49 protein-coding genes and 4 pseudogenes are annotated in these 54,852 nt (G+C 71.1%); 30 read left to right on the top strand and 23 right to left on the bottom strand.

Translation table 11 applies throughout. From position 1 onward, the window contains the following. The 3 genes from Aut01nite_RS17270 to Aut01nite_RS17260 all read left to right on the top strand — a co-directional run. Window positions 1-694: glycosyltransferase family 4 protein (locus tag Aut01nite_RS17270; protein WP_204037566.1), on the top strand; the 694-nt coding region annotated here is incomplete at its 5' end. A 171-nt stretch (window positions 695-865) separates the two neighbouring features. After that, window positions 866-1,588 carry a class I SAM-dependent methyltransferase gene (locus Aut01nite_RS17265; RefSeq protein WP_043527777.1) on the top strand — a complete coding sequence of 241 codons (723 nt, stop codon included), beginning with the start codon at window positions 866-868 and terminating at the stop codon, window positions 1,586-1,588. Next, window positions 1,575-2,621: a prenyltransferase/squalene oxidase repeat-containing protein gene (locus tag Aut01nite_RS17260; protein WP_043527779.1), complete on the top strand. Its 1,047-nt coding sequence runs from the start codon at window positions 1,575-1,577 to the stop codon at window positions 2,619-2,621. The genes Aut01nite_RS17265 and Aut01nite_RS17260 overlap by 14 nt, the downstream gene beginning before the upstream one ends. Here Aut01nite_RS17260 and Aut01nite_RS17255 read toward each other — a convergent pair. Beyond that, window positions 2,578-3,219: a class I SAM-dependent methyltransferase gene (locus tag Aut01nite_RS17255; RefSeq protein ID WP_043527780.1), complete on the bottom strand. Its 642-nt coding sequence runs from the start codon at window positions 3,217-3,219 to the stop codon at window positions 2,578-2,580. The two genes, Aut01nite_RS17260 and Aut01nite_RS17255, sit on opposite strands and share 44 nt — an antisense overlap. 186 nt (window positions 3,220-3,405) lie before the next feature. Further along, a complete protein-coding gene (locus Aut01nite_RS17250) occupies window positions 3,406-3,972 on the bottom strand; it encodes a hypothetical protein (protein WP_152628860.1) in 567 nt (188 codons plus the stop codon). 224 nt (window positions 3,973-4,196) lie between these two features. Between Aut01nite_RS17250 and Aut01nite_RS17245 the strand changes: the two genes are divergently transcribed. Genes Aut01nite_RS17245 through Aut01nite_RS17220 form a run of 6 tightly spaced genes read left to right on the top strand, consistent with a single transcriptional unit; the run spans window position 4,197 to window position 10,177 of the window. Then, complete coding sequence (locus tag Aut01nite_RS17245; protein WP_043527783.1) at window positions 4,197-6,203, top strand: NADPH-dependent 2,4-dienoyl-CoA reductase; 2,007 nt, start codon at window positions 4,197-4,199, stop codon at window positions 6,201-6,203. A 14-nt stretch (window positions 6,204-6,217) separates the two neighbouring features. Further along, a complete protein-coding gene (locus Aut01nite_RS17240) occupies window positions 6,218-7,015 on the top strand; it encodes a crotonase/enoyl-CoA hydratase family protein (protein WP_043527785.1) in 798 nt (265 codons plus the stop codon). A 9-nt stretch (window positions 7,016-7,024) separates the two neighbouring features. Then, window positions 7,025-7,600, top strand: a complete 576-nt coding sequence (locus tag Aut01nite_RS17235) for a PadR family transcriptional regulator (protein WP_043527787.1) — start codon at window positions 7,025-7,027, stop codon at window positions 7,598-7,600. Beyond that, a complete protein-coding gene (locus Aut01nite_RS17230) occupies window positions 7,597-8,106 on the top strand; it encodes a YrhB domain-containing protein (RefSeq protein ID WP_052164038.1) in 510 nt (169 codons plus the stop codon). The genes Aut01nite_RS17235 and Aut01nite_RS17230 overlap by 4 nt, the downstream gene beginning before the upstream one ends. 29 nt (window positions 8,107-8,135) lie before the next feature. Continuing rightward, the gene (locus Aut01nite_RS17225; protein ID WP_043527789.1) at window positions 8,136-8,651 is read left to right on the top strand and encodes a PH domain-containing protein; all 516 of its coding nucleotides are present in this window, start codon (window positions 8,136-8,138) and stop codon (window positions 8,649-8,651) included. Continuing rightward, entirely contained in the window at window positions 8,648-10,177 is a 1,530-nt protein-coding gene (locus tag Aut01nite_RS17220; RefSeq protein WP_043527790.1) for a PH domain-containing protein, read from the top strand. Before Aut01nite_RS17225 ends, Aut01nite_RS17220 begins: the two co-directional genes overlap by 4 nt. Here Aut01nite_RS17220 and Aut01nite_RS17215 read toward each other — a convergent pair. Continuing rightward, on the bottom strand, window positions 10,167-11,339 hold the full coding sequence (locus Aut01nite_RS17215) for a restriction endonuclease subunit S domain-containing protein (protein ID WP_052164039.1): 1,173 nt from the start codon (window positions 11,337-11,339) through the stop codon (window positions 10,167-10,169). The two genes, Aut01nite_RS17220 and Aut01nite_RS17215, sit on opposite strands and share 11 nt — an antisense overlap. Further along, window positions 11,336-12,703, bottom strand: a complete 1,368-nt coding sequence (locus Aut01nite_RS17210) for a type I restriction-modification system subunit M (protein WP_043527792.1) — start codon at window positions 12,701-12,703, stop codon at window positions 11,336-11,338. The genes Aut01nite_RS17215 and Aut01nite_RS17210 overlap by 4 nt, the downstream gene beginning before the upstream one ends. A 151-nt stretch (window positions 12,704-12,854) precedes the next feature. Here Aut01nite_RS17210 and Aut01nite_RS17205 point away from each other — a divergent pair, with 151 nt between their 5' ends. From Aut01nite_RS17205 to Aut01nite_RS17195, 3 genes are all read left to right on the top strand, one after another. Beyond that, window positions 12,855-13,412 carry a hypothetical protein gene (locus tag Aut01nite_RS17205; RefSeq protein ID WP_043527793.1) on the top strand — a complete coding sequence of 186 codons (558 nt, stop codon included), beginning with the start codon at window positions 12,855-12,857 and terminating at the stop codon, window positions 13,410-13,412. A gap of 47 nt (window positions 13,413-13,459) precedes the next feature. Next, entirely contained in the window at window positions 13,460-16,678 is a 3,219-nt protein-coding gene (locus Aut01nite_RS17200; RefSeq protein WP_043527795.1) for a DEAD/DEAH box helicase, read from the top strand. A gap of 76 nt (window positions 16,679-16,754) precedes the next feature. After that, complete coding sequence (locus Aut01nite_RS17195; RefSeq protein WP_043527797.1) at window positions 16,755-17,333, top strand: hypothetical protein; 579 nt, start codon at window positions 16,755-16,757, stop codon at window positions 17,331-17,333. Window positions 17,334-17,512: 179 nt separating this feature from the next. Here Aut01nite_RS17195 and mmsB read toward each other — a convergent pair whose 3' ends face one another. From mmsB to chvE, 3 genes are all read right to left on the bottom strand, one after another. Beyond that, entirely contained in the window at window positions 17,513-18,742 is a 1,230-nt protein-coding gene (mmsB, locus tag Aut01nite_RS17190) for a multiple monosaccharide ABC transporter permease (RefSeq protein ID WP_043527798.1), read from the bottom strand. Continuing rightward, window positions 18,739-20,292 (bottom strand): multiple monosaccharide ABC transporter ATP-binding protein, encoded by a 1,554-nt coding sequence (gene mmsA / locus Aut01nite_RS17185; RefSeq protein WP_043527800.1) that lies wholly within the window; start codon window positions 20,290-20,292, stop codon window positions 18,739-18,741. Before mmsA ends, mmsB begins: the two co-directional genes overlap by 4 nt. A gap of 78 nt (window positions 20,293-20,370) precedes the next feature. After that, window positions 20,371-21,486, bottom strand: a complete 1,116-nt coding sequence (chvE, locus tag Aut01nite_RS17180; RefSeq protein ID WP_043527802.1) for a multiple monosaccharide ABC transporter substrate-binding protein — start codon at window positions 21,484-21,486, stop codon at window positions 20,371-20,373. A 363-nt stretch (window positions 21,487-21,849) separates the two neighbouring features. Between chvE and Aut01nite_RS17175 the strand changes: the two genes are divergently transcribed. The 3 genes from Aut01nite_RS17175 to Aut01nite_RS17165 all read left to right on the top strand — a co-directional run bounded on the left by Aut01nite_RS17175 (window position 21,850) and on the right by Aut01nite_RS17165 (window position 23,395). Continuing rightward, window positions 21,850-22,401, top strand: a complete 552-nt coding sequence (locus tag Aut01nite_RS17175; protein ID WP_043527803.1) for a GNAT family N-acetyltransferase — start codon at window positions 21,850-21,852, stop codon at window positions 22,399-22,401. A gap of 192 nt (window positions 22,402-22,593) precedes the next feature. After that, window positions 22,594-22,758 (top strand): hypothetical protein, encoded by a 165-nt coding sequence (locus tag Aut01nite_RS17170; protein ID WP_161790681.1) that lies wholly within the window; start codon window positions 22,594-22,596, stop codon window positions 22,756-22,758. A 139-nt stretch (window positions 22,759-22,897) separates the two neighbouring features. Next, window positions 22,898-23,395, top strand: coding sequence for an HIT family protein (locus Aut01nite_RS17165; protein WP_043527805.1), 498 nt, complete (start codon window positions 22,898-22,900; stop codon window positions 23,393-23,395). 179 nt (window positions 23,396-23,574) lie between these two features. On the opposite strand, the gene Aut01nite_RS17160 is transcribed toward Aut01nite_RS17165, so the two are convergent. The 3 genes and pseudogenes from Aut01nite_RS17160 to Aut01nite_RS17150 form a co-directional block, all read right to left on the bottom strand. Beyond that, the gene (locus Aut01nite_RS17160) at window positions 23,575-24,339 is read right to left on the bottom strand and encodes an ABC transporter permease (protein ID WP_043527807.1); all 765 of its coding nucleotides are present in this window, start codon (window positions 24,337-24,339) and stop codon (window positions 23,575-23,577) included. Window positions 24,340-24,401: 62 nt separating this feature from the next. Next, window positions 24,402-25,055, bottom strand: a pseudogene (locus tag Aut01nite_RS17155) (ABC transporter ATP-binding protein); the annotation flags it as partial. A gap of 20 nt (window positions 25,056-25,075) precedes the next feature. Continuing rightward, window positions 25,076-25,603, bottom strand: a complete 528-nt coding sequence (locus Aut01nite_RS17150; protein WP_043527808.1) for an EXLDI protein — start codon at window positions 25,601-25,603, stop codon at window positions 25,076-25,078. A gap of 122 nt (window positions 25,604-25,725) precedes the next feature. Between Aut01nite_RS17150 and Aut01nite_RS17145 the strand changes: the two genes are divergently transcribed. After that, on the top strand, window positions 25,726-26,640 hold the full coding sequence (locus Aut01nite_RS17145) for an Acg family FMN-binding oxidoreductase (RefSeq protein ID WP_052164042.1): 915 nt from the start codon (window positions 25,726-25,728) through the stop codon (window positions 26,638-26,640). On the opposite strand, the gene Aut01nite_RS17140 is transcribed toward Aut01nite_RS17145, so the two are convergent. Continuing rightward, on the bottom strand, window positions 26,615-27,025 hold the full coding sequence (locus tag Aut01nite_RS17140) for a DUF2000 domain-containing protein (RefSeq protein WP_201775563.1): 411 nt from the start codon (window positions 27,023-27,025) through the stop codon (window positions 26,615-26,617). The genes Aut01nite_RS17145 and Aut01nite_RS17140 overlap by 26 nt on opposite strands. A 50-nt stretch (window positions 27,026-27,075) precedes the next feature. On the opposite strand from Aut01nite_RS17140, the gene Aut01nite_RS17135 reads away from it, so the two are divergent. Next, window positions 27,076-27,861 carry an AraC family transcriptional regulator gene (locus Aut01nite_RS17135; RefSeq protein ID WP_043527812.1) on the top strand — a complete coding sequence of 262 codons (786 nt, stop codon included), beginning with the start codon at window positions 27,076-27,078 and terminating at the stop codon, window positions 27,859-27,861. Between the two features lies 1 nt (window position 27,862). Here the strand turns inward: Aut01nite_RS17135 and Aut01nite_RS17130 are convergent, their stop codons facing one another. Next, entirely contained in the window at window positions 27,863-29,551 is a 1,689-nt protein-coding gene (locus Aut01nite_RS17130; protein WP_043527814.1) for an L-lactate permease, read from the bottom strand. A 601-nt stretch (window positions 29,552-30,152) separates the two neighbouring features. On the opposite strand from Aut01nite_RS17130, the gene Aut01nite_RS17125 reads away from it, so the two are divergent. Beyond that, window positions 30,153-30,626, top strand: a complete 474-nt coding sequence (locus tag Aut01nite_RS17125; protein WP_043527816.1) for an HIT family protein — start codon at window positions 30,153-30,155, stop codon at window positions 30,624-30,626. A 147-nt stretch (window positions 30,627-30,773) separates the two neighbouring features. Continuing rightward, window positions 30,774-30,902: a VOC family protein gene (locus Aut01nite_RS44825; protein WP_373871503.1), complete on the top strand. Its 129-nt coding sequence runs from the start codon at window positions 30,774-30,776 to the stop codon at window positions 30,900-30,902. 91 nt (window positions 30,903-30,993) lie between these two features. On the opposite strand, the gene Aut01nite_RS17115 is transcribed toward Aut01nite_RS44825, so the two are convergent. The 6 genes from Aut01nite_RS17115 to Aut01nite_RS17090 form a co-directional block, all read right to left on the bottom strand. Beyond that, window positions 30,994-31,533, bottom strand: coding sequence for a flavoprotein (locus Aut01nite_RS17115; protein ID WP_236642869.1), 540 nt, complete (start codon window positions 31,531-31,533; stop codon window positions 30,994-30,996). Between the two features lie 33 nt (window positions 31,534-31,566). Then, complete coding sequence (secA2, locus tag Aut01nite_RS17110) at window positions 31,567-33,804, bottom strand: accessory Sec system translocase SecA2 (RefSeq protein ID WP_052164047.1); 2,238 nt, start codon at window positions 33,802-33,804, stop codon at window positions 31,567-31,569. Window positions 33,805-33,870: 66 nt separating this feature from the next. After that, on the bottom strand, window positions 33,871-34,359 hold the full coding sequence (locus Aut01nite_RS17105; RefSeq protein WP_052164043.1) for a hypothetical protein: 489 nt from the start codon (window positions 34,357-34,359) through the stop codon (window positions 33,871-33,873). A 142-nt stretch (window positions 34,360-34,501) separates the two neighbouring features. Then, window positions 34,502-37,156 (bottom strand): molybdopterin-dependent oxidoreductase, encoded by a 2,655-nt coding sequence (locus Aut01nite_RS17100; RefSeq protein ID WP_043527878.1) that lies wholly within the window; start codon window positions 37,154-37,156, stop codon window positions 34,502-34,504. A 31-nt stretch (window positions 37,157-37,187) separates the two neighbouring features. Next, on the bottom strand, window positions 37,188-37,976 hold the full coding sequence (locus Aut01nite_RS17095) for an FAD binding domain-containing protein (protein ID WP_043527820.1): 789 nt from the start codon (window positions 37,974-37,976) through the stop codon (window positions 37,188-37,190). 226 nt (window positions 37,977-38,202) lie between these two features. Then, window positions 38,203-40,134, bottom strand: a complete 1,932-nt coding sequence (locus Aut01nite_RS17090; RefSeq protein WP_043527822.1) for an ATP-binding protein — start codon at window positions 40,132-40,134, stop codon at window positions 38,203-38,205. 339 nt (window positions 40,135-40,473) lie between these two features. On the opposite strand from Aut01nite_RS17090, the gene Aut01nite_RS17085 reads away from it, so the two are divergent. The 5 genes from Aut01nite_RS17085 to Aut01nite_RS17065 all read left to right on the top strand — a co-directional run bounded on the left by Aut01nite_RS17085 (window position 40,474) and on the right by Aut01nite_RS17065 (window position 46,403). Then, a complete protein-coding gene (locus Aut01nite_RS17085; RefSeq protein WP_043527824.1) occupies window positions 40,474-41,100 on the top strand; it encodes a DUF6230 family protein in 627 nt (208 codons plus the stop codon). Between the two features lie 70 nt (window positions 41,101-41,170). Then, entirely contained in the window at window positions 41,171-42,616 is a 1,446-nt protein-coding gene (locus Aut01nite_RS17080; protein WP_043527826.1) for a DUF6114 domain-containing protein, read from the top strand. A gap of 45 nt (window positions 42,617-42,661) precedes the next feature. After that, the gene (locus tag Aut01nite_RS17075; RefSeq protein ID WP_043527828.1) at window positions 42,662-42,931 is read left to right on the top strand and encodes a DUF2277 domain-containing protein; all 270 of its coding nucleotides are present in this window, start codon (window positions 42,662-42,664) and stop codon (window positions 42,929-42,931) included. Window positions 42,932-42,957: 26 nt separating this feature from the next. After that, complete coding sequence (locus Aut01nite_RS17070; protein ID WP_152628861.1) at window positions 42,958-45,741, top strand: FtsX-like permease family protein; 2,784 nt, start codon at window positions 42,958-42,960, stop codon at window positions 45,739-45,741. Window positions 45,742-45,743: 2 nt separating this feature from the next. Further along, window positions 45,744-46,403: an ABC transporter ATP-binding protein gene (locus tag Aut01nite_RS17065; protein ID WP_083999371.1), complete on the top strand. Its 660-nt coding sequence runs from the start codon at window positions 45,744-45,746 to the stop codon at window positions 46,401-46,403. An 85-nt stretch (window positions 46,404-46,488) separates the two neighbouring features. Here the strand turns inward: Aut01nite_RS17065 and Aut01nite_RS17060 are convergent. Continuing rightward, window positions 46,489-46,815, bottom strand: a pseudogene (locus Aut01nite_RS17060) (GTP-binding protein); the annotation flags it as partial. Window positions 46,816-46,962: 147 nt separating this feature from the next. Between Aut01nite_RS17060 and Aut01nite_RS17055 the strand changes: the two are divergent. The 6 genes from Aut01nite_RS17055 to Aut01nite_RS17030 all read left to right on the top strand — a co-directional run bounded on the left by Aut01nite_RS17055 (window position 46,963) and on the right by Aut01nite_RS17030 (window position 52,246). Continuing rightward, window positions 46,963-47,439 carry a hypothetical protein gene (locus Aut01nite_RS17055; protein ID WP_052164045.1) on the top strand — a complete coding sequence of 159 codons (477 nt, stop codon included), beginning with the start codon at window positions 46,963-46,965 and terminating at the stop codon, window positions 47,437-47,439. Between the two features lie 401 nt (window positions 47,440-47,840). Then, complete coding sequence (locus Aut01nite_RS17050) at window positions 47,841-48,875, top strand: iron-siderophore ABC transporter substrate-binding protein (RefSeq protein WP_043527833.1); 1,035 nt, start codon at window positions 47,841-47,843, stop codon at window positions 48,873-48,875. Then, window positions 48,875-49,918 (top strand): FecCD family ABC transporter permease, encoded by a 1,044-nt coding sequence (locus Aut01nite_RS17045; RefSeq protein WP_043527835.1) that lies wholly within the window; start codon window positions 48,875-48,877, stop codon window positions 49,916-49,918. The genes Aut01nite_RS17050 and Aut01nite_RS17045 overlap by 1 nt, the downstream gene beginning before the upstream one ends. After that, the gene (locus Aut01nite_RS17040; protein ID WP_043527837.1) at window positions 49,915-50,952 is read left to right on the top strand and encodes a FecCD family ABC transporter permease; all 1,038 of its coding nucleotides are present in this window, start codon (window positions 49,915-49,917) and stop codon (window positions 50,950-50,952) included. Before Aut01nite_RS17045 ends, Aut01nite_RS17040 begins: the two co-directional genes overlap by 4 nt. Further along, window positions 50,949-51,770, top strand: a complete 822-nt coding sequence (locus tag Aut01nite_RS17035) for an ABC transporter ATP-binding protein (RefSeq protein WP_043527839.1) — start codon at window positions 50,949-50,951, stop codon at window positions 51,768-51,770. Before Aut01nite_RS17040 ends, Aut01nite_RS17035 begins: the two co-directional genes overlap by 4 nt. Before the next feature lie 59 nt (window positions 51,771-51,829). Then, the gene (locus Aut01nite_RS17030) at window positions 51,830-52,246 is read left to right on the top strand and encodes a cupin domain-containing protein (RefSeq protein WP_043527891.1); all 417 of its coding nucleotides are present in this window, start codon (window positions 51,830-51,832) and stop codon (window positions 52,244-52,246) included. Window positions 52,247-52,284: 38 nt separating this feature from the next. Here the strand turns inward: Aut01nite_RS17030 and Aut01nite_RS17025 are convergent, their stop codons facing one another. From Aut01nite_RS17025 to Aut01nite_RS44610, 4 genes and pseudogenes are all read right to left on the bottom strand, one after another. Further along, entirely contained in the window at window positions 52,285-52,683 is a 399-nt protein-coding gene (locus Aut01nite_RS17025; RefSeq protein WP_236642872.1) for a PRC-barrel domain-containing protein, read from the bottom strand. A gap of 37 nt (window positions 52,684-52,720) precedes the next feature. Next, window positions 52,721-53,656, bottom strand: coding sequence for an SDR family NAD(P)-dependent oxidoreductase (locus Aut01nite_RS17020; protein WP_043527840.1), 936 nt, complete (start codon window positions 53,654-53,656; stop codon window positions 52,721-52,723). Between the two features lie 632 nt (window positions 53,657-54,288). Beyond that, a pseudogene (locus tag Aut01nite_RS45070) lies at window positions 54,289-54,420 on the bottom strand (IS701 family transposase); the annotation flags it as partial. Between the two features lie 118 nt (window positions 54,421-54,538). Further along, window positions 54,539-54,792, bottom strand: a pseudogene (locus tag Aut01nite_RS44610) (transposase); the annotation flags it as partial. Window positions 54,793-54,852: the final 60 nt, after the last annotated feature.

Here is a 54,852-nt window from a genome sequence, read left to right as displayed (position 1 = left end):
GGACCCGGACGGCACGGACCCGGACGGCACGGACCCGGACGGCACGGACCCGGACGGCACGGACCCGGACGGCACGGACCCGGACGGCACGGAGAGCTCTGGACAGAATGCCGGGGCGCCAGGACCCGCGCGGATCGTGGCAGTGGCCAGTGCGGATGTGCCGCTCAAGGGGCTGCCGGAACTGATCGAGGCGGTCGCCAAGCTGCGGGCGGAACGGGATGTCGAGCTGGTCGTCGTCGGCACGGCACGGCCGAAAGGCCCAGCCGCCCAGTCGATCACCAGGCTGGGGCTCGGTGACGTGGTCAGGTTCGTCTCCGGGCTGACGGATGCGGAACTGGCGGAACTGTTCCGGTCGGCGACCGTGGCGGCGGTTCCGTCCCGGTACGAGGGATTCTCCCTGCCCGCGGTCGAGGCGATGGCCTGCGGTGTGCCGCTGGTGGTGACCACGGCCGGCGCCCTTCCGGAAGTGGCCGGGCCGGACGGGCTCGCCTCCCTCCACGTTCCACCGGGTGACTCCGAGGCGTTGTCGGCCGCCATCGGCCGGCTGCTCGACGACACGGAGCTCCGGAGACGGCTCGGTGCCGAGGGACGCCGCCGCGCGGTCGAGCAGTTCACCTGGCGGCGGACCGCGATGCGGACCGCGGAGTGGTACGCCGCAGCGATCGACGCCGCACGCAGCGGGAAGACCCGGTGATCACACCGCCCGGCGGTCACGAGCGCGCTGCGTGAACGGCCGCCGGCGTCACGTGCGGCGACCGCCGATGTGGCACGTGCGGGAGCACTTCACCGGCCCGCACCGTGCGGGCCGGACCACGGAAGACAACGAGAGGCGCGCGCCGGAACGCGCAGGAAAGGTAGATACAACTTGTTGACCGTCGACTACGACCGGCTGGATGTGCGGCCGGGGATGCGGGTTCTCGACCTCGGTTGCGGCGAGGGCCGGCACACCTTCGAGGCGTACCGGCGTGGGGCGGATGTCGTCGCCCTGGACCTGAACGCCAAGGACCTGGCCACCACCCGGCAGTGGTGTGCGGCGATGGAGCTGGCCGGGGAGGTTCCGGCGACGGCGAGCGCCACCACCGTACAGGGGAACCTGCTGTCCCTGCCGTTTCCGGACGCGAGTTTCGACCGGATCATCGCCTCCGAGGTTCTCGAGCACATCCCGGACGACGTGACGGCGATCGCCGAATTGACCCGGGTACTCAAGCCGGGCGGGCTGGCGGCGGTGACGGTGCCGCGCTGGCTGCCGGAGCGGGTGTGCTGGGCACTGTCCGACGAGTACCACGCCAACGAGGGCGGGCACGTCCGCATCTACAAGGAGGACGAGCTGGCCGGCCGGCTGCGGGCGGCGGGTCTGAAGGTGACCGGCAACGGGTTCGCACACGCGCTGCACAGCCCGTACTGGTGGTTGAAGTGCGCGATCGGCGACGCCGCTCCGACCCGGGCGTACCACAAGCTGCTGGTCTGGGACATCGTCGACAAGCCGGTGTTCACCCGGGTGCTGGAGCAGGCGCTCAACCCACTGATCGGCAAGAGCGTGGTGATCTACCTGGCGAAGGAGGAGGTGGCCGTCGGTGTCGGTGCCTGAGCTGCCGGGCGTGCTGAGCTCCGACGCGGTCCGGGCCACCGTCGCCAGCATCGCCGGGGAGCAGGAGGCCGACGGGTTGATCCCGTGGTATTCCGGTGGGCAGGCCGACCCGTGGGATCACGTCGAGGCGGCCATGGCGCTGGACGTGGGCGGGGAGACGGAGCGGGCCGCGGCCGCCTACGACTGGTTGCGCCGGTCGCAGCGGGCGGACGGGTCGTGGGCGTCCCGGTACGAGTCGCATGGAGTGGTCGTCGACCCGACGGCGGAGACGAACCACGCCGCCTATCTCGCGGTCGGCTGCTGGCATCACTGGCTGTGCACCGGCGACGACGAGTTCCTGACCCGGATGTGGCCGACGGTCCAGCGGGCGCTCGACTTCGTGACCGGTCTGCAGGGTCCCGGTGGGCAGATCTGGTGGGCGGCCGGTGACGAGGTGGCGCTACTGACCGGGTGCGCCAGCATCCACCAGGCGCTGCGCTGCGGCACCGCGATCGCCGACCGGATCGGGGAGCCGCAGCCGGACTGGGAGCTCGCCGCCGACCTGCTGTCCGCCGCGCTCAACCGGCGTCCGGAGCTGTTCGCGGACAAGTCCCGGTACTCGATGGACTGGTACTACCCGATTCTCGGCGGCGCGGTCCGCGGGACGGTGGCCCGGCAACGGATCGACGAGCGGTGGGACGAGTTCGTGGTGCCGGGCAAGGGCGCACGCTGCGTCTCCGATCAGCCGTGGGTGACCGGGGCCGAGACCTGCGAGCTCGCCCTCTCCCTCGACACGATGGGTGATCGGGCGGCCGCCACCGAGATGGTCGCGGCGATGCAGCACCTTCGGGAGGCCGACGGCTCCTACTGGACCGGCCTGGTGCTGACCGACGGTGTCCGCTGGCCGGTGGAACGCACGACCTGGACGGCCGCGGCGGTGGTGCTGGCCGTCGATGCGCTGGACGGCCGGCACCCACGGTCGGCGATCTTCCGGGAGAAGGCGGACCTGATCAGCGCTCCCGGCGCAGCAGCCGTAGCGAACCCTGCCCCGTGAGCTCGAGGTAATCGCCCGAGTCGAGGGCTTTGCGATAGATGCGGTAGGGCGCCTGCCCGCCGTCGGCCGGATCCGGGAAGACGTCATGGATGGCGAGGGTCCCGCCGACGGCCAGGTGCGGCGCCCACGACGCGAGATCCCGCTGCGCGGACTCGTCGGTGTGGCTGCCGTCGAGGAACAGGAACGCCAGCGGGCTGGCCCACAGCCCGGCGAAGTCCTCGGCCCGCGCCACCACGGCAACCACGACATCCTCGGCGCCGGCGGTCGCGATGGTCTGCCGGAACCCGGGCAGTGTGTCGATCTTCCCGACGGCCGGGTCGACGAGCGTCGCGTCGTGATATTCCCACCCGGCCTGATGCTCCTCGGACCCCCGGTGATGATCGACGGTCACCACCCTGCCACCTCTGGCCCGCGCCGCCGCCGCCAGATAGAGCGTCGACTTGCCGAGGTAGCTGCCGACCTCCAGCAGCGGCCCGTCCGGCGCCGCGAGCGCGGCCTCGGCCAGCGCCAGCCCTTCGTCCTCCGGCATGAAGCCGGTCGCCGCTTTCGCGGCGTTCAGCAGGTCAGGGTCCAGGGCGGCGCGATTCTCCGAGGTCACCGATGGATCATATTCAAGATCTTTCGTTGGTACGCCGTGGGCCGCCCTTCGCCGGACCACACCCGACCGTGTCCACCGCGCGAGGCGAGCGGGACGCACGGGCGCCGGGGGGCACGGCCCCGCAGTGTCGAGTGGGTGCGGCAGACGCGGCGGGGCGGGCCGCACGGGGCAGAGTGGGCGCGGTGGTCACCAGAGGGAGATGGCCTGGGTGGCGGCGGTGCGGATCAGGGTGCCGTCGAGGGTGGCCCGGGTTTCGGTGATGCCGTAGGCGGGCCACTCGATCACGAAGGTGACCGGGCCGGGTGGTGGTAGTGGGTGGACCCAGTGCTGCATGTCGTAACGGCGGCCGCCTCCCCCGCCGCTCTGGCCGATCAGCATCGGAGCGTCGGCTCCGCGATCCCACGGTGGGGTTCCGCTCAGGTTGGTGACCACGCCGCCGTCCGCGAACCGGATGCCGAGCCGCAGGAACTGTGGGGTCAACGGCTCGTCGCCGCGGAATCGGTTGAACACGTGGTCGAAGACCCGGCCGGCCCGGTCCTCGTCACGGAGGACGGCGACGACGGTGAACTCGAAACCGTTCGGGTAGGCGACGAGACCGGACAGGCCCACGGCGGCGGTCTCGCTGCGGGCCAGCAGGAAACTGCCGGCGACCGCGCCGCCGATCGTCGTCTCGGAACGCATCCAAGACGGCCGGGGTGGCTCCACGAACGGCTCGGGCGGCGGGGGCGGTGGCACGTCGTCGAAGAATCCCACGTACGCAGACTGCCACCGCCGCGCCAGAGCAGAGAAGTCCCCTCGCCACCGGGCGGGTTGTGCAACGCAGGCCGGTGAGAGGCCGCAAACGGCCGGACACGGGGAAGTCGCCTGCTGCGGTGACCGCGGCAGGCAGGCGAGCAGCAGGCGGCGGGCAGCGGGCAGCGGGCAGCGGGCATAGTCAACTTCTTTACTATGCGATTTTTTGTATATACGCTCCGGGCGTGACCGCATACCCGCATCTGCTGAGCCCGCTCGCTCTCGGGCACACCACGCTGCGCAATCGGGTCGTCATGGGCTCGATGCACACCAAACTGGAAGACCGCGCGGCTGACCTGCCGAAACTGGCGGCGTTCTTCGCCGAGCGGGCCCGCGGCGGGGTCGGCCTGATGGTGACCGGCGGGTTCGCGCCGACCTGGCGGGGGTGGCTCAGCCCGTTCGGCAGCCGGATGACGCGGGAGAAACACGCGCTGCGGCATCGGGTCGTCACGGACGCCGTTCACGAGCACGGCGGGAAGATCCTGCTGCAGGTGCTGCATGCGGGGCGGTACTCGTACCACCCCTTCAGCCTGGGCGCGTCGGCGCGGAAGTCGCCGATCACCCCGTTCGCGCCGCGGGCGATGAGCACCCGGCAGGTGGACCGGACGGCGACGGCGTTCGCCCGGGCGTCGTTGCTGGCCCGCCGGGCGGGGTACGACGGCGTCGAGATCATGGGCTCGGAGGGGTACCTGATCAATCAGTTCCTCGCCGCCCGTACCAATGATCGCCACGACATGTGGGGTGGCTCGGCCGTCAAGCGGATGCGCTTCCCGCTCGAGGTCGTGCGGCGTACCCGGGAACTGGCCGGTGACGACTTCATCGTGCAGTACCGGATCAGCCTGCTGGACCTGGTCGACGACGCCCAGTCCTGGGAGGAGACCGTCGACCTGGCGAAACGGCTCGAGGAAGCCGGGGTGTCGATCTTCAATACCGGGATCGGCTGGCACGAGGCGCGGGTGCCGACGATCGTCACGTCGGTGCCGCCGGGCGCGTTCGCCTGGGTCACCGGCAAGCTGCGGGCCGAGGTCGGCACCCCGGTGATCGCCTCGAACCGGATCAACCGGCCGGAGGCGGCCGAGCAGATCCTGGCAGCCGGCGAGGCGGATCTCGTGTCGATGGCGCGGCCGCTGCTGGCCGACGCCGACTGGGTGGCGAAGACCGAGCAGGGCCGGGAACGGGAGATCATCACCTGTATCGCCTGCAATCAGGCGTGCCTCGACCACACGTTCAAGAATCAGCGGGCCACCTGCATGCTCAATCCGCGGGCGGCGTACGAGACCGAACTGGTGCTTCTGCCCACCCGTACCAGAAAGAGAATCGCCGTAGCCGGAGCCGGACCGGCCGGCCTGGCCACCGCCATCGAATCGGCGGGCCGCGGGCATGCCGTGGACCTGTTCGAGGCGTCCGACGACATCGGCGGGCAGTTCCGGCTCGCCGCGCGGATCCCGGGCAAGGAGGAGTTCGCGCGGACGCTCGACTACTACCGGCACATGATCGAGGTTCGCGGGGTCACCCTGCACCTGGGCAGGCGGGTGACCGCCGAGGATCTGACCGGATTCGACGAGGTGATCATCGCGACCGGGGTGGAGCCGCGGATCCCGGCGATCCCGGGGATCGAGCATCCGAAGGTGCTGACCTACCAGCAGGTGATCAGCGGCGCGGCGGAGGCCGGCGAGCGGGTGGCGATCATCGGGGCGGGTGGGATCGGGTTCGACGCCGGCGAGTACCTGCTGCACGACGCGAACGAGCCTCTCGAGGACTGGATGCGGCGCTGGGGCGTCACCGATCCGGCGCTCGAACGCGGCGGTCTGACCACGAAGGTGAAGGCGCCGCCGCGCCGCGAGGTGTACCTGCTGCAGCGCAAGGAGACGGCGCTCGGCAAGGGCCTGGGCAAGACGACCGGCTGGGTGCACCGGGCGACGCTGCAGGATTCCGGAGTGACGATGCTGAAGGGCGTCGAGTACGTGCGCATCGACGACGAGGGCCTGCACATCACCGTCGCCGGTGCTCCCCGCGTGCTGAACGTCGACACCGTGCTGCTGTGCGCCGGACAGAACCCGGTCCGGGACCTGGTCGCGCCGTTGCGGGAGCGCGGCGTGCCGGTGCACGTCATCGGGGGCGCCGACGTCGCCGCGGAACTCGACGCCAAGCGGGCGATCAAGCAGGCCACCGAACTCGCCGCCCGGCTCTGAGAAACGGACATGTCATGAGATATCTTTCCCTGACGACGGCCAACGGCATCGCGGACGTCCGGCTGAACCGTCCCGACAAGCTCAACGCGCTGGCCCTCGACACCTTCGCCGAGCTGGTGACGACCGCACGCGCGCTGAAGAAGGACCGCACCCTCCGGGCCGTGGTCATCAGCGGCGAGGGCGACTCGTTCTGCTCCGGCCTGGACATCGCCGCCGCCATGCGCACCCCCGGCCGGGCCGCCCGGGCGTTCGTCCCGCTCCCCTGGCGTGGCACCAACCGCTTCCAGGAGGCCTGCTGGGCCTGGCGCCGCCTCCCGGTCCCGGTGATCGCCGCCGTGCACGGCCACTGCTACGGCGGCGGTCTGCAGATCGCCCTGGCCGCCGACTTCCGCTTCGCCACCCCGGATTCCCGCTGGTCGGTGCTGGAGGGCAAGTGGGGCATCATCCCCGACATGTCCGGCATCCGGAGCCTGACCGAGCTGCTCGGCGCCGATGTGGCCAAGAAGCTCACCATGACCGCCGAGCAGTTCGACGGCGCCGAGGCCCAGCGGCTGGGCCTGGTCACCGAACTCCACGAGGACCCGCGGAAGGCGGCGACCGCTTTCGCGGAGAGCCTGCTGACCAAGTCCCCGGACGCCCTCGCCGCCGCGAAACGGCTGATCGACGGGGCGCTGACGAGCAGTGCGCGGCGTACGTTCGCCCGCGAGCGGCGGGAACAACTGCGGCTGCTCGCCCTGCCGAACACCAGGATCCTGCGCAAGGCCGTGATGGCCCGGGCCACACCCGCGTTCGGCAAGCGCAGCCGTCCGTAGGATGCCAGCGTGGCATTGAGGAACGCGTTGCTGGCGGCTCTGATCGATCGCGAGTCGTCCGGGTACGACCTCGCGAAGAAGTTCAACAGCTCGGTCGCCAACTTCTGGACCGCCACTCCGCAGCAGCTGTACCGCGAGCTGGAGAAGATGGAGACCGAGGGCCTGCTCTCGGCCCGCCTCGTCAAGCAGGACAAACGTCCCGACAAGCGGATCTTCTCGGTCACCGCGGCGGGCCGGGCGGCGCTGCTCGGCTTCTCCCGCCGCACGCCGAAACCGACGACGGTCCGCGACGAGCTGCTGGTCCAGGTGGAGGCCCTGGCGCACGGTGACGTGGCGAGCATCCGCGCCTCGATCGAGGCGCATCAGAAGGCCAGTCGCACCCGTCTGGAAGGGTACGAGCAGCGGCTCGCCGACATCCTCGGATCCCGCACGGAAAAGGAGTTCCTGGCCACCGGCAGCCGCCTCGGCCCCTACCTCACCCTGAACCGGGGCATCACCTTCGAGCGCGAGAACATCGCCTGGGCCGACCTCGCGCTGACCGTCCTGTCGCACCGCTACCCCGGCCCGGAGAGCGGCACATCATGATCAGCAGAGAGCGGGCGGTGACGCTGATGGAGGCGTTGCTGGCCGGGGATCCGCACGGGCTCGTCGTCACGGATCTCGAGGAGCACGACCTCGGATGGCTGGTGTACACGAATTCCGCCGCGTACGCCCGGACCGGTGCGATCGAGGACGCGCTGGTGGGGCAGGGTGTGTACATCGTGGACAAGGTGGACGGCCGGATTCACCACATCCACGTGCTGGCCGTGCACGAGGACCGGTGGGTGGAGACCTATCGGGAGCAGGTCCGGGGTGTCCGGCCGCCCGATCCACTGCCCGGCCAGGTCCGTGACCTGCTGGAAGTCCAGGGCCCGGTGGCGGCGATGCGGCACGTGCGGACGGTCGCGCCGGATTTCACGCTCGCGGAGGCGAAGGCGTACGTCGACGGTGTCCGCACCCGCGGTGAGCCGCCGGACGACCTGATGGAACGCACCCGTCCGCGCCCGTCGCCGATGCCGTTCGGGATCACGACGGTCACCATCCAGTCATAAGGCTTGGCACGGCCGGTCACCATGGGGTCATGGCCTCACGTTCCGCGCCGGCCGACATCCGGCTTCGCCTCCGTCCGCCGCGCCGGCGGCTCGACCGCCGTTTCATTCTGTGGCAGACGTTGCAGGCCGTCTTCTGGGGTGCGGGGGTGCTGGGGGTGCTGGGCGGGCTCTTCTGGTACGCGGAGAGCTGGCGCCCGTGGCTCCTCCCGATCATCGGGGTCGCCGCCGTGACCTTCGCGGTCGAAATCACGATCATGCCGACCTGGCACTTCCGGGTGCACCGCTGGGAGGCCACCGACGACGCCGTCTACGCCCTCACCGGCTCGTTCACCCGCAAATGGCAGATCGTGCCCATCTCTCGCATCCAGAGCATCGACACCGAGATCGGCCCGTTGCAGCGGCGTCTCGGTCTCGCCACCATCACCGTCACCACCGCCTCCTCGGAAGGCAAGATCTCCATCGAGGGCGTGAACGCGGCGGAGGCCGAGGTGACCGTCGACCGGCTGCGCGAGATCACCGGCGCCAGCGAAGGCGACGCGACATGACCGTCTCCCCCGAACTGGACAGCGGCCCGGACGAGACGGTGACCGGAGCGGAGCAGCCGTGGCGGCAGCTGAGCATCCGCGTCGTCCACCTCGGGCTGATCCGCCTGGTGCTGTCGTCAGTCACCGGTTTCGCCGGGATCGCGCTCCGCGACGATCCGGTGTGGCCGCTGGTGATCGGCGCCGTCATCGGCCTGCTCCGGGCCCTGTCGGATCTGAAACGCTGGCAGTCGACCCGGTACCGGATCACCGCACAGCGGGTGGAGATGCGTACCGGGTGGATCGCCCGCAAGCACCGGATCGTGGCCCGGGACCGGATCCGCAGCGTGGACAGTGCGGCCCAGCTGCTGCCTCGGCTGCTGGGGTTGCGCACGGTGCGCATCGGCTCCGGCGAGTCGGCCAGTTCGTTCCGCCTCGACGCCCTGGACCGCCGGCACGCCGCCCTCGTGCAGAGGGAACTGATGCCCGGCCACGCGAGCGAGCCCGTCGCCACGGCGGCCGACGGCAGCGAAGCCGACGTCCCGGACACCGATGTCCCGGACACCGTCATCGCCGGGATGCGGCGCGGCTGGGTGCTGCTGAACGCGGTGTCGGTGTGGGCGGTCCTCGCGGTCGCCGGCCCGCTGTTGGCGCTGTACTGGCCGCTGAAAGCGCTCGGCTTCGACCTGCTCGGACTGGGCCGTGACCTGTTCGGCTGGGACACTCGCAGTCTCGCCGCCAACCTCGGACTGCTGCTGCTGATCGGCTATCCGCTCGGCATCGCCGCGTCGGCCGTCGCGTTCGCCGTCGAGAACTGGAACTTCCGGCTGGTCCGGACCGGCACCGCCCCGGACACCGCCCTGGTGACCAGCAAAGGTCTGCTCAGCACCCAGACCGTGCAGCGTTCCGACGCACGGATCCGCGGGATCGCGTTCGCGGAGCCGCTGCTGCTGCGCTGGCTGCGGCTCGTCCGGACCGACCTGCTGCTCACCGGGCAGGGCGGAACGGGCGAGGCATCCGGCGGCGGCATCCTGCCGCGGATCCGCCGCGACGAGGCCCGGGAGATCGCGGCCCGGATCCTGCCCGACGGCGCCCGGCCCCTCGAAGCCCGACTGCGGCGGCATCCCCACGGCGCGCTGATCCGGCGGCTCGGCTGGGCGGTCCACTACCCGGCGCTGATGTCCGGCACGCTGACGCTGTTCACCGTGAGCGGGGCGCTGCCCGGATGGGTGTGGCCGCTGCCGCTGCTGCTGACGCCGGTCACGGTGCCGCTAGCCCTGGTCGCGTACCGGGCCCTCGGCCACACCGTGCTCCGGGACTATGTGGTGGTGCGCGGCGGGCCGCTGACCCGCCGCACGGTCGCGCTGCAACGACGGGCGGTGATCGGCTGGACCGTCCGGCAGTCGATCTTCCAGCGCCGGGGTGGCCGGGCGACCGTCGTGGTGGCGACATCGGCCGGGGAACGGCACTACACGGCGTCGGACGTGACCGTCGACCAGGCTCTCGCACTGATCACCGAGACCACCCCGCAGCTGCGGGTCAGCCGCTGAACGCCTGGTCGCGCAGGGCCGCGTACAGATCGTCGGTCTCCGCCACCGCCGCCCGGTGCCGGGCGAGCAGCGCGCCGACGACGGCGGCCCGGCGGCTGAACTCGGCCTGGGCGGGCAGCGGCGGCACCGGGATCTCCAGGGTCCTCAGGCGGCCCATGCTGATCCGGGCCCGGGTCTGCCCGAACCGGAGCCGGCGGGCCCCGGCCACGGTGCCGGGCATGTTGAGGGCCGCGCACACGTACTCCGGGGTGGCGACGGCAGGGTCCACCCGCACCTGGACACAGTCGGCCTTGTTCAGGGCCCGGTCCAGCCAGGACGGCTGGACGCAGGCGCGCGGGGCCGGGTCGCCGAGCGTCGCGACGAGGACGTCGCCGGGCAGGCACGGGTGGCGGCGCAGCGTGGCGAAATGCTCCTCGGAGACGTACGCCCGGTCATGATCGGCGAACTCCCCCGCGCCGATGTTCTGCAGCCGGACCACCCGCACCCCCGAGCCGGCGTAGTGGGCGGTCTTCAGATCCGAGCCGAACGGGCCGTCCGACATCATCGACACCAGCGCGCCGAGCGGCTTGCGCGCCCACCGCCCGGGAACGGCCTCCGGAGCGCCGAACATCTCCGTGAAGATCGCCGGAACCAGCGTGTCCAGCAGCTCACCGGCCCGGCCGCGCCGGTCGCGCAAGCCGTCCGCGCGGCTCAGCCGGGCGGCGATCCGTTCCTGCTCGGAACGGCCGGGCAGCGGGATCTCCAGCTCCCGGACGGCACGGTCGGAGACGGCGGGATAGCTCTGGCCGGTGGCCCGGCCGGTCAGGGCGGCCACGAAACGCGGGGTGCGTACCCAGTGGAACAGGTACCGGCTGTCCAGCCGCCCACCCGGGCGGAGCACACAGAACCCGGTCGACGCGGTCGCCCCGTCCAGGTCGTCGCCGACCAGGGCGACCCCGTTCAGGTTCGGCCGGACCAGCGGGACCAGCACGTCACCGGCGCGCACCAGCTGGCGGGCCCGGCTCGGTGCCGCCGCCGACGGCACCGTCCGGTCGCCGGTGATCCGTTTCGTCCGCTGGTCGATCGCGCCGAGGTCGATGTAGCGGAAACAGCCGTCCGGCGCGGTCCGCGGATCCCAGGTCCGCACCTGCCGGACCACCTCGCCGATCCGGGCCGTCCTCACCGCAGCATCGCCTTCAGCTCCGCCAGATCCTGCCGGATCTCTCCGTCGAGGACTTCCAGCTCGCCGAGGATCTCCAGGGGCGGCCGGTGCTCCGGGACGGTGTGGACGACGCTGCGGTAGCGGTTCAGCGTCAGGTCGTACCCCTGCTCGGCGATCTCCTCCCGGGGGACGCAGAAACTCTGGCCGGTACGCGGCCGGTCCCGCTCGGTGCTGTCCCGGCGCGGCCAGCGCGCCAGCAGATCCGGCAGGTCGTCGTGGTCGTGCGGGACACGTTTGTCGTCCAGGCTGAAACCGTCCGCGGCCACCTCGTAGAACCACACCCGATCGGTGCCGCCGTCATCGGTGCGGGTGAAGAACAGAACAGCCGTGGAGACACCGGCGTACGGCTTGAAGACACCGCCCGGCAACCGCACCACCGCGTCCAGCCGGTGATCCTCGACCAGCATGCGGCGCAGATCCCGGTGCGCCCGCGTCGACCCGAACAGCACCCCCTCCGGCACGATCACCGCGGCCCGCCCACCGGGCGCCAGCAGGCGCAGAACGAGCGCCAGGAACAGCAGCTCGGTCTTCCTCGTCGGGGCGATCGCCCGCAGGTCCGGCGCGGTCGCCGCCACGTCGAGGCTGCCGGCGAACGGCGGGTTCGCCAGGATCAGCGTGTACCGGCCGGCGTCACCGTCCGCGTCCTCCCCCAGCGAGTCGCGGTAGCGGATGTCCGGCCGCTCCACCCCGTGCAGCAGCATGTTCATGCTGGCGATCCGCAGCATGGTCCGGTCGAAGTCGAAACCGTGCAGCCGCCCCGCCGCCCCGCCGACGTGCTCCGCCGCCGCCACCAGGAAACCGGCGGTACCGCACGCCGGATCGCAGATCTCGTCCTCCGGGCCGGGCGCCGTCATCGCCACGATCGCCCGGATGATGTGCCGGGGCGTACGGAACTGGCCGTTCTGTCCCGCCGTGGCGAGCCGGCCCAGCATGTACTCGTACAGGTCGCCCTTGGTGTCCCGGTCCGCCAGCGGCAGCTCCCCGATCATCGCGACCGCCTTGACCAGCAGGTGCGCCGTCGGAATCGTGAACCGGGCGTCCCGCATGTGGTGCGCGTAGGTCGAGTCGCCGCCGGCCAGCCCGCGCAGCCACGGGAACACCTCGTCCCGGACCACCGCGAACATCCGCTCCGGCTCGTCCATCGCGGTGAACGCGCTCCACCGCAGATGCCGGGTCCGATCGGTGTAGACGTCCAGGTCGTCGAGCCGCCGGATGAACATCAGGTAGGTGATCTGCTCGAGCACCTCGAGCGGATTCGAGATCCCGCCCGACCAGAAGGCATCCCACACCCGGTCGATCCTGCGTTTGAGCTGCCCGGTAATCACCGGCGCAGACTAGCCGAACAGCCACCTCGCGGAGCCGAACCGCGCCGCCGCACCAGCGCGTAGCGTGCACGGTCCAAGCTGACTCCTGACCACTAGGCTCGGAGCGAGAAGACTCTGGCACGTGCCCACAGCGGGCACGGAAGGAGGGATCGTGTCCGACGGCGCACGCGACTTCGACGGCCTCTACAAAGCGTTGCTGGAGGCTCATCCGCACGATGCGTTACGGGTCCCGTGCGGTGCCCGGCTGCCGCTGGCCCTGTGGTCGCGCAAACCACCGCCCGACCTCGTCGACCGGGTCGCCGACCAGGTCGACGCCACCACCCACATCGAGGACAAGATCGTCCAGGCCGAACTCAGGATGCTCGTGGGAGGCCCGCTGGCGAACCAGTTCCTCGACGCACGTCGGAGGAGAGGCATGCACAGCCTCCTCGAACAGTCAGAGTCCGGCCGCGAGATGGCCCGTGTCAACCGCGAAAAAGGCATCGCGGAGAACCGCTTCGCCTCGATGCGAACGCTCTGCGGGCGAAATTCGGCGACATCCCCGATCTGGACGACCTGGCCCGGAGACTGGCCGATGACGACTACGACGGGAACCTCGTCCGCGTCGGTGACGCAACCCTGGAGGATCTGCGGTCCTGACCGTCCGTGGCAGGGCGGGCCGCCAGCCGGGAGCCGGCGCGGACACGAATGGATGATGCCGGAACGGTAGGGAAAAGGCGGCGCAGTAGCCTTCGCGGGACGGGCGAGGGGGCTGGTTTGGCGCGGTTGGAGTTGTCGGAGGAGGAGGCCGCGGTCTTCCAGGCCGTGGGCGCGCGGGCGTTCCTCCGGGCGCGGGCACTGGTGCAGGCCGGCGAGATCGTCGAGGCGTCCTGGGATCGGCTGACCGGCAAGGTCTCCGGGTTGCTGCAGGACGAGGCCGGCCGGGTGCGGGCCACCGTGCTTCTCGCGCCGGACGGTTCGGTGAAGAGCGTCGACGGCAGGTGCACCTGCGACTGGGCGCCGGACTGCGGTCATATCGTCGCGACGGTGCTGGCTTCGGGCACGGCGGCGATCCCCCGGCAGGCCGTCTCGTCGTGGGAGGCGGCGCTGGCCTCGCTCACCGGGACCGCTGCGGCCCGCGGTGACACGCGACCCGCAGCGGCCCGCGGTACCACACGGCCGGAGTTGGGCCTGCAGTTCGAGTTGGACGCCGCGGAGTGGCGGATCGGGCTGCGGCCGGTGGTGCCGGGCCGGACCGGCTGGGTCCGGAGCGGGATCTCGTGGCGTTCACTGGACGATTCCTACTACACCCGGGCTCCGGGAACGGACCGTCATCTGGCGCTGCTGCGGGAGTTGCGGTCACAGACCCAGACCGCAGGTGACTACTACCGGTACTACTTCGACGAGCGGGTTCTCTACCTCGACGACTTTCCGACGCGGCGGGTGTGGGATGTGCTGCTGGAGCTGCAGGAGACCGGGCTGCCGCTGGTCGCGGCGGGGCGTGGCGACGCGGATCCGGTGACGGTGCGGGCCGAGCCGGTGGATTTCTCGGTGCGGGCCGACCGTGACGGCGGGGATCTGCGACTGCGTCCGGTCCTCACCGACGGTGACACGGTGCTGGAACAGTTCGCCCTGGTCGGCGAGCCAGCGCACGGGGTCGCCTGGTGGGATGTGGTCAAAGGCAGACCGCGGGCGCTGCGCCTGGCGCCACTGGCCCGGCCGGTGGGTCCGGAATCGGCGCTGGCCCTGTCCGCGCCGCCGATCGTGGTTCCGGCGCGGGAGGAGCCGCGGTTCCTGCGGCAGTACTATCCGGGCCTGGCCCGGCAGGCCATGGTGGTCGCGGTCGACGACTCGGTGACGCTGCCGGATCTCGCCCGGGCGACGCTGACGATGACCCTCCGGCGGCTTCCCGGGCACCGCCTGTCGGTGACGTGGGAGTGGGTGTCGGCGTTCGATCTCCGGGAGCCTCTGGACCACGGGCCCGCGGCGGTCGAGCCGAAGGCGCGGACGTTACGGCTGGTCACGGACCAGGTCAAGGGCGAGGGGTACGGGCTGACCGAGGTGGCGCCGGGTGGCGTACGGCTGCTGCCGGAGACCGTGGTCGGCGGCGACGTCATGCTGCGGGTGCTCCGGGACGTGGTTCCGCTGCTGCAGGACACATCCGGGGCGGCGGTGGAGCTGCGGCTGGACGAGGCCGGGCCGGAGTACCTCGAGTCGACGGAGCCGCCGGTCGTCACGTTCGCCGATGTCGGCGCCGGTGACCGGGACTGGTTCGATCTCACGGTGCGGGTGACGGTCGGTGGCGAGGCCGTCGAGTTCCAGAGCCTGTTCGTGGCGCTCGCCGCCGAGCAGGAGTTCCTGATTCTGCCGAGCGGCCGGTACTTCACTCTGGACCGTCCCGAGTTCCGGCAGTTGCGGGAGCTGATCGCCGAGTCGCGGGCGTTGCAGGACGCGCCGGCCGGTGTGCTGCGGGTCGGCCGCTTGCAGCCGGGTGTGTGGGACGAGTTGGACGGGTTGGGTGAGGTGACCGGGCCGGCCGTGGCCTGGCAGGACGCGGTGCGGGAGTTGTGCGAGAGCGGGCCGGGTTCGGTTCCGGAGGTGCCGGACGGTCTGCGGGTCACGCTGCGCGGTTATCAGCGGGAGGGTTTCGGCTGGCTGGCGACCCTTTACCGGCACGGCATCGGCGGGGTGCTCGCCGACGACATGGGCCTGGGTAAGACCGTGCAGACACTGGCGTTGATCGCGCACGCCAAGGCGGAGATTCCGTTCCTGGTGGTGGCTCCGGCGAGTGTGGTGAGCAACTGGGCGTTCGAGAGTCGCCGCTTCGCCCCGGATCTGACGGTGCGGATGGTGCAGGAGACGCAGGCGCGCCGGTCGGCGACGCTGGCCGAGTTCGCGGCGGGCGCGGATGTCGTGGTCACCTCGTACACGCTGTTCCGGCTCGAATTCGACGGCTATGCCGCGCTGCCGTGGGCGGGCCTGATCCTGGACGAGGCGCAGTTCGTGAAGAACGCGGCGTCGCAGGGCTACCGCTGTGCCCGCGAGCTGCCGGCCGATTTCAAGCTGGCGATCACCGGCACGCCGATGGAGAACAATCTGGCGGAGCTGTGGGCGCTGCTGTCGATCACCTCGCCGGGGCTGCTGGCCCGCCTCGACCGGTTCACCGAGTTCTACCGCCGCCCGATCGAGCGGGAGCAGGATCAGGAGCGGCTGGCGCTGCTGCGGCGCCGGATCCGGCCGTTGATGCTGCGCCGCCGCAAGACCGAGGTGGTCGAGGAGCTGCCGGCCAAGCAGGAGCAGATCGTGGAGCTGGAGCTGAACGCGAAGCAGCGCCGGATCTACCAGACCTATCTGCAGCGGGAGCGGCAGAAGGTGCTGGGTCTGCTCGGGGATCTGCGGAAGAACCGGTTCGAGATCTTCCGGTCGCTGACGCTGCTGCGCCAGGCCGCCCTGGATGTGGGCCTGGTCGACGCCGATCATGCCGGGGTGGCGTCGACGAAACTCGACGCGCTGGCCGAGCGGGTCGCCGAGATCGTGGCGGAGGGGCACCGGATTCTGGTGTTCAGCCAGTTCACCCGGTTCCTGGGCGCGGCCCGGGACCGCCTCGAAAGCGCCGGGATCGGGTGCGCCTATCTGGACGGGCGAACCACCCGCCGCGCCGAGGTGATCGACGGCTTCAAGAGCGGGGACGCGCCGGTGTTCCTGATCAGTCTCAAGTCGGGTGGGTTCGGGTTGAACCTGACCGAGGCCGACTACTGCATCATGCTGGATCCGTGGTGGAACCCGGCGACGGAGGCGCAGGCGGTCGACCGGATCCACCGGATCGGGCAGACCCGCAAGGTGATGGTCTACCGGCTGGTCGCGAGGGACACCATCGAGGAGAAGGTGATGGCCCTGCAGGCGCGTAAGGCCGAACTGTTCGGCAGTGTCCTGGACGGTGGCGAGTTCGCGTCGGCGGAGCTCACCGCGGTGGACATCCGGGGTCTGCTGGAGTGACACCGCGGTACCGCCCCGCCGCCGAGCGGCGGGACGCGGGACTGACAACCGTGCCGCGGGCGGTGCAGAATCGGGCATGACCTCGCAGATGCCGGATCTGGTCCGGTTCCGCGGCACGGAGTTCATCGTGACGGCCGTCGACGGCACGGTCCTGTTCGATCCGCAGGCGTACGGTCACCGGCCGGTGCCGCTGGGTTCGGCCTGCTGGCGGGGCTTCTTCTGCGAGTACACGGTGAACGGTGACCGTCTCGAACTGACGACGGTGTGTCTCGGCCCGTCCGACGGCGGCGGCCGGCCACCGGTCCTGTTCGGCACGAAGCCGGGCCGGGCGTCGCGGATCTTCCGGTCCGGCCACGGCTACACCGGCCTGGCGGCGCCGGTCGCGTTCACCGGACGGCTGCTGCTCGGCGACGGCCACGTCGCCGTCGGCTACCTGAACATGGGTTTCCGTCCCGCCTGGCTGTGCGCGGAGGTCGTCGAGGCCCACTTCACCGACGGCGTGCTCACCGCCGAGCATGACCGGTCCGCCGCGGCGGCCGAGGTCCGCGACCGGCTGGGCGAGGCGGGCCTGCGCCCCCGCGACGACGGCGACCGCGGCGCCTGGATCGACCGGACGTTCTCGCTCTCCTTCGACTACAGCCTGCCCACCCCATGACAACCTTTTCGCGGTACGGGCCACGCATCGTCCCCGGACCATCCGGCGGCTACGGCAGGCGGTCCGTGCGGACCGTCCCCCGCCGCTTGAGACAGCCGTGAGAACCAGCCCGGGGGGTGAACCGGAACAGCGCCGTCCGGAGACCCGGACGGCGCTGTTTTCCTTCCCCCCGGAAGGTCCTACTTACCGCGACGCTTGTTCAGGATGTCCAGGGCGACCGCGGCGATCAGCACCAGACCCTTGATGACCTGCTGGTACGCCGGGTCGGTACCCATGATGGAGAGGCCCATGTTGAGCACACCCATGATCAGGGCGCCGATGATCGCACCGGTGATCTTGCCGATACCGCCGTTGACCGAGGTACCGCCGATGAAGGCCGCGGCGATCGCGTCCAGCTCGTAGTTGGTGCCGGCCGCGGCGATGCCGGCGCCGGCCCGCGAGGTGGTGACGACCGCGGCGACACCGGCGAGCAGACCCATGTTCACGAAGATCAGGAAGTTGACCCGCTTGGTCTTCACACCGCTGAGCATCGCGGCGGGCAGGTTGCCGCCCATCGCGTAGATGTGCCGGCCGAAGATCGTGTTGTTCATCAGGAACGTGTAGATCAGCACCAGCACGCCGACGATGATCAGCACGATCGGGGTGCCGGCGGCGCTGGACGCCAGCAGGTAGGTGATCGCGCCGATGGCCAGGGCCGACAGGACCAGCTTGCCGATGAACGCGGCGAACGGCTCGGTGTGCAGGTCCAGCTTCTTCAGCTCGCCCCGGGCCCGGATCTGGGCGAGCGCGAGACCGACGAAGGCGAAGACGCCGATGAACACGGTGATGCCGTCGAGGTTGCCGATGTAGCCCAGCGCGGCCGGCAGCGAGCCGTTGCTGATGTCGTTGAAGCCGCCCGGCAGGCCGGCGATGGTCTGGTCGAGGATGACGATGGCCAGACCGCGGAACAGCAGCATGCCACCGAGGGTGACGATGAAGGCGGGGATGCCGGCGTACGCCACCCAGAAGCCCTGCCAGCAGCCGACCAGGCCGCCGACCAGCACGGAGAGGGCGACCGCGAGGGGCCACGACAGCTCGAAGTCGGTGATCAGGACGGCGCAGATGCCACCGACGAACGCGACGACGGAACCCACCGACAGGTCGATGTGCCCGGCCACGATCACCATGACCATGCCGATGGTCAGGATGAACACGTACGCGTTCTGCTGGATCAGCGCGGCGATGTTGTCCGGGTTGAGCATCAGGCCGTCGGTCGTGACCTGGAAGATCGCGACGATCACCAGCAGCGCGGCGATCATGCCGTACTGCTGGATGTTCTGACCGAGGTAGGCCTTGAGCGACCCGCCGTTGTTCTTCTTGCTGGGCTCGGGCTGTGCCGTCGGCTGCTCGAGCGTGGTGGGGGCGCTCACCGCGTTGCTCCGCTCTTCTCCATGGTCATGTAGCGCATGAGGCTCTCCTGGCTGGCCTCGGCGCGGGGAAGTTGCCCGGTGATCCGGCCCTGGCTCATCGCGTAGATCCGGTCGCAGATGCCGAGCAGCTCGGGCAGCTCCGAGGAGATCACGATGACGGCCTTGCCGGAGTCCGCGAGCTTGTTGATGATCTCGTAGATCTCGTACTTGGCGCCGACGTCGATGCCGCGGGTGGGCTCGTCGAGGATCAGCACCTCGGGCTCGGTGAAGAGCCACTTGGCGAGCACGACCTTCTGCTGGTTGCCACCGGACAGCTTGCCGACGACCACGTCCACGCTGTTGGCGCGGGTCTTCATGTCCTTGCGGAACTGCTCGGACATGACGACCTCGCGGCCGGCGTCGACCACACCACCCTTGGTGATGCGCTTGAGCTTCGCCGAGGTGGTGTTGCGCTTGATGTCCTCGATCAGGTTGAGGCCGTAGTGCTTGCGGTCCTCGGTCGCGTACGCGATGCCGTGCTCGATCGCCGCGTCCACCGACTTGATCGACACCTGCTTGCCGTGCAGGAACAGCTTGCCGGAGATGTTCGCGCCCCAGCTGCGGCCGAAGACGCTCATGGCCAGCTCGGTGCGGCCGGCGCCCATCAGCCCGGCGATGCCGACGATCTCGCCGGCGCGCACGTTCAGGCTGGCGTTGTCGACGACGACCCGGCTGTGGTCGACGGGGTGGTGCACGGTCCAGTCCTCGATCCGCAGCACCTCCTCGCCGATGGTCGGGGTGTGCTCCGGGTAGCGGTGCTCCAGGTCGCGGCCGACCATGCCGCGGATGATGCGCTCCTCGGTGACCGGCTCGGCGCCGTGCATGTCGAGGGTCTCGATGCTCTTGCCGTCGCGGATGATCGTCGTGCTGTCGGCGATCGCGGCGATCTCGTTGAGCTTGTGCGAGATGATGATCGACGTGATCCCCTGCCCCTGGAGGTGGCGGATCAGGTCGAGCAGGTGCGCGGAGTCCTCGTCGTTGAGCGCCGCAGTGGGCTCGTCGAGGATGAGCAGCTTGACCTTCTTGGAGAGCGCCTTGGCGATCTCCACGAGCTGCTGCTTGCCGACCCCGATGTCCTGGATCCTGGTGTCCGGGGATTCGTCCAGCCCGACCCGGGCAAGCAGGTCGGCAGCCTGCTTGTTGGTCTGGGCCCAGTTGATGACGCCACCCTTGGCCCGCTCGTTGCCGAGGAAGATGTTCTCGGCGATGGAGAGGAAGGGGCTGAGCGCCAGCTCCTGGTGGATGATGACGATGCCGCGCTCCTCGGAGTCACGGGTCGTCTTGAACCTGCAGGTCTCGCCTTCGAAGACGATGTCACCCTCGTACGTGCCGTGCGGGTACACGCCCGACAGCACCTTCATCAGGGTCGACTTGCCCGCGCCGTTCTCACCACAAATGGCGTGAACCTCCCCGCGGGCCACGCTCAGCGTGACGTCCGAGAGCGCCTTGACGCCCGGGAAGGTCTTGGTGATCCCCCGCATCTCGAGGATCGGGGTCGTGTCGTTGGCCATCGCACACAACTCGCTTGCTCTAGGTCGGACCGGAACCGGCCAGGCCCACCGGGAAGGGGCCTGGCCGGGTACGACTACTTACAGGCCGAGCTTGTCGGCGGTGTAGAAGCCGGAGTCGACGAGCTTGGTCTTGACGTCGGCCTTGGTGACGACGACCGGCGGGAGCAGGTACGACGGGACGACCTTGTTGCCGTTGTTGTAGGTCTTCTCGTCGTTGACCTCGACGGTGCCGCCCTTGACGATCGAGTCGACCATCTTCAGAACCTGGTCACCCAGGGTACGGGTGTCCTTCCAGACCGTCATCGACTGCTTGTCGGCGAGGATGTTCTTGGTGTTCGCCAGGTCGGCGTCCTGACCGGTGATGATCGGGTAGTCGGCGCCCGGCTTGTAGCCCTTGGACTCCAGCGACTGGGCGATGCCCAGGGCCAGGGAGTCGTTCGGGGACAGGACGACGTTGACCTTCTTGCCGCCGGTGTAGAACGAGTTCAGGCGGTTGTCCATCTCGGACTGCGCGGTCTCGGTCTTCCAGCCCTTGACGGAGACCTTGGTCCACTCGTCGTTGCTGGCCGGCTTCTTGCCGGACGGGACGACGAGCTTGCCGCTGTCCAGGTACGGCTTGAGGACGTCCCACGCGCCGGAGAAGAAGAACTTGGCGTTGTTGTCGTCGTCCGAGCCGGCGAAGGGCTCCAGGTTGAACGGGCCCTTGCCGTCCTTGAGGCCCAGCTTCTCGACGATGAACTCGCCCTGGAGCTTGCCGACCTGGTAGTTGTCGAAGGTCGCGTAGTAGTCGACGTTCGGCGTCGAGTTGATCAGACGGTCGTAGGCGATGACCTTGACCTTCTTCTCAGCGGCCTTCTCCAGCGCCGGCGCGAGCGCGGTGCCGTCGATCGAGGCCACGACCAGAACCTTCGGGTTCTGGTTGATCATGTTCTGGATCTGGGTGATCTGCTGCTCGACGCTGTCGGCGTGCTGCAGAGAAGTCTGGTAGCCCGCCTTCTTGAGGATCTCGTCGAGGTGCGAGCCGTCCTTGTTCCAGCGCTCGAGGCTCTTCTGCGGCATCGCGATGCCGATCAGGTTCGAGGCGGACGCGCCGGAGTCGGTGGAACCCTCGTCGCGGGTGCTGCTGCAGGCGGAGGTCGCGGCCAGCGAGGCCGCCAGCGCGACGGACGCGAGGACCCGGAAGTTCTTGGACACCTCGTCGTCTCCTTTCTATGGGGCCCGCGCTCGGCGGGCCTGCGAACCTTCGATTTGTTGCTGCGCACAACATACGGCTATGACGCGGGAGTTTCACGAGGGGGTTCGTAACGGCTGCGTAACACTGCCTGTGACCGCCGGAGCGAAGAGTAACGGCGCAAGCCCGAGGGCGGCGACGGGCTGTAATCACAACGCCATCATCGTATTTGTTGGCCACGGCGACTAATGCTGGGCACTAATTGATTACTGGGCGCAGTCCCCCCGTCACCGGCACGGCCGGCATGCCACCTGCCCGTTCCACGGTCCCGTCCCGCTGCGGCCGATCCCCGCGCGACGTCACGTCGCGTGCTTGAATGACCGGTCGTGACCAGCCTGACCCTCCCTCCCCCGCTCCACGACGGAACCGTCCGCGTACGGCCGTGGCGCGACACGGACCTGGCCTGCGTCGAACAGGCCGCCCAGGACCACCGGATCCCGCAGGGCACCACCGTTCCCGCGCGCTACACCACCGAGGCGGGCCTGGCCTACATCGCCCGCCAGCACGCCCGGTTCACCTCCGGGGAAGGCATCGCGCTCGCGATCGCCGACCAGCGCACCGACCAGGCCGTCGGTCACATCAATCTGATGCTGCGCCCGCAGCCGGGGGTCGCCGGCATCGGCTACTGGATCGTCCCCGCCGCCCGGCGCCAGGGCATCGCCGCCCGAGCCGTCTCGCTCGCAACCACCTGGGGCCTCGGAGCCGGCGGCTTCGCCCGCATCGAAGCCTGGGTCGAACCGGACAACCACGCGTCCCGACGAGTGCTGGAGACCAACGGCTACCTGCGGGAAGGACTACTCCGCAGCTTCTTCACCATCGGCACCCGCCGCGCCGACATGCTCGTCTACTCCCGCATCGCCGCCGAGACCGCGAGCTGACCCCCATCGGCCCCTGGCTCCCCGGGCCTCACCCAGACCGGCCCGCCTCGGCACCGTGAGCCGGCCGAGGTTCTCCGGCTGGTCGTCACGGCGGCCTCGTCGGCCCAAGACAGCCCGGCCAGGTGAGCTCCCGCCGGCGGTGATCGCCGTGATCGGGGCGGCAGAAGCAGCGCGCGGCCGTAGGGTCGGGGCATGGACGTGCGAGGCGCGCGGGCGAACGTCGCGCGGATGGTGGGCAACACCGCCCTGGTGACGGGCCTGTTGGCTGCCGGGTTCGGGCCGGCGTTGCTCGGCGGGCTCCTGGTCGTCATCGGTGTCGGGCTACGGCTCGAGGCGGCGATCCACGAGACCCGCTGACACGGCGAACCGGATCGTGGCCGGGCATGCGTAGCCCGGCACGGCGCCGGACCGGATCGAGACCGGGCATGCGCAGCCCGGCACTGGCCGGCAGAAAGAGGGCCGCTGGGGGCGGAGATCGACGCCTACGATTCCGCGCATGAATCATGATCAGTCCGAGCGGACCGCTTTCGATTTCGAGCAGTACGGCCGCCGCGTACGGGAAGGACCCTGCTTCGTCTGCGCCTTTCTCGACGGGCACGAGGACTACCGGCACCACACGCTGTACGAGGACGACGACACCGTCGCGTTTCTCACCCGCCACCCGGTCCAACTCGGGTACTGCCTGGTGGCGCCGAAACGACATGTCGAAAGTTGGATCCACGACATGGAGGAGCCCGAGTTCCTTCGTCTCCAGGCGGTGGTCCGCAGGGTCGCGCTCGCCGTGGCGGCCACCGTACCGACGGAGCGGATGTACGCGCTGAGCCTCGGCAGCCGGCAGGGCAACGCACACCTGCACTGGCACCTCGCCGCTCTACCGCCCGGCGTGCCGTACGACCGGCAGCAGTTCCATGCCGTCATGGCCGAGAACGGGGTCCTGCCGGTGGACGACGCGACCCAGGAGGCCCTCGCCCGGCGCATCCGGCAACATCTCTGAACCTTGACCCCCACCGGCGGCAGGCCGGGCACGGCAGCGGGCCGGGGACCGGAAGGTACGGGACCGGAGGGTGCGGGACCGGAAGGTGCGGGACCGGAAGGTGCGGGACCGGAAGGTGCGGGACACGCCGGAGACGGCAGCCCGTCGTGGTGTGCGGGCTGCCGTCGAGCCGGCCAGGGTCAGCGGGCGGGAAGCCGGTTGAAGACGGCGCGGGACCAGAGGATCCCGGCGATCGACAGCAGCGTCCACCACAGGACGGCGGGAAGCCAGCCGTCGCCGGCGGGAAGGCCGGCGAGCAGGTTGCGGACCGTGTCCATCAGGGGAGTCAGGGGCTGGTGTTCGGCGATCCAGCGGGCGCCGGGGCTCATCGCCTCGGTGGGCACGAAGGCGCTGCTCACGAAGGTGCCGAAGGTGAACAGCAGGGACAGCGAGTTGGCGCCGGCCTCGGTCTTGGCGACGATGCCGAAAGCGCAGGTGATCCAGCTGACGGCGAACGTGGCCAAAGCCAGCAGACCGGCGATGGCGAGCCACCCGGCGGCGGTCGCCTGAGGGCGGAAACCGCAGGCGAAAGCGATCCCGACGACCAGCAGCAGGCTCAGCAGGGTCCGGATCATGCTGCCGCCGACCTGGCCGGACAGCACCGCGATCCGGGGGACGGCCATCGTGCGCAGGCGGGTGATCAGGCCCTCGCGCATGTCGGCGTTGACGTTGAGCGCGGTCGCGGAACCGCCGCCACCGATCGCCATCAGCAGGATGCCGGGCACCAGATAGTCGATGTAGGCGCCGTCGGCGGCGGCCCCCACGGCTCCGCCGAAGACGTAGTGGAACAGCAGCAGCATCAGCGTCGCCGTACCGATGCCGGAGATCGTCATCAGCGGGAACCGCAGCATGTGCTTGAGGTCGCGGCGCAGCATGACGGCCGAGTCGGCGATCACGTGACTCATCGGAGGCCTCCGGTCAGGGCGAAGAACACGTCGTCGAGGGTGGAGTCGGCGCCGACGGAGTCCTTCAGCTCGGCGGCGGTGCCGGAGGCGACGATCACGCCGTGGTCGAGCAGGCTGATCCGGTCGGCGAGCTGGTCGGCCTCGTCCAGGTACTGCGTGGTGAGGAAGATGGTGACGCCGTCGGCGACCAGGCCGCGGACGATCTCCCACATGGTGCGGCGGCTGCGTGGGTCCAGGCCGGTGGTCGGCTCGTCCAGGAAGATCAGCTTCGGGTCGCCGACCAGGGTCATCGCCAGGTCGAGGCGACGGCGCATACCACCGGAGTAGGTGTGCACCGGCCGGTCGGCGGCGCCGGTGAGGTCGAAGCGGGTCAGCAGGTCACCGACGATCGCGGACCTCTGCGCGAGGTGGCGCAGGTCGGCGACCAGACGCAGATTCTCCCGGCCGGTGAGCCACACGTCGACGGCGGAGAACTGTCCGGTCACCCCGATCAGCGCACGGATGGCGCCCGGGTCGCGGCGCAGGTCGTGGCCACCGATCTCCACCCGGCCGGCGTCGGGGGCGAGCAGGGTGGTGAGGATGTGCACCATCGTGGTCTTGCCGGCCCCGTTGGGGCCGAGCAGGGCGTGGACGGTGCCGCGCGGCACGGTCAGGTCGACGCCGTCGAGGACGGCGTGGCCGCCGAACGACTTGCGCAGCCCGGAAACAGTGATCATGGGACTCCCATGCTCGGATGTCAGATGTCGAGGTCCTCCACCGCCGGCTGGTCCAGGATGGAGGCGATCGCGTCGTAGAAGTCGGACGGGATGAGCTCACGGAACTCCTCGACGGTGTCGACCACGTCGAGGGTGGCCTCGCCTGGCAGCACTCCCCAGGTCTGGGCCGAGCCGAGATAGGCCTGCAGCATCGCGCGGATGCCCGGCTCGCGCTGGTCACCGGACCAGAAGTGTTCCTCGGACCGTTGCGTGTGCACCACGAAACGGCCTTTCTGGCTGCGGTAGACCCGGAACCGCTCGTCGGAGCCTTTCGGTGTGGTGCGGTTCCAATCGCCGAGCAGAACCCCGGTGAAGCGGACCTTGCGACCCGGTTTGGGGCCGACCTTCACCGTGATCTCCTCGAAGCCCTCCCGGCGGCCCTCCATCGCCTCGACGTAACGCCGCAGCGCAGTGGAGATGGTCGCCGACAGGTTGCCCCCGGACAGCTCCTGAGCTCTCGCGAAAAGCTGCAGGTCGTCATCCGAGACATAGATCGTCTTGTTGGGCATCGGGCACCTCGCCCTCTCTACGTTGAGTATACATATACATGGGCTATGCGTATAGACCATGGAACTCGCGGACAGGACCTCCGACCCTGCCAGGCCCGCACTGACCGGACCACGCTGGGATCATGACCACCCGGACGGCAGTTCTCGCCCACGCGGCGCGCCTGGCCCGGCACGCCCCCTCGATCCTCAACACCCAGCCCTGGCAGTGGCGGATCGGCCGGCACACCGCCGAACTCCGCCCGGACCCCGCCCGCCACCTCCCCCACCTCGACCCCGACGACCACCTCCTCCGGCTCAGCTGCGGCGCCGCCCTGCACCACGCCGTCACCACCCTGCACGCCCTCGGCTGGGACGTCACCGTCGACCGCGGCACCGACCCGCTCGCCACGCTCACCCTCGGCGACCCCGCACCCCAGCGCGACACCGACCTCGCCGCCGCCATCACCCGGCGACACACCGACCGGCGCGCCTTCCGCGCCCAACCCCCCAGCGACGAGATCATCGCCGATCTGCGGCGGGCCGTGCGCGTCCACGGCCTCGACACCCATCCGGTACGCCGCGACGAAGTCCCCCTCCTCGCCGCCGCCACCGCCCGCGCCGCCCGCGACGCCGCCCACCGCCCCGGCCACCTCACCGAGATCACCCACTGGGCTCCCGGCGGCCCCTCCGCCGGCGGCCGGCGTCCCGTACCCCTCCGCGCCCTGCACGGACCCGCCACCGGCGACGGCGACATCGGCGCCCGCTACCTCGTCCTGCACGGCACCGGCGCCCCCGACTGGCTCCGCGCCGGCGAGGCCCTGTCCGCCCTGCTGCTCACCGCCACCGTCCACGGCGTCGCCTGCTCCCCGATGAGCGAACTCGTCGAAGCCCCCTGGCCCCGCGGCATGCTCGCCACCCTCATCGGCGGACCCGCCCAGCCCTACCTGGTCATCCGCACCGGCTACCCGACCGACGACGAACCGCCCCCGGCCACACCACGGCGACCGGAGGCGGAAACCACGTCCTACCTGTTCACGGGTGCATCCGCGCACCCTTGACGATCTTGTCGACACCCGAGCGCGGCCCGTGCACGGCCAACCCCACCAGATCCAGATCAGCCGTACGGACCGCGCGCACCGCCTCCCGATTGGCGCCGTCGTGCCCGGTCGCGAACAGATCCGACGTGAACACCGACATCGGCACCGCACTCCGCAACGCCCGCCCATGCGCCGCCGCCAGCACCTCACCACCACCCTCGAACACCATCACCGGCTGCCGGAACATCGGCAGATACGCCACCTCATCGGCGTCGAGGTACGGCTGCCCCACCACCTCCGGAACAGCCGTACCGAGACCCGAGACGAGAAAAGCGGTGACATTCAACCGCTGCCAGGTGAGCAGGTCGTCGCGCAACACAACCGCGATCTTGGTGGAGAACCTCATGCGCCCCATCGTCGGCCGAACCCCACCACCAGGTCTTGTACGCTTTTGACGTGCCTCTGCTCCGCTCCTGGCGCCCGCCACTGCCCGGGATCGCCGAGGTGCTGCACGCCCGGTTCGAGCAACACGCCTACCCCATGCACGCCCACGACACCTGGACCGTGCTGCTCGTCGACGACGGCGCCGTCCGCTACGACCTCGACCGGCACGAACGCGGCGCCTTCGGCGACCTCGTCACCGTGCTGCCACCCCGCATCCCGCACAACGGCACCTCGGCCCGGCCCGGCGGCTTCCGCAAACGCGTCCTCTACCTCGAGGAGAACCAGCTCCCGGTACGCCTCACCGGCGCCACCATCGACACCCCCGCCATCACCGACCAGCCCCTGCACGACACGATCTCAAGGGTGCACCGCCTCCTGCGTACCCCCGGAGAGACCCCTCTCGCCGAAGACCTGCTGACCCTCGCCCTCGCCCGGCTCCGCACCCACCTCGGGGACACCGCCGACCGGCGCCCGCCGTCGCGGGCCGCCGCCGTCACCCTCCGCGACCTTCTCGAAGAACACATCGTCGACGGCCTGCCCCTGTCCACCGCCGCCGCGCTCCTGCACTTCGACCCGGCACACCTGGTCCGCTCGTTCCGCCGCGCCTACGGCATGACCCCGCACCAGTACGTCGTCTCCCGCCGCGTCGACGTGGCCCGCCGCCTCATCCTCACCGGCCAGCCCCTGCGCACCGTCGCCGCCGCCAGCGGCTTCCACGACCAGCCCCACCTCAACCGCCACTTCAAACGCATCCTCGGCGTCACCCCCGGCCGCTTCACCGCCGGCACCTCACCGTGACCTAACGGGGCACCATCCAGTCCAGCACCGGAGTCCCCTGCAAGGTCACCAGCACACACATGAACAGCAGCAGGACCAGACTCCAGCCGACCACCCGCCGGAAGATGTCACCCTCCTTACCGGCCATGCCGACCGCCGAGGCCGCGATCGCCAGGTTCTGCGGGCTGATCATCTTGCCGAGCACGCCGCCGGACGAGTTCGCCGCCGCCAGCAGCACCGGATCCAGCCCGGCCTGCACCGCCGTCTGCACCTGCAGAGCCCCGAACAACGCGTTCGACGACGTATCCGAACCGGTCACGGCCACGCCGATCCAGCCGAGGATCGACGACAGGAACACGAAGACACCGCCGGTGGCGGCCAGGAACTCACCGAGGGTCGCGGTCTGCCCGGACTGATTGAGGACGTACGCCAGAGCCAGCACCGCCATCACCGTCACGATCGCATGCCGCAGTTCGACGTAGGTACGGGCGTACGCCTTCACCGCGTCGACCGGGCGGATCCGCAGGACGATCGCGGTCAGGACACCGGCCAGGATCATCAGGGTGCCGGCCGCGGGCAGCCAGCCGAACGTGAAGTTCGTCGACGCGAGAGCCTTGCCGTCGGCGCCGACGATGTCCAGACCCGGCCACGGGAACACGACGGTCCACGGCTCCCCGGCGAGAACGGTCTTGATCGGGCCCAGGTTCGCGATCGAGAAGATGGCGATGATGATCAGGTACGGCGCGTACGCCCGCAGCACCTCCACCGGCGCATCCCGGCGAACCGCCACTCCCCCGCCCTCCACCGGCCCGGGATCGGCGACCTCCCCCGCCCCGGCCGCAGGCTCGGCGTGCAGGTCCGGACTCTCCGACGGACGCCACACACGCAGCAACAGGACCACGGCGGCCGCCGCGACAAGGGCGGCGACGATGTCGGTGAGCGGAACCGAGATGTAGTTCGCCGCGACGAACTGACTGACCCCGAACGTCAACCCCGCGACGAGAGCGACCGGCCAGGTCTGCCGGACGCCACGGCGCCCGTCCACCACCGCCACGAGCACCAGCGGTACGACCACCGCGAGGATCGGAGTCTGCCGGCCCACCATCGCCCCCAGCGTGTCGGCGTTGAGCCGCGGATCGGCGACCGCACCCGACGTCACCGTGCCCAGCGTGACGATCGGCGTGGCCAGAGCGCCGAACGCGACCGGGGCGGTGTTCGCGATCAACGCCACGGCCGCCGCCTGCAACGGCCGGAACCCGAGCGCCATCAACATCACCACGGTCACGGCGACCGGCGTACCGAACCCGGCAAGGGCCTCCAGAAGCGCGCCGAAACAGAACGCCACGATGATCGCCTGGATCCGCATGTCCGGGCTGACCCGCTCCATCGACCGCCGCAGCACGTCGAAATGCCCGCTCACCACGGTCAGGTTGTAGACCCAGATGGCGTTGAGGACGATCCACAGAATCGGGAAGAACCCGAACGCCGCACCCTCACTGGCCGACAGCAGCGCCTGCCCGATCGGCATCGAATAGACCGCCACCGCGACGACCAGCGCCACCCCGAGCGAGATCAGGCCGGCCAGCCAGGCCCGCATCCGCACCAGACCGAGCAGCAGGAACAGCGTCAGCAGCGACAACGAGGCGAAGATCGCGGACAGCGCGACGGATCCCCCCACCGGATCGGTCACGATCGTGAACTGTTCAAACATGACAGCCATCCAGGTTCATCGATCAGCTATCCGGCAATCTAGTCCCCTCCCCCCGAACCGCAAGCGCTCACCACCGACCCCGCTCCAGCCCGAGCCACTCGGCCCCACCCGCGTCGCAGCGACAGCCGGGCCCGCCGTCAACGGGCGGGACCGCCCGGCCCCGATTCCTTCCGGCCGGCCGAGGTGTCTCGGCTGGCTCTCAGTGCTGCTTCAACCGGGGCGCGAGACAGCGCTGAGAGCCAGCCGGTCAAGATCTGTCGCTGCCCCGACAGGACCTCACAACCTGTAGCGCATCCTAGGAGGCTAGTTCATTGAGGGCGGCCAGGGCAGAGATGACGTTGCGGGCCGCAGGGGGTTCGGGTCGGAATGGGTTCGAGGCAGACGAAGGGCGCGAGTCTTCTGAGGCCCAGGCGGTCACGGGTGGCGGAGGAAGAGATGGCGCGGTTCGCACGAGGCGCGGGCGGGCACCGCGGGCGGCGCGGACGCGGGCGCGGGCGCCGGGCGGCACAGGCACGGGCGGCACAGGCACGGGCGGCACAGGTGAGGCCAGGCGCGGGCGGGGCCGGAAGGCGGGGTTGCGGGAGGCGAGGATGGTGGGGTGATGGATTGGCGAAAGGATCGGGTCGGGGCGGCGCTGGGTGGGGAGAATCCGACGGTTCTCCGGCGGTTGCCGGGAGGGTTCGCGGTGATCGGGGATGTGCAGTGGCTGCCCGGGTATTGCCTGCTGCTGACCGATGATCCGGCCGCCGGGCGGCTCAGCGATCTGCCGCGGCCACGACGGCTGGCCTTTCTGGACAGTATGGAACGGCTCGGGGAAGCGGTGGAACGGGCCTGCGCCGAGCTCGATCCCGCCTTCCGCCGGATCAACCTGGAGATTCTCGGCAATACCGATCCGTACCTGCACGCGCACATCTGGCCGCGGTACGACTGGGAGCCGCCGGAGATCGTCGGCCGGCCGGTCTGGCTCTATCCGCGGGAACGCTGGTCCGACCCGGCGACTGCCCTCGGCCCGGCCCACGACCCGATCCGGAACGTGGTCCAACGCCACCTGGCGGCTGTCATGGGAGATGGATGACGGCGGTGCCGGCCCCGCGGTCGTCTTCGCCGCCGGCCCGATCGGGTTCGCCGTGCGCGCCCCGCTGTCCGGCGTCGACCTGGACGCCGCCGTCCCGCATCCGGGCACCGGCGTCGCCCTGTGGTTGCACGCCGATGACGCCCAGTCCTGCACGACGACCTGGACGCGGCCGGCGTCCCGATCGGCACCGCCCCGGTCGACGGCCCGTTCGGCCGCACCTTCACCTTCCGTGACGCCGACGGCTACGCCGTGACCGTCCACGACAGCGCGAACTGACCGGCGAGGCCGCCTGCGGCCCCGCCCGGCGGACCACGGCGGGGGAGGTCGGCACGAAGCCGTTCCAGAACTTGATCACCGTCGGGAGTGCTCACGGCGTACCCCGCAAGGGTTTCGATCTCAGGGCCTGGACCGGCAGATGCCAGGGGAATTCGCCGGGGTCGGAGGAGCCGGGCTCGTGCGGCTCGAGAGCGCCCGGGCCGAGCAGGACGTCGACGCCTTCGGCGCGGAGGTCGTCGACGCTGCGGCGAAACGGGAGGCGCGACGCCAGGGCGGTCTGCACGCACGGCAGGACGACGACCGGGATGCCGAGGCCGGGGGCTTCGGCGAGCAGGCCCAGCGCGTACGTGTCGGCGAACCCGTGGGCGAACTTGTTGATCGTGTTGTACGTGGCCGGCGCCAGGATGATCGCGTCGGCGCGCGGCGGGCGCGGGTCGGTGGGGGCGCGGTAGCGGCTGCGGACCGGGCGGCCGGTCTGCTCCTTCAGCGCCGCGGTGTCGATGAAGGCGAGCGCCGACGGGGTGGCGATCACCTGCACCGTCCAGCCGTCCTCCTGAGCCAGGGCGATCAGGCGCCCGACCCCGGACGCGACTCCGGCGGCGCACACGATGACGTAAAGGGTCCGGCTCATGGTCAACATGTACCACCGGGGGCCGGTGGCCGATCAGCGGGCGCGGGGACCGGCGCGGAACAGGGCCAGCAGACCGGCGAGGAAGTGGTCCAGACCGGTGCCCAGCGCGTCGTCGTCGACGACGTAGGTCCAGGTGGCGCTGGGGCGGTCGAGGCCGAGCCGGGACAGCGACCAGTCCTCGCCGGACAGGTCGAGGGTGGCGAAGACGGCGGCGGCCTGCTCCGAGGCGGCGGGGATCAGCCGTTTGAAGGCCGGGATCGCGGCCCGGTGGAACTCGTCGAGCGGGTCCAGGTTGGCGACGGCCCGCAGGTGGATGCCCTCGCGCAGGGTGGCCATCTCGTCCAGATGGCCGGCCCAGGCGGCGTCGAGATGGTGCAGGACGATGGCGCGGGCGGCCTCGGCGACCCGGGCGGGGCCGTGCGCGCGGACCAGGGCGGCGTGTTCGGCGGGGCGCAGCGCGGCCATCATCGTGCTGCCGCGGGTGGTGGTGAGCACCTCCGCACGCAGCGCGGTCATCGCGACCCGGTGCTGTTCGAGCAGGTAGTGGTAGCGCCACGTGTTGCGGTGGATCTCCAGGTGGACCTGTTCGGCGACACGTTGGGCCCCAGCGGCGGAACGCGGGCGCTTCTCCGGGGCGTACCGCCTGATCAGCTCGTCCTGCAGGCTGACGAAGAACACCGAGCCACCGGGGTCGCCCTGCCGGCCGGCCCGCCCCCGGATCTGATCGTCGACACGGCCGCTGTCGTGCCGGCCCACCCCGATCACGTAGAGGCCGCCGAGCGCCGCGACCCGGTCGTGCTCCCGCTGGTCGCTGCCGCCGAGCCGGATGTCGACGCCCCGCCCGGACATCTGCGTGGACACGGTCACCGCGCCGGGCAGCCCCGCCTCGGCGACGATCGCGGCCTCCATCGCGTCGTTCTTCGCGTTCAGCACCGTGCAGTCGATGCCCTCCTCGCGCAGCCGTGCGCCGAGCGCCTCCGAGTCGGCGACGGCCGGGGTGGCGAGCAGGATCGGGCGGCCGGTCGCGTGCACGGCCGCCACCTCGGCGATCACGGCGGCGTCCCGGGCCTCGGTGGTCTCGTGGACGCGGTCCGGTTCGTCGCGGCGCACGCACGGGCGGTGCGGCGGCAGCACGGCGATCTCCAGGCGGTAGAACTCGCGCAGCTGCTCGCCGACGCCGATCGCGGTGCCGCTCATGCCGGCGAGACGGGTGTACTGGTTGAGGAACGCCTGGAGGGTGATCGTGGCGAGGATGCTGCCGCCGCCACTGGCGCGGACCCCCTCCTTGGCCTCGACTGCCGACTGCAGCCCGTCCGGCCAGCGGCGGCGCTGCGCGACCCGGCCGAGGAAACCGTCCACCAGCTCCACCCGGCCGTCCCGGACGATGTAGTCGACGTCCCGCGTGAGCAGCGCCTCCGCGTGCAACGCCAGGTTCGCGGCGGTGAGCAGGTCCAGGTTCTCGGCGGCGTACAGGTGCACGCCGCCGAGCCCGCGTTCCAGGACGTCGGCGCCCTCGGCGGTCAGGTGGACGGCCCGTTCCTCGTCGGCGAGCGTGTAGTGCTCGCCTCGGCGCAGCCCGCGGATCAGCCCCGCCATCCCGAGCGCCAGATCCGGCCCGTCCAGCGTGGAACCGGCCAGCACCAGCGGCACCCGCGCCTCGTCGACCAGGATCGAGTCGGCCTCGTCGACGATCACCGCGCCGAGCGGCCGCTGCACCCGGTCGGCGACGTCGGTGCACAGGCCGTCCCGCAGGAAGTCGAAGCCCGCCTCGTTCACCGAGACATAGGTGACATCGCGGTGGTACGCCGTACGCCGCTCCGGTGTCGCCGAACCCTCCGCCACCCACCCCGCCGTGACACCGAGCCGCTGGTAGAACGGCCACATCCACTCGGTGTCCCGCCGCGCCAGATAGTCGTTGACGGTCAGCACGTGCACCGGCCCGGCAGCGCTCAGCGCGGCCGCCGCGATCGCCGCCGTCAACGTCTTGCCCTCGCCGGTGGCCGCCTGCACGACGTGCCCGTCCATCAGGGCGAGCGCGCCGACCAGCTGCTCGTCGTGCGGCCGCAGACCCAGCTCGCGCCGGGCGACCTCGCGCGCGACGGCACAGAACTCGGGCCGGGCGACCAGCTCCCCGTCGCTGAGCCGGGCGAACTCGCTCTCCAGCGCTCCCGCCTGCCGCACCCGCGCCCACAGCGGCTCCAGGTCGACGGTGCTGCCGGGCGGCCGCACCGCCCAGCGCCGCGCCGACTCCAGCCACCCGGGAAGCGCCACAGTGTCCCCCTCGCTCAGGTCGCGCACGGTACCCCTCCCCCGCCACCTCGTCGCGCCCGAGCTGGCTCAGGCTCGCCGCAACTCCTCGCCGCGGGCGTCGGTGTGGCGCAGCAGGAGCGGCTCGGCCGCCGGGGCCGGCCAGCTCTCGAATCGGTAGAACTCGGTCGACCTGGAGACACTGCCATGGGGATCGTCGTCCCGGCCCCGGGCGTGGGCGCGGATCCGGTAGGTCCCCGACCCGGCCAGGCTGAGCGTCGGCAGGTCGGGCCAGTCATCGATGGAACGGACGTTGAGGTCGCCCTTGCGGGACCGGACGGACACCTCGGCGACCTCGTCCCAGCCGTCCTCCACCGACCCGGCCGGGTCGTCCCTGATCAGGATCGTCACGTGAACCCCACCGCTGCGGATCCCCGTCGCGACACAGGCACCCTTGCGGACCGGCTCGATGAGCCCGTTGGCGTAGCCGCGGGCGACCGGGATCTCGCTGGTCTCCCCGTCCACGATCGCGAACAATCGATGGCTGGCCTGCAGCCACGCCTCTGCCCGCAGTTCCACTGTCTCCCCGTGCTCGATCGTCAGCGGAGGTCGGTGCGGGCGCGCTCGGCGGGCGGCGTCGGCCGGACACGACGACCGCCTGCCGCGAGGGACGAGGCCGCCGGGACGGGGAGCCGGTTCGGCGAGTGCGGTGGGTGACGGCTCACGGCGTGCCGGCGGAGGGGTTCAGGGCCTGCCAGATGCGGTCGGCGGTGAACGGCAGGTCGGTGAGACGGAGGCCGAGGGCGTCGCGGAGGGCGTTGGCCAGGGCGGGCGACACCGGGTTGTACGGGGACTCGCTCATCGACTTGGCGCCCAGCGGGCCGATCGCGTCGGTGGTGTCGGCGAAGTAGACCTCGGTGAACGGGGTGTCGGCGACGGTGGGCAGGTGGTACTGGCGGAACGCGGCGGTGGTGACCTCGCCGGCGCCGGAGATGTCGAGGTGTTCGGCGAGGGTGGCGCCGAGGGCCTGGGCGACGCCGCCTTCGATCTGTCCGCGGAGTTGGAGCGGGTTCATGACGGTTCCGGCATCGGCGCTGTGGACGGAGCGGAGGATGCGCAGCTCGCCGCTGTCCGGGTCGACGGCGACGCGGAAGAAGTGGGCGTTGAAGGCGACCGAGCGGGGCGTGCCGTCGAAGTGACCGGTCGCGGAGAGCGGGGCCAGGGTGGCGGGGTCGAGGTCGGCGAGAGCACGCGTCTCGGCGGGGGTGTGGCCGAGGCGGGAGAGGATCTCGGCGCGGAGCGCGCGGGCGGCGCGCAGGACGGCCTGGCCGGCGACGACGACGCCGGTGGAGGCGAAGGCGCCGGTGTCGTGGCGGACCACGTCGGTGTCGGACTGGCGGATGACGATGCGGTCCGCGGTGGTGTGCAGTTCGTCGGCGACGATCTGGGCGTGGACGGTGGTGCTGCCGTTGCCGAACTCGGCGGTGCCGACCGACACCTCGTAACGGCCGTCGGGAAGCAGGGTCACCGTGGCGTCGGCGAAGTGGCCGCCGGGCGGGCCGGCGGCGATCATCGCGATGGCCATGCCGTCGCCGGTCAGCCAGCCTTCGGGGGCCTCGTCGGTGGTGGCGGCGGCGGCGCGCATGCGGTCCAGGCACTGGTCCAGGCCGTAACTGGCGATGCCGAGGTCGGGGACGTGCGCGCCGGGAGCGGTGAGGTCGTCGCCGGGGCGGACCACGCTGCGCTCGCGGAACGCGACCGGATCCATGCCGATCATGCGGGCGAGCTCGTCGACGGCCTGTTCGACGGCGAAGGTGACCTGGCCCAGGCCGTAACCGCGGAACGCGCCGGCGGGCACCGTGTGGGTGTACACCGTGTAGGCGTCGGTACGGATGTTCCCGCACTTGTAGACCGCGACGGTCTCGTGGCAGCCGTGGTGCATGACGGACGGGCCGTGGTTGCCGTAGGCGCCGGTGTCGACGAGGACGTTCAACTGCAGCGCGGTCAGCTCGCCCGAGGCCGTCGCGCCCGCCTTGACGGTGACGACGAACGGGTGCCGGGTGGTCGCGCCGGTGAACTGCTCGGCCCGGGTGTACTCCCATTTGACCGGGCGGCCGGTGCGCAGGACCGCCAGCGCGACGAGATCCTCGACGAGCATCTCCTGCTTGCCACCGAACCCGCCGCCGACCCGTCCCGCGACGACCCGCACTCGCTCCAGCGGGAAGCCGAAGAGCCGGGACACGGCCCGCCGGGTCAGGAACGGGGTCTGCGTGCTGGACCGGATGACCAGGCGGTCGTCGTCGTCGAGCCAGCCGACGGCGCCGTGCGTCTCCAGGCTCGCATGCTGCACGCGGGGCGTCCGGAAGGTCGCCTCGAACACGGCGTCGGCCGCCGCGAAGCCCGCCTCGACGTCGCCCAGCGTGGCGTGCAACTCCCCCACCACGTTCGCGTCCGCCCGCAGGATCCCCTGCGCGACCCCCTTGTCCCCGTGCACCAGCGGCGCCCCCGGCTCCATCGCCGCGAACGGGTCGATCACCGCGGGCCGGACCTCGTACTCGACCCGCAGCCGCCGTACCCCCTCCTCCGCGGCCGCCTCGGTCGTCGCGACCACCGCCGCCACCCGCTGACCGGTGAACCGCAGCACGTCGTCGAGCACCCGGGTGTCGTACGGATCCTCGGCCTCGTTCTCGTGCTGCGCCGTCGAGAACAACCGGTCCGGGGCGTCCTTGTACGTCAGCACCGCCTCGACCCCGGGGACGGCGAGGGCCTGCGTCTCGTCGATCGACAGGATCCGGGCGTGCGCGTGCGGCGACCGCAGCACCTTGAGATGCAGCATCCCGGGCACGTCGAGGTCGAACGTGTACCGGGCGGTCCCGGTGACCACCTGCGGGCCGGCGGGCGCGCCGAGGCTCGATCCGACGGCGTCACCCGCGCGGGGGCACACGGCCGCGGCCCGTCCCTCGATGGCGTCGGTGATCGCGCGATAGCCCGTACACCTGCACAGATTGCCTTTGAGGGAGCGCGGCAGGTCGGCTTTCTGATCATCGGTGAGCGCGGCCGTCGTCATGATCATGCCCGCGGTGCAGAACCCGCACTGGAAGCCCTGGGCGTCGAGGAAGCTCTGCTGCACCGGGTGGAGCTCCGCCCCGGCGGCCAGGCCCTCGATCGTGGTGACGCTGCGCCCCCGCGCGCGGAAGGCGGGGTAGACGCAGGAGTGCACCGGGGTGCCGTCGACGTGCACCGTGCACGCTCCGCAGTCGCCCGCGTCGCAGCCCTTCTTGACGCCGAAGCAGCCCTCCTCGCGCAGGTAGGTGCGCAGGCACTGACCGGGCCGGGGCTGACGCTCGTGCGGTGTCCCGTTGATCTCGATGGTCATGATGTTGCCTTCCTGCCGGCCCACGGCCGGGTCATGCGGCCAGTTCGGCCCGGATCTGCGACGCGTAGCGGCGGGTCAGGTGCCGCCGCCACACCGGGCGGCCGTGCACGTCGTCGACGTACTGCCCGGCGGGGATGGTGTCGAGGGCGGCCTCGACGTCGGCCGGCGACGGCGGCGCGGGGAAACGGAGGACGTACGGCCGGCGGGTCGCGGCGGTCACGGTGAGCGACAGTCCTCCGGCGGGTTCCGCCCGGCCGATCAGCAGCACGGCCGAGCGGCCATGGCGGTGCAGGGAGCCTCTGCGGTACGCCGTACGCGCGCTCAAGGCCGTCGACTCGATCCGGATCGCCCGCAGGAACTCCCCGTCCCGCAGCACGGTGGTGCCCTCGCCGGTGACGAAGTCCGCGGCCGGCACCAGCCGTTCCGCGCCGTCCGGCCCGATCAGTACGCAGGTCGCGCCGAGGGCCACGCTCAGGGAGATCATCGGCCCGGCCGGGAGCGCGGCGCACAGGTTGCCGCCGACCGTGGCCACGTTCCAGATCTTGAAGCTGGCCAGGAACGCGTGGCAGCACTGGAGCACGATGCCGTGCCGGCCGAGCCGTCCGGCCAGTTCGGCGATGGTGCAGGTGGCCGCGATCTCGACATGCTCACCGGTGACGGTGAGTGGCGGCCAGCCGGCGGCCGTCAGGTCGAGCAGCCGGTTGAGGTGCGGGCGCGGCTCGCCGAAGAGGGCGGTCCCCCCGCCCATCCAGGCGTCGCCGGGCCGCCACTGGCCGGGCGCGGCAGGGCTGATCACTTCGGTGACGGTGTGCAGATCCACGCGATTACGCTACGCGTCCCGTGTTTCGGTTCTCAGCGATCTTCCGTGCCGATCATGAACCCGTCCCGCTTTCCGCGGCCGATCGGCCGGCCGCCCTGTTCTCGGCGAATCCCCTGGTCAGCAGGGGGTGCAGAGGCCGGCAAGGGAACGCGTTCGATCAGTCGCGGTGGCGATGCCGAGTCACCACCGGATACCGCTTCATCGTCGTTCCGATAACGATCGACGGTCAGACGGGGGCGGGCGATCGGGCGGGGACGGGGACGGCCGGCAGGGTCAGGGTGAAGGTGCTGCCGCGGCCGACGACGGACTGCACGGCGATCGTTCCGCCGTGGTCGCGGACGATGTCGCGGACGATGGCCAGGCCCAGGCCGGGACCCTGGACGGCCTGGTCCATGGCGTTGCCGGCCCGGTGGAAGGGGGTGAACAGGCCGGCGACGTCCTCGGCGGGGATGCCGATGCCGGTGTCGGTCACGGACACCGTGACGGCGCGGGGGTCGGCGGTCATCCGGCAGACGACCGAGCCGCCGGGCGGGGTGAACTTGATGGCGTTGTCCATCAGTTTGCGCAGGGCGCGCTGCAACTGGGTGCGGTCGCCGTGGACCCAGCCCTCGTCGGCGTCGAAGGTGACGTCCAGATCCTTGGCGCGGGCGGCGTTGCTCAGGTCGTGACGCACGGTCGCGGCGAGAGCGGCCAGATCCAGGGTCTCGGCGTGGACGGCGGCGCCGTTGTCGGGCCGGTCGAGCAGGACCAGATCGCCGATGGTGTCCTGGAGGCGGTGGGCGTTGCGCAGGATGGCGTTCAGGGCGCGTTTCTGGATCGGGTTGAGGCCCTCGCCGGCATCCTCGTCGGTGATCATCTCGGTGTAGCCGAGGATGCTGGTCAGCGGCGTGCGCAACTCGTGCGTGACGGTCTGGATGAAGGTGTCCTTGCGTTCGTCGAGCATCCGCAGCTCGGTGATCAGCCGGGACTGGTGGCTCTGCAGGCTGTGCTGGCGCAGGGCCCGTTCGATCTCCTGAGCGACGCCGGTGAGCAGGCGCTGTTCGGCGTCCGTCCAGTCGGCGGAGCCGGGGCGGCTGACGTACAGATATCCGGGTCCGCAGTCGGAGTCGGCGCAGACCGCCAGGGTGATGGCGCCGCCGTCGAGGATCCGGGGGCGGCCGGGGTCGCCGGCGAGCAGGTCGGTGAGCAGGTCCGCGGGCAGCCCGGGGGCGGCGTCCGGCCAGTGCACGCGGACCGGTCCGGCGCCGGGGACGACGGTCTCGATGTGCACGGCGGTGGCGCCGACGGCCTCGCCGATGAGCGCCGCGATCCGCCGGCCGGCGCCGGCGGGGCCGCTGAGGTCCTGCATGGCGGCGGCGACGGCCTGCCGCAGCCCGGCCCGGGTGGTGCGGGCCTGTTCGGCGGCGAGCAGCATCTCGGTCTGGGCGGCGAGGTCGTTGAGGGCGTCCACGACGGTGCTCAGTTCGGCCGCCTCGACCGGTTCGGCGCGGGCCGTGCGGTCGCCGCCGGCGAGCCGGCGGATGGTCGTGCCGAGTTGCTCCAGCGGAGCCAGGAGTTTCCGCCGCCCGGTACGGGCGACGATGTATCCGACCGCCAGGATCGCCGTGACCAGAAGGGCGGCGGCGATGTCGAGGGCGCGGCGCTCGCCGGCCACCGTGTCGAGCATGGCCCGCTGCTCGGCCACGAGGGCGGTCGAGAGGGCGTCGTTGACTCGCCGGAGGTCGTCGAACAGCTGTTTGCCCTCGGCGTCGCGCAGGGGGTTGGCGGCGGGCCGCTGGTCCGCGGCGATCGGGACGGCGTAGCGGTCGAGCCAGCGGTGGATCGCCGCCCGCTGGTCGGCGAGGAGCTTCTCGGCGGCCGGGTCGTCGGTGCTGGCGGCGACCTCGTCGAGGGCGGCGGCGACGGTGGCCCAGGCGGTCCGGTACGGCTCGAGAAAGGCCGTGTCGCCGGTGAGCAGGAATCCGCGGATGCCGGTCTCGGCGTCGGTCATGCCCTGCATGACCCGTTCGTTGGCGAGTTCGGCGCGGGCGGCGCGGGCGGCCCAGCGGTCGTGTTCGGCACGCAGCCGGGAACCGGCGCCGAACTGGACCAGCAGGAGCATCACGAAGAGGACGAACAGGGCGGAGAACCCCACGTTCAGGCGACGCTGCACTCTCATCGGCGTCGGCCCTCGTGGACGGTCATGCCTCTCCGTTCGGCAGGGGCACGCCGGTTCCTAAGCGATTAGATTCGTTACCGAGCCGTGATAATTGCACCCTTGCGTACCGCCGGTAACGGGTAACTGCCCAGGCTCGATCCTAATGTCGGAAATTTCGGACAGAAGAGTGGCAAAGGTCACGGTCCGTCACGGTGATCTCAGTGATCCTGGTTACTGACGAGTAAAGCCCGCTCTTGTAGTCGGAGCCGCGGAGCGGCAACATTTCCGGCACATTACCGACCGCGACCATCGACGAGCATCGCTACGCCATGTCGCCGGTCCAACGATCGAGGAGGTTCCGTGGAGGATGCGCAAAGCGCTCCGGCTTACGGGCGCACCAACTGGCGCCGGTTCGCCGTGGCGGTGGGCGTGCCGACCGTGGTCGCCGGCGGGCTGGTCCTCGCCCTCGCCGAGGGCGCCCTGGCAGCGAACTTCACCGTCTCGGGCAAACAGTTCAAGCTGTCCGCCGACACGCTGGTGGGTAACGGCTTCACCCAGTACACCGGGGAACTGCCGACCAACGACAAGAAGAATCACCCGGACGGCGAGATCACCGCGGCCATGTCCGGCATCAACAACGCCGACCTGTGGAACCTCTGCCAGTCGGTCGCCGTCGGCCCGGTCACCCTGCGTATCGAGGCGGGCAAGGACCAGAAGAACCCGGTGCACGCCGAGAACCTGCTGATCGGCATGTCGACCCTCGGGGGCAACGCCACCTTCGAGGACATCCAGATCGGCCTGGACGCCGCCACGCTCGACCGGGACGGCGCGGACACCCACGGCGACCCGCTGGCGTTCGGCCAGCAGGCCCGCAAGGTCACCATCAAGGACCTGCGCCAGGAGGCGTACTACACCTCCGCCTCCACGTTCGTCCTCAGCGGCATGAGTCTGAAGCTGCACCTCAGCGGCGACCACGAGTGCTACTGAACGGTTCGACCGGGCTCGCGGGGCGGCATCCCGCGAGCCCGTCTCCACTGAAGTGACTGGAGGGCCAGGCGTGGCGACGGAGAACATCCGAGGCAGGTTCCGGCGGTGGCGGCACGTCCGGCCGTTCTGGGGTGGCCTCTTCCTGGTGCTGTCCGGGCTGGAGATGTTCCTCAGCGCGAACATGGAGCTGGACAACATCCAGATCCACATCGGGCCGCAGGGCTTCTACTCGTACCTGCTGCCGGTCATGATGATCGCCGCCGGCCTGCTCACCTGGTTCTCGCCGGCCCAGCGGCTGTTCTACGGCGTCATCGGGATCATCACCGCGCTGTACTCGTTCATCGGCCTGAACCTGGGCGGCTGGATCGCCGGCATGATGCTCGGCATCCTCGGCGGGGCTCTCGTGATCGCCTGGGGCCCGCCCGAGCCGCCCCCGCCCTCGCCCCCGCCGTCACCCTCTCGGGAGGAAGCTGAGGAGGCGGAGGACCGGCCGACACAGGAGATCGACCCGGTGACCGCGCCGATCACCGAGCCGGTGCGCAAACTGCACCGCCGGGCCCTGCTGATCGTGGCGCCGCTGCTGCTGGCGGCCACCGTGACCGTCGCCGGGAATCCACCGGCCGAAGCCGCCCTGGAGTGCCCGGAGGGTCTGCCGTCCCGCACGGCGTCCGTCTCGCCCAGCCCGAGCCGCACGTCCGCGAAGCCGAGACCGACGGCGACGGCGACGGGGACCGCCACCCCGCCGGTGGGCACGCCCCGGTCGACCGGCACGTCCGCCGCGCCGACGGCCGGCGCGACCCCGTCGCCGACCGGCTCCGGCACCGGGAACCCGTTCGTGGACGGCGTCAACGACTTCTGGCAGGGCGTCGGCGAGTTCTTCACCGGTGAGAAGAAGGAGGAGGTGACCGAACCCGGGTCGGCCTCGCCCTCGGCGGCCGCGTCCCCCACCCCCACCGCCCCCGGGCCGAAGCCGGGCACGACGCCCGGCGCCACGCCCGGTACGAGACCCAGCACCACGCCCAGCACCACACCCAGCGCGAAGGCCGAGGAGATCGCCTGCCTCGGCGCGCGACAGATGGGCAAGGTCGCCGAGGACGGCGGGATCCCGCTCGCCGGTGCGAAACCCGGGGTGGTCAAGGCGGCCTCGGTGACCATGTACAACTCGTCGTACGACGGGGTGGCCGAGGTGCCGACCGGCAACGGGCCGATCCGGTCGCTGAAGTTCACCATGGACAAGGTGGTGAACACGCCGTTCAGCCTCACCATCGACGAGCCGGGCAGCGCGGTCACGGTGATCGAGAGCGGCGAGCTGATCCTCGACGGCGACGTGGAGTTCTACAGCCCCAGCTTCAAGGGCAAGCTGTTCGGCCTGATCCCGGTGACGTTCACGCCCGAGCAGCCGCCGCCGCTGACCCTGCCGATCCTCTGGTTCACCGACGTCACCCTCGACCTGGCGTACGTGAAGTCGAACGTCCTCACCGCCGAGCCGATCGACATCGTCGAGAAGAACGGCTGAGCCCCCGCACTAACCTGGTGAGAACCCTTCCGTGAGGAGATCACCGTGTGCCGGAGCATTCATCAGCTGCACAACTTCGAGCCGCCGGCGACGGTGGACGAGATCCAGGCCGCCGCCCTGCAGTACGTGCGGAAGATCGCCGGCAGCACCCGGCCGTCCCAGGCCAACCAGGCCGCCTTCGACCAGGCGGTCGCGGCGGTCGCGGCCGCCACCGAGGAGCTTCTGGCGAACCTGGTCACCACCGCGCCGCCGCGCGACCGGGAGGTGGAGGCGGCCAAAGCACGGGCCCGCGCCGAGAAGCGGTACGCCTCCTGACCGAGTCTGGCCATAGACTCCGCTGAATGATGTGGCGGATGGCGGTGGCGCAGTGGCGCGCGCGGGCCCGGCGGTCCTTGGCCCTGCTGGCGATGATCGCGGTGGCGGTGTCCGGGTTCACCCTGCTGACCGGGGCCGCCGTCACGTCGCGGCTGGACGCGGTCGGCACGGTCGAGGCGAACTTCCGGCCCGCGTACGACATCCTGATCCGCCCGAAGGGCTCGGTGCTGCCGCTGGAGCAGCAGCACGGGCTGGTGCAGTCGGGTCAGCTGGCGGGCATGCGCGGCGGGATCACCGTGGACCAGTGGCGCCGGGTCCAGGCGATGCCGGACGTGTCGGTGGCCGCGCCGGTCGCCATGATCGGTTACGTGCGGCGGACCGTCCCGGTCGCCGTCGACCTGGGCGACCTGCTCGATCCGGCGACCGAGCGCCAGATGCTGCGGGTGCGGCCCACCTGGGTGTCCGACGCGGGGCTGACCAGGATCCCGGACGCCGGGCAGTACCTGTACGCCACCCGCAACCGGATCGACACCCCGCGCGACGACCAGCCCGGCAGCGCCGGCAAGGACCTGCGCCCGCAGGAGGTCGACGCGGCGGGACGCCGGGCGTACATCTGTCCCGGTGTCCCGATGCTCACCCAGGCCGAGCTGCTGGACCCGACGGACCTGCGGTCGCGGTCGTCGATCACCTGCACCGGCGGTCCGGGATCGAAAGACGGCTCCGGCCGCCCGCGCCGGCCGGTGGTGACGGTGCCGTGGTCGGTGCCGTTCCTGTTCGCCGCGGTCGATCCGGCGGCGGAGGCCGCGCTCGCCGGGCTGGACGAGGCGGTCGACGAGGGCGACTATCTGCCGGCCGGGACACCCGGGGACCCGTCGGAACTGCCGATCCTGGTCGCCGGCCGGGCCCGGACCGACGTGACGCTGGAGCTCGACGTCCAGCGGATGGACGCGACCGCGGTGCAGATGCTGCGCCGGACCGCCGACGACGACCGCGCGCTGCGCGAACGCCTGGAGAAGCGGTCCGGCGACCCGGCCCGGCGGCAGACGGTGCAGGTCGAGGTGCCGTACCGGGACCTGGTGGACCGGCTACGGCATCCGGGCGCCGACGACACGGCCGGCGGGTGGGCCGAGACGTCCCGGCTGGACCGGTTCTGGACGGTCGGGCCGGTGGACGCGGTGGCCGACGGCGACGGGCGGCGGGCCGAGGCGGTCACCTACGACCGGACCGTCTGGGGGTACGGCGACCAGACCGGTCTCGGCAACCTGGTGCCGATGGAGTTCGCCGACACGTCGGTCCGCGACGACATCAGCAGTCACGTCGCGATGAACAACGACGTGACCCTGAAGGCGGTCGGCACCTTCGACCCGGACCGGGTGAACCTGGGCAGCGCGCTGTCGGCGGTGCCGATGGACACCTACCACCAGCCGGGCGCCGCGGGCTTCGACGAGGCGTCCCGGGCCGCGCTCGGCGGCCGGACGCTGGAACCCAACGCGAACGTGACCGGGCTGCTCAGCCAGCCACCGCTGATGCTGACCAGCATGGACGCCGCCGCGAAGGTCTTCACGCCGGGTGTGTTCCGGACCGACCCGCCCTATCCGGAGCTGGACCTGAACCGGGCCGCGCCGATCAGCATGCTGCGGGTACGCCTCGACGGAACGGTCGGGATCGACGCGCTCTCCCGCGAACGGGTCCGGGTGATCGCCGAACGGATCGCCGCGGCCACCGGGCTTCAGGTGGACATCACCCTCGGCTCGTCGCCGACCGCGGTGCCGGTGCGGTACCCGGCGGGCAAGTTCGGCCGGCCCGAACTGGTCGTCGGCGAGCCGTGGGTGAAGAAGGGCGTCGCGGCGGTGCTGGTGCAGGCCGCCGACCGCAAGAGCGTGCTGCTGTCCGGGCTGGTCCTCATCGTCTGCGCGGTCGCCGTGCTGAACGCCAGCCGGGCGGCGGTCCGGTCCCGGCGCACCGAGCTCGGCATCCTCGCCTGCGTCGGGTGGCAGCGACGGCATCTGCTGGCGCTGCTGGCCGGGGAGACGGCGGCGATCGGCCTGGCCGCGGGGATCGCCGGCACGCTGGTGGCCGTACCTCTGGCCTGGCTCTTCGACCTGACGCTGAGCGGCGCCCACCTGCTGCTGACCATCCCCACCGCGGTGGCGCTCGCCCTGATCGCCGGAGGCGGGCCGGCGTGGCGCGCCGCCCGCCCGGACCCGGCGGCGACCGTGCGGCCCGCCGTCTCCCGGCAGGCCGTCCGCCTGCCCGCCCCGCGCCGGGTGACCGGCCTGGCCCTGGCCAACCTGGCACGCACCCCCGGCCGCGCCCTGCTCGGCGCGGCCGGTCTGATGATCGGGGTGGCGGCGCTGACCATGCTGCTCGCCGTCACGTTCGCGTTCCGCGGCACGGTCACCGGCACCCTGCTCGGCGAGGCGGTCACGCTGCAGGCCCGGACCGTCGACTACCTGGCCGTGGCGGTCACCGTCGTGCTCGGTGTGGTGTCGGTCGCCGACGTGCTCTACCTCGACATCGCCGAACGCGCCGCCCAGCTGGCCCTGTTCACCGCGGTGGGCTGGCCGGACCGCGTGCTGTACCGACTGGTCGGCACCGAGGCCGCCGGCATGGGGGTGCTCGGCGGTCTCGCCGGGGCGGGACTGGGCCTGGCCGGGGCGTCGCTGTTCGCCGGCGGGATCACCGCCGCGCTGTGGTGGTGCGCCGGCGCCGCCCTCGCCGCCGGGATCGCCGTGGCCGTGCTCGCGGTGATCGTGCCGATCGTGATGCTGCGCAACCTGCCCACCGCCCAACTGCTGGCCCAGGAGTGACGATGATCCGGATCACCGACGCGAGAAAAGCCTTCCCGGTCGCCGGCGGAGGCGAACTGGTCGCGGTCGCCGGGGTCGGCGCCGAGATCGAGCGGGGTACGTCCGTCGCGCTCACCGGCCCGAGCGGCTCCGGCAAGTCGACACTGCTGCACCTGATCGGCGCGATCGAACGCCTCGACGCCGGCTCCATCGTGGTCGGCGGGCGGGAGATCGGCGGCCTGTCCGGCAAGGAGCTGGCCGCGTACCGCCGGACGGTCGGGTTCGTGTTCCAGCGGTTCCATCTGCTGCCGGCGCTGACCGCGCTGGACAACGTGATCGCGCCGGTGCTGCCGTTCCGTACCGCCTTCGACAAGCGGCAGCGCGCCCTGGAACTGCTCGATCTGGTCGGGCTGAAGGACCGGGCCGGTGCGCTGCCGTCGCAGCTGTCCGGCGGCCAGCAGCAGCGGGTCGCGATCGCCCGGGCGCTGGTCAACGACCCGCCGCTGCTGCTGGCCGACGAGCCGACCGGGAACCTGGACTCGCGGACCGGGGAGTCGATCGTCGACCTGCTGCTGTCGCTGCGCGACGACCGCGGCGCCACGGTCGTCGTCGCCACCCACGATCCCGGCCTGGCCGAACGCTGCGACGGCAGCCTGCGCCTGCGCGACGGTGTCCTCGTCTGACGAGCCGGTTTCTCATGCGCGCCCGGACTCCATCACACCGTCGGGTCCCTCAGCGGGGCACGGCCCGGAACCACTCCGCCCGGTCGCCGGGGTCGGGGCCGCGGCGGTCCACCTTGTTCACGAAGAACATCGTGGGCACGCCGATGCGGCGCAGCGCCCGCCAGATGGCGACGGTCTGCGGTTGCACGCCCTCGACGGCGGAGACGACCAGGACGGCCGCGTCGAGGACGGCGAGGGACCGCTCGACCTCGGCGATGAAGTCCGGATGGCCCGGGGTGTCGAGCGGGTCGACGGTCGGATCGCCGAGGCTGATCGAGGTGACGGCCGCACGGATGGTGATGCTGCGCCGCCGCTCGAGCTCCATCGAGTCGGTGCGGGTGGTGCCGTCGTCGACGCTGCCGGGCCGGGACAGCTGGTCATTGCCGTTCCCCACCCTGGCACGGCCGGTCCGCGGACCGCCACCGATTTCCGCCGCCCCATGTAGCACTCCGGCGGACCCTCGTCACTGGTAGCCGCGACATCGGGGGAAGTAGGCCCCGGTGTGCTTAGCCTGATGGGCATGTCGTTCGTCCCCGCCCGAGACGGCCGCAAGAACCGCAGCGCCGCGAACCGGGCCCCAGCCGTCCCTGACCGGATCGAGGACCTGCACGGCAGCAGCCTCGGTTTCCTCGAGGTGCCGCATCACATGGCGTGCGGGCACGCCAGCCGCCGGCGGTACGACCTCGACGACCCCGTCCAACTGCGGCACGCCTACGAGCAGGTGCTGTGCGAGGCCGCGGGTTGCGGCGAGGTGGAGGACCTGATCAACCCGGAGATGCTGCGCCGGGTGTGGCGGGACCTGCATCTGCCGTCGCGGGTCCGGGAGGCCTGGGAGACCCGGCACCCGACGTTGCGGCGCACGGTCAACCGCACCACCCCGGGCACCCGCACCACCGGATCCGGTCGCGGTCCGGCGACCACCGGGTTCGCGCGGCGCGGCCGGGTCCGGGTGCTCAAGGCCGGTGTCCGCATCGAGGCGGGCCGCGCCGGCACGTGACCGTACGACGGGGACCCGTGCGGGCGGCCGCCCGGCCGGCGGACCGCCGTCGCCCCGGAAGACCCTGAGGTCGTATGCCTGACCAGCGAGAGCCAGACCCGCGGCAACCCCCGCGAGCGAGACGGCGATCGCACGGCCCCCGGCGGTCCCGGCTTTCCGATCGCGTTGGAGCTCAGCCGCTGCTCGCGCCGAACGCCACAGGCGGAACGGCCCCGGCTTCCTGAACAGCCGGGGCCGTACCCCATCCGGTCCGGCCCGATCGTTGTTCACCGCCGCCGCCCCGGAGCACGCGGAGCGCACCTGGTTACGCAGGTCACGCCTGCGGGGGCGATCATGACGGCACTTCGTCACAGTGTTAGCTTAGGCAAGCCTTACCTGTGACGAAGTGGAGTCCCCCCGCCATGCGTGCATCCCGATTCCTCGCCGGAATCGTCGCCCTCACCACCGCCCTGGCCCTCAGCGCCTGCGGTGAGTCCTCCGATGAGGCGGCCGCCCCGGCCGCGTCGAGCGCCACCGAGTCGTTCCCGGTCACCATCACCCACGCGTTCGGCACGACCACCATCGCGAAGAAGCCGGAGCGGGTCGCCACCGTCAACTGGGCCAACCACGAGGTGCCGCTGGCCCTCGGCGTCGTCCCGGTCGGCTACGCCAAGGCCAACTTCGGCGACACCGACGGCGACGGCCTGCTGCCGTGGGACGCCGCGAAGCTCAAGGAGCTCGGCGCCAAGACCCCGGTGCTGTTCGACGAGACCGACGGCATCGACTTCGAGGGTGTCGCCAACACCAAGCCGGACGTCATCCTGGCCGCCTACTCCGGGCTGACCCAGCAGGACTACGACACCCTGAGCAAGATCGCGCCGGTCGTCGCGTACCCGAAGACGGCCTGGTCCACCTCGTGGCGGGACAGCATCAAGATCGAGAGCAAGGCGCTCGGCCTGGCCGGCGAGGGCGACAAGCTGATCGCCACCATCGAGAAGCAGATGAAGGACGAGGCCGCCCGCTACCCCAAGCTGGCCGGCAAGTCGGTGATGTTCCTGACCCACATCGACCCCACCGACCTGAGCAAGGTCAGCTTCTACACCACGCACGACACCCGCGCCCAGTTCTTCACCGACCTCGGCATGAAGCACCCGGCCAGCATCGAGAAGGCGTCCGCCGCCACCAGTGAGTTCAGCCTCACCCAGAGCGCCGAGCAGGTGCAGAACCTCAGCGACGTCGACATCATCGTCACCTACGGCGACGAGAAGGGCACCACCCTGGCGACCCTGCAGAAGGACCCGCTGCTGTCGAAGATCCCGGCGATCGCCCGCGGCTCGTTCGTGGCGCTGCCCGGCAGCACCCCGGTGGCCACCGCCGCGAACCCGACCCCGCTCGCGGTGTCGTTCGTCCTCAAGGACTACGTGGACCTGCTCGGCAAGGCTGCCGACAAGCTCTGATGACACCACGTCCAACCCCGTCCGGGCCGGACGTCGCTTCCCTGCGGCGCCCGGCCCGGGTGCGCCTGGCCTGGCTGCTGGCCGTGCTCGCCGTGCTGGCCCTGGTCATGCTGGCATCGGTCGCCTTCGGCTCCCGGGTGGTCGGCTGGGCCGACATCACCGCGGCCCTCGGCGGCGCCGACGAGACCCTCGACCAGGCGGCGGTGATCAAACGCCTTCCGCGTACGGTCCTCGCCGTCCTGGTCGGCGCCGCGCTCGCGCTGTCCGGCACGGTCATGCAGGGCGTCACCCGCAACCCGCTCGCCGACCCGGGCATCCTCGGCGTCAACATGGGCGCCATGCTCGCCATCGCCGTCGCGATGGTGACCGTCGGCCTGTCCACCGCCACCCAGTACATCTGGGTCGCCATCGCCGGCGCGGCGATCTCCACCCTGTTCGTCTACGGTGTCGGTTCGCTGGGCCGGGGCGGCGCCACCCCGCTGAAGATCGCCCTGGCCGGGGCGGCGACGTCGGCCGCGCTCGCCTCACTGGTGGTGGCGGTGGTGCTGCCACGCGGCGACATCGCCGAGAACTTCCAGTCCTGGCAGGTCGGCGGGGTCGGCGGCGCCGGCTGGGAGAGCATCGTCCAGGTGCTGCCGTTCCTGGCCGGTGGGCTGGCCGTGTGCCTGCTCTGCGCCCGGGCGCTGAACTCGCTGGCCCTCGGCGACGAGCTCGCCGCCGGCCTCGGCGAACGAGTCGCCCTGGTCCGTGGCGTCGCCGCGCTCGGCGCGGTGGTGCTGTGCGGCGCGGCCACCGCGGTCGCCGGGCCGATCGCGTTCGTCGGCCTGATCGTCCCGCACATGTGCCGTCTGCTCGTCGGCCTCGACCACCGGTGGCTGCTGCCGTTCGTCACGCTCGCCGGGGCCGCGCTGCTCACCGCCGCCGACGTCGTCGGCCGGGTCGTCAACCGGCCCGACGAGATCGAGGCCGGCATCATCACCGCCCTGATCGGCGCCCCGTTCTTCATCTCCATCGTCCGCCGGCAGAAAGTACGCGAGCTGTGAGCACCACGACGACTCTCGAAGCCGTCACCCGGGGCCGGATCCGGCGAGGCCGGCGGCGGCGGGCGGTGCTGACCGGGCTCGCCGTCGCCGTCGCCGTCGTGTTCGCGGTGTCGCTGATGGTCGGGCAGACCTTCTACCCGCCCGCCGACGTGCTCGCGGTGATCCTCGGCGAGACGGTGCCCGGCGCCTCCTTCACCGTCGGCGAGCTCCGGCTGCCCCGGGCCGTCCTCGCCCTGGTCACCGGCCTGTGCTTCGGGATGGGCGGCGTCACCTTCCAGGCCATGCTGCGCAACCCCCTCGCCAGCCCGGACATCATCGGCATCAGCTCCGCCGCCAGCGCCGCCGCCGCGTTCGGGATCATCGTGCTGAACCTCGGCGAGACCGGGGTGTCGGTGTTCGCGATCGTCGCCGCGCTCGGCGTCGCCGTCGTCATCTACCTGCTGTCGTTCAAGGACGGGGTGGCCGGCACCCGGCTCGTGCTGATCGGCATCGGCATGGCGGCCATGCTCAACAGCGCCACCTCGTACGTGCTCAACCAGGCCGGGCAGTGGGACCTGCAAGCCGCGACCCGGTGGCTCAACGGCAGCCTCAACGGCTCCACCTGGGACGAGACCGTGCCCGTGCTGCTGGCACTGGCGGTCTTCGGCCCGGTGCTGCTCGCGCAGGCCCGCAACCTGACCATGCTCGGGCTCGGCGACGACGCCGCGGCCGCGCTCGGGACCAGGCTGGAACGTACCCGTCTCCTCTCGATCGTCGCCGCCGTCGGCCTGATCGCGTTCGCCACCTCGGCCACCGGCCCGATCGCGTTCGTGGCGTTCCTCGCCGGGCCGATCGCCGTCCGCCTCACCGGCCCCGGCGGCTCCCCGCTCGTGCCGTCCGCGCTGGTCGGCGCGCTGCTCGTGCTCGCCGCCGACTTCCTCGGCCAGTTCGCCTTCGACACCCGCTTCCCGGTCGGGGTCATCACCGGGGTGCTCGGCGCCCCGTACCTCATCTTTCTGCTCGTCCGCACCAACCGCGCGGGAGGCTCCCTGTGACCAGCGACCACACGCTGACCGTCGAGAGACTGACGGTCGGATACGCCGACCGTGTCGTCATCGACTCCCTCGACCTGCTCGTGCCGCCCGGCCGGATCACCGCGATCGTCGGCGCCAACGCCTGCGGCAAATCCACCCTGCTGCGATCCATGTCCCGGCTGCTCGCGCCCCGCGCCGGGAACGTCCTGCTGGACGGCCGTGAGGTCCACCGGATGCCCGCCAAGGAACTCGCCCGCACCCTCGGCCTGCTCCCCCAGTCCCCCATCGCGCCCGAAGGCATCACCGTCGCCGACCTGGTCGGCCGCGGCCGCAACCCGCACCAGCGGCTGCTGTCGCGGTGGAGCGCCGACGACGACGCGGCCGTCGCCGCCGCCCTGGACGCCACCCACACCGCCGACCTGGCCGACCGCTCCGTCGACGAACTGTCCGGCGGCCAGCGGCAGCGGGTGTGGATCGCGATGGCGCTCGCCCAGCAGACCGAGGTACTGCTGCTGGACGAGCCGACCACCTTCCTCGACGTCAGCCACCAGGTCGAGGTCCTGGACCTGCTCACCGACCTGAACGCGGACCGCGGCACCACCATCGTGATGGTCCTGCACGACCTGAACATGGCGGCCCGCTACGCGGACCACCTGATCGCCCTGGCCGGCGGCAGCCTGCACGCCGCGGGCGAGCCCGCCGAGGTGCTGACCGAGGAGTGTGTACGGGCGGTCTTCGGCCTGGACAGCCAGGTCATCACCGACCCGGTCTCCGGCAAACCGCTGATGCTCCCGATCGGCCGTCACCATGTCGCCGGCGAACGGGTGCGATTGCCCTGATCAGGCCCCACATCGCGAGCCCGCGTCGTAGTTTGATGGCGATTCTCGAGGGGGAGTTCATGACCACATCCGACCGTTGCGTCATCGTCGCCTCGTCGGCCGGCAGTTACGAGGGCAAGCAGGGGCACACGTTCCTCGCCGGCATCTCCCGGACGACCGCCGGCTCGACCCAGCTCTGCCTGCACGTGATGGAACTACCGCCGGCCACCGCCGCGAAACCGCACCTGCACGCCGGGCACGAGTCGGCGGCGTTCATCGTCAGCGGCGAAGTCGACGTGCATCACGGGCCCGGCCTGATCCACCTGGACCGGGCCGGGCCGGGCGACTTCGTGTTCATTCCGGCCGGGGTGCCCCACGTGCCGGTGAACCGCAGTCCGGACACGCCGGCGATCATCGTGCTGGCCCGTACCGACCCGAACGAACAGGAGAGCGTCGAGCTTCTCGACATCGAGATCCCCGAGCCGGCCCGCATCTGACGGTCCCGCCCGTCCCGACCCGCCCGGCCCGGTGGACGTCAGCGGCGGGCCAGGCGCCGGGCGCCGGTGAGGCCTGGCTGGTAGGGCAGGCCGTAGTGGGCGAAGACGGCCGGCTCGGCGCCCGCCTCCAGCTCACCGTCCATGTCGATGCTGGGAGCGGCGCCGACCAGCTTCTTCTCGTAACGGACCCGGACCGCCTTCGGGGTGACCGTCGCGCCGGCCAGGGGGACGAAGACGAGCCGGTGACGGCCGATCATCCCGACCCGGACGGTGGCGAAAGCCGGTTCGTCGGTCGTGGTGTCGACGTACACGGCCTCCAGGTCGCCGATCTTGTCGTCGTCGGGGTCGATGACGTTCTCGCCGCGCCAGTCGCGCAGGTTCTCCGCTGGGAACATGGGAACCGGTTTGCCCAGCACACCGCTCCGGAAACCGGTCACCACGACACGGAACCGATCAGTCCGGGGGACTCCGTGGTCATCGGGACGCGGTGCCGAGCCGGTCGCCGAGGCGGCGGCGCAGCGAGCCGCGGCGGTAGCCGCCGCTGACCGCGCCGGAGGACGGCGGGGAGAAGAGCGAGCCGGAGCGGTCCTCGTCCGGTTGCGGGCCGGTGACCAGGGCCATGCTCCACCAGCTGACCGCGGCCTCGGTGGCGCGGGGCGCGATGCGCTCCGCGATCAGGGCCAGGTGGGAGACCACACCGGCGGTCGTCTGCCGGCGTGGGCGGCGGGCGCAGCGCAGGATCGTCGCGGCGACGCGCTCGGGGGCGTACGCCGGTGGGATGGCCCGCAGGCGGCGGCCGGTGTGGTTGGCGGCCCGCTGGAAGAACGGGGTGTCGATCGGGCCGGGCAGGACCAGGCCGACCCGGATCCGGGGGTTTCCGGCCACGGTCTGCCGGAGGTTCAGGGCCAGGCCGCGGATCGCGAACTTGGACATCGAGTAGAGCGGGACCAGCGGGTTCGGGAACAGCGACAGCAGTGAACCGACGAGCACCAGCCTGCCGTGACCCTGCTCGCGGAACCGGGTCAGGGCCGCCCGGCAGCACAGCACGACGCCGAACACGTTGGTGTCGATCAGGCGCCGGATCTCGTCGACCGATTCCGAGCCGAGCTGTCCGGCGATGCCGACGGCGGCCGCCTCGATCCAGACGTCGATCCGGCCGAACCGTTCCACCGCGGCCGCGGCCAGCCGGTCGACGGCGGCCGGGTCGCCGATGTCGGTGGGCACGACGAGAACCTCCGCGCCCCGCGCCCGGCACTCGTCCGCCACCTCGGCGAGCGCCTCGGCGCCGCGCGAGGCGAGGACCAGGTAGGCGCCGTCGGCCGCGAACGCGAGCGCCGTCGCCCGCCCGACCCCGCTGGACGCGCCGGTGACCAGCACCACCGCGTTCTGGAACGTTCGCCGCTTGCCCATGAGACCCCCGTAACTCGTCGATCCGAGACCGAACACCTACCCCCGGACGCGACGATCACTCACGCACCGGCGCAGCGCCCGGTTCTTCCCGGCTGGTTGTCAGTGCTGTCTCAGCTTGCCGTTCAACCTCCCGCTCCACCCCGACGTCGCCGCGGACGAGATCACTGCGTCATGAAGGGTGACTACGGTGCGTGCCGCCCAGCGCGCGGGGGGCGACGTAACCCAACGCGCGTGCTCTGCGGCCAGTAGAGGGCGTCGGCCGGAGAGAGGACTCGAAGGCCGATCGCCGAGAGTACAACTTGTCGAACGTGATGCCGCTCCGCCTTGACGAGGCCGTATAAGGCGCCGCAACCGCGACGAGGACCTTCGCGTCGCCGTCGAACCGATAGCCGGCCCACCTCGGCGCGCATCGACTGCGCGAGCGCCCGCGCCTCAGCGATGATCTCGATGGACACCGGACCGACGGCCTCCGGGGAGGTCATGACACCCCCGCCCGCAAACGCGATTGTTCTTCAAGCAGTTCACGGGTTCGGCGGCGTAGGAAAACGGGACCGGAAACAGCCTCCGACCAGCGGCAGGTAGCTCTTCTGAGGGACCGGAATCCGACCGAGTACGGCAGCCGCCATTCGTGATCATGGCTGGAGCTCGAGGTTGAGACGGCGGGCGTAGTGGGCTCGTCTGGCTCGCGCTTGATGGCGTCGTCGCCAGTTCGACCAGCGCAAACGGTAGGCGATGCTGCGGGCCGGCCGGATCGGTTCTCGGTTTCCAGCTGCCGGTTGCGTTCGGTGGCGGCCGGGACGCCTTGCCAGCATGAGCACTCATGTCTGAGATGTCCGATGCTTCGGGTCTCGCCCAGACAACGAGGCCGACTCATCGAGATTATCCAGCCAGGCGCCGGCGCAGCGATTCGGCGTCGATGCGCCCGGCGTTGAGCGCGTCGTACATGGCGCCGTGGCCCCGCCGGTGCTCCGGCGCCAGCGACAACCCGACCAGTGTCTGACCGGCCCGTCGGTGCACAACAGCGCTTCGGTCAGCTCGAACAAGGCGTCCGCCCGCCGGGTCATGCATCGGTAGAGCTGCTCACGGAACCCCGCCAACACATCGATCGTTTCCGCCCTGTCCGTCACGACCGCCACAACGAACGTCGATAGACGCGGACACGGCTCCGCGGACCTCAGCGTGCCGGAGCGTCAACT

It is taken from the genome of Actinoplanes utahensis (genome assembly GCF_016862455.1).
Lineage (GTDB): Bacteria > Actinomycetota > Actinomycetes > Mycobacteriales > Micromonosporaceae > Actinoplanes > Actinoplanes utahensis.
The sequence above is the reverse complement of the archived record's forward strand: the minus strand, read 5'-3'. Positions and strand labels throughout refer to the sequence as shown.

What these genes read in the sequence shown, in the direction of transcription:
- mmsA (WP_043527800.1), bottom strand. Translation starts at nt 20,292, where the DNA reads ATGGCCAACGACACGACCCCGATCCTCGAGATGCGGGGGATCACCAAG.
- Aut01nite_RS17130 (WP_043527814.1), bottom strand. Translation starts at nt 29,551, where the DNA reads ATGTTTGAACAGTTCACGATCGTGACCGATCCGGTGGGGGGATCCGTC.
- Aut01nite_RS17160 (WP_043527807.1), bottom strand. Translation starts at nt 24,339, where the DNA reads ATGAGTCACGTGATCGCCGACTCGGCCGTCATGCTGCGCCGCGACCTC.
- Aut01nite_RS17065 (WP_083999371.1), top strand. Translation starts at nt 45,744, where the DNA reads ATGATCCGGATCACCGACGCGAGAAAAGCCTTCCCGGTCGCCGGCGGA.
- Aut01nite_RS17055 (WP_052164045.1), top strand. Translation starts at nt 46,963, where the DNA reads ATGTCGTTCGTCCCCGCCCGAGACGGCCGCAAGAACCGCAGCGCCGCG.
- Aut01nite_RS17170 (WP_161790681.1), top strand. Translation starts at nt 22,594, where the DNA reads ATGGACGTGCGAGGCGCGCGGGCGAACGTCGCGCGGATGGTGGGCAAC.
- Aut01nite_RS17230 (WP_052164038.1), top strand. Translation starts at nt 7,597, where the DNA reads ATGATCAGCAGAGAGCGGGCGGTGACGCTGATGGAGGCGTTGCTGGCC.
- Aut01nite_RS17165 (WP_043527805.1), top strand. Translation starts at nt 22,898, where the DNA reads ATGAATCATGATCAGTCCGAGCGGACCGCTTTCGATTTCGAGCAGTAC.
- Aut01nite_RS17225 (WP_043527789.1), top strand. Translation starts at nt 8,136, where the DNA reads ATGGCCTCACGTTCCGCGCCGGCCGACATCCGGCTTCGCCTCCGTCCG.
- Aut01nite_RS17100 (WP_043527878.1), bottom strand. Translation starts at nt 37,156, where the DNA reads ATGACCATCGAGATCAACGGGACACCGCACGAGCGTCAGCCCCGGCCC.
- Aut01nite_RS17115 (WP_236642869.1), bottom strand. Translation starts at nt 31,533, where the DNA reads ATGAGCCGGACCCTTTACGTCATCGTGTGCGCCGCCGGAGTCGCGTCC.
- Aut01nite_RS17125 (WP_043527816.1), top strand. Translation starts at nt 30,153, where the DNA reads ATGGATTGGCGAAAGGATCGGGTCGGGGCGGCGCTGGGTGGGGAGAAT.
- Aut01nite_RS17050 (WP_043527833.1), top strand. Translation starts at nt 47,841, where the DNA reads ATGCGTGCATCCCGATTCCTCGCCGGAATCGTCGCCCTCACCACCGCC.
- Aut01nite_RS17045 (WP_043527835.1), top strand. Translation starts at nt 48,875, where the DNA reads ATGACACCACGTCCAACCCCGTCCGGGCCGGACGTCGCTTCCCTGCGG.
- Aut01nite_RS17020 (WP_043527840.1), bottom strand. Translation starts at nt 53,656, where the DNA reads ATGGGCAAGCGGCGAACGTTCCAGAACGCGGTGGTGCTGGTCACCGGC.
- Aut01nite_RS17140 (WP_201775563.1), bottom strand. Translation starts at nt 27,025, where the DNA reads ATGAGGTTCTCCACCAAGATCGCGGTTGTGTTGCGCGACGACCTGCTC.
- Aut01nite_RS17030 (WP_043527891.1), top strand. Translation starts at nt 51,830, where the DNA reads ATGACCACATCCGACCGTTGCGTCATCGTCGCCTCGTCGGCCGGCAGT.
- Aut01nite_RS17150 (WP_043527808.1), bottom strand. Translation starts at nt 25,603, where the DNA reads ATGCCCAACAAGACGATCTATGTCTCGGATGACGACCTGCAGCTTTTC.
- Aut01nite_RS17070 (WP_152628861.1), top strand. Translation starts at nt 42,958, where the DNA reads ATGATGTGGCGGATGGCGGTGGCGCAGTGGCGCGCGCGGGCCCGGCGG.
- Aut01nite_RS17145 (WP_052164042.1), top strand. Translation starts at nt 25,726, where the DNA reads ATGACCACCCGGACGGCAGTTCTCGCCCACGCGGCGCGCCTGGCCCGG.
- Aut01nite_RS17240 (WP_043527785.1), top strand. Translation starts at nt 6,218, where the DNA reads ATGAGATATCTTTCCCTGACGACGGCCAACGGCATCGCGGACGTCCGG.
- Aut01nite_RS17090 (WP_043527822.1), bottom strand. Translation starts at nt 40,134, where the DNA reads ATGAGAGTGCAGCGTCGCCTGAACGTGGGGTTCTCCGCCCTGTTCGTC.
- Aut01nite_RS17195 (WP_043527797.1), top strand. Translation starts at nt 16,755, where the DNA reads ATGACCTCGCAGATGCCGGATCTGGTCCGGTTCCGCGGCACGGAGTTC.
- Aut01nite_RS17220 (WP_043527790.1), top strand. Translation starts at nt 8,648, where the DNA reads ATGACCGTCTCCCCCGAACTGGACAGCGGCCCGGACGAGACGGTGACC.